Source organism: Rhizobium sp. 21-4511-3d (assembly GCF_053522545.1).
Genome location: NZ_JBNWCF010000026.1, coordinates 1 through 46245, shown reverse-complemented (window position 1 = coordinate 46245; position 46245 = coordinate 1). Strand labels below are relative to the sequence as shown.

The 46245-nt window shown below is 59.3% G+C and carries 43 protein-coding genes and 2 pseudogenes; 24 read left to right on the top strand and 21 right to left on the bottom strand.

Translation table 11 applies throughout. From position 1 onward, the window contains the following. The first annotated feature begins 136 nt into the window (after nucleotides 1-136). Nucleotides 137-1051 carry a CheR family methyltransferase gene (locus ACQZ5H_RS32040; RefSeq protein WP_449100153.1) on the top strand — a complete coding sequence of 305 codons (915 nt, stop codon included), beginning with the start codon at nucleotides 137-139 and terminating at the stop codon, nucleotides 1049-1051. Between the two features lie 38 nt (nucleotides 1052-1089). Here the strand turns inward: ACQZ5H_RS32040 and ACQZ5H_RS32035 are convergent, their stop codons facing one another. From ACQZ5H_RS32035 to ACQZ5H_RS32020, 4 genes are all read right to left on the bottom strand, one after another. Further along, nucleotides 1090-1866 (bottom strand): VWA domain-containing protein, encoded by a 777-nt coding sequence (locus tag ACQZ5H_RS32035; RefSeq protein WP_449100152.1) that lies wholly within the window; start codon nucleotides 1864-1866, stop codon nucleotides 1090-1092. Continuing rightward, nucleotides 1863-2636 carry a hypothetical protein gene (locus ACQZ5H_RS32030; protein ID WP_449100151.1) on the bottom strand — a complete coding sequence of 258 codons (774 nt, stop codon included), beginning with the start codon at nucleotides 2634-2636 and terminating at the stop codon, nucleotides 1863-1865. Before ACQZ5H_RS32030 ends, ACQZ5H_RS32035 begins: the two co-directional genes overlap by 4 nt. 243 nt (nucleotides 2637-2879) lie before the next feature. Next, a complete protein-coding gene (locus tag ACQZ5H_RS32025; protein WP_449100150.1) occupies nucleotides 2880-3569 on the bottom strand; it encodes a TerD family protein in 690 nt (229 codons plus the stop codon). A 15-nt stretch (nucleotides 3570-3584) separates the two neighbouring features. Then, on the bottom strand, nucleotides 3585-4598 hold the full coding sequence (locus ACQZ5H_RS32020; protein WP_449100149.1) for a toxic anion resistance protein: 1014 nt from the start codon (nucleotides 4596-4598) through the stop codon (nucleotides 3585-3587). A 689-nt stretch (nucleotides 4599-5287) separates the two neighbouring features. Here ACQZ5H_RS32020 and motA point away from each other — a divergent pair. The 3 genes from motA (at nucleotide 5288) to ACQZ5H_RS32005 (ending at nucleotide 7230) form a co-directional block, all read left to right on the top strand. After that, on the top strand, nucleotides 5288-6157 hold the full coding sequence (gene motA, locus ACQZ5H_RS32015) for a flagellar motor stator protein MotA (protein ID WP_449100148.1): 870 nt from the start codon (nucleotides 5288-5290) through the stop codon (nucleotides 6155-6157). Next, nucleotides 6154-6543, top strand: a complete 390-nt coding sequence (locus tag ACQZ5H_RS32010; protein ID WP_449100147.1) for a copper resistance CopC family protein — start codon at nucleotides 6154-6156, stop codon at nucleotides 6541-6543. Before motA ends, ACQZ5H_RS32010 begins: the two co-directional genes overlap by 4 nt. Nucleotides 6544-6633: 90 nt before the next feature. Then, nucleotides 6634-7230, top strand: coding sequence for a transglutaminase-like cysteine peptidase (locus tag ACQZ5H_RS32005; protein ID WP_449100146.1), 597 nt, complete (start codon nucleotides 6634-6636; stop codon nucleotides 7228-7230). A 7-nt stretch (nucleotides 7231-7237) separates the two neighbouring features. On the opposite strand, the gene ACQZ5H_RS32000 is transcribed toward ACQZ5H_RS32005, so the two are convergent. The 3 genes from ACQZ5H_RS32000 to ACQZ5H_RS31990 all read right to left on the bottom strand — a co-directional run bounded on the left by ACQZ5H_RS32000 (nucleotide 7238) and on the right by ACQZ5H_RS31990 (nucleotide 9802). Beyond that, on the bottom strand, nucleotides 7238-8284 hold the full coding sequence (locus ACQZ5H_RS32000) for a L,D-transpeptidase family protein (protein WP_449100145.1): 1047 nt from the start codon (nucleotides 8282-8284) through the stop codon (nucleotides 7238-7240). Nucleotides 8285-8345: 61 nt separating this feature from the next. Further along, nucleotides 8346-9173 (bottom strand): peptidylprolyl isomerase, encoded by an 828-nt coding sequence (locus ACQZ5H_RS31995; RefSeq protein WP_449100144.1) that lies wholly within the window; start codon nucleotides 9171-9173, stop codon nucleotides 8346-8348. Nucleotides 9174-9175: 2 nt separating this feature from the next. Then, nucleotides 9176-9802: a DsbA family protein gene (locus ACQZ5H_RS31990; RefSeq protein ID WP_449100155.1), complete on the bottom strand. Its 627-nt coding sequence runs from the start codon at nucleotides 9800-9802 to the stop codon at nucleotides 9176-9178. Between the two features lie 421 nt (nucleotides 9803-10223). Here ACQZ5H_RS31990 and ACQZ5H_RS31985 point away from each other — a divergent pair, with 421 nt between their 5' ends. From ACQZ5H_RS31985 to ACQZ5H_RS31975, 3 genes are all read left to right on the top strand, one after another. Then, the gene (locus ACQZ5H_RS31985; protein WP_449100143.1) at nucleotides 10224-10649 is read left to right on the top strand and encodes a MerR family transcriptional regulator; all 426 of its coding nucleotides are present in this window, start codon (nucleotides 10224-10226) and stop codon (nucleotides 10647-10649) included. Then, a complete protein-coding gene (locus tag ACQZ5H_RS31980; RefSeq protein WP_449100142.1) occupies nucleotides 10646-11278 on the top strand; it encodes an SCO family protein in 633 nt (210 codons plus the stop codon). Before ACQZ5H_RS31985 ends, ACQZ5H_RS31980 begins: the two co-directional genes overlap by 4 nt. Before the next feature lie 154 nt (nucleotides 11279-11432). Next, nucleotides 11433-11672 carry a DUF2171 domain-containing protein gene (locus ACQZ5H_RS31975; protein ID WP_449100141.1) on the top strand — a complete coding sequence of 80 codons (240 nt, stop codon included), beginning with the start codon at nucleotides 11433-11435 and terminating at the stop codon, nucleotides 11670-11672. A gap of 107 nt (nucleotides 11673-11779) precedes the next feature. On the opposite strand, the gene ACQZ5H_RS31970 is transcribed toward ACQZ5H_RS31975, so the two are convergent. Continuing rightward, complete coding sequence (locus tag ACQZ5H_RS31970; protein WP_449100140.1) at nucleotides 11780-12004, bottom strand: TFIIB-type zinc ribbon-containing protein; 225 nt, start codon at nucleotides 12002-12004, stop codon at nucleotides 11780-11782. 699 nt (nucleotides 12005-12703) lie between these two features. Between ACQZ5H_RS31970 and ACQZ5H_RS31965 the strand changes: the two genes are divergently transcribed. Beyond that, on the top strand, nucleotides 12704-14458 hold the full coding sequence (locus tag ACQZ5H_RS31965; protein ID WP_449100139.1) for a peptidoglycan D,D-transpeptidase FtsI family protein: 1755 nt from the start codon (nucleotides 12704-12706) through the stop codon (nucleotides 14456-14458). Between the two features lie 10 nt (nucleotides 14459-14468). Here ACQZ5H_RS31965 and ACQZ5H_RS31960 read toward each other — a convergent pair whose 3' ends face one another. Then, nucleotides 14469-15494 (bottom strand): endonuclease/exonuclease/phosphatase family protein, encoded by a 1026-nt coding sequence (locus ACQZ5H_RS31960; protein ID WP_449100138.1) that lies wholly within the window; start codon nucleotides 15492-15494, stop codon nucleotides 14469-14471. A gap of 176 nt (nucleotides 15495-15670) precedes the next feature. On the opposite strand from ACQZ5H_RS31960, the gene ACQZ5H_RS31955 reads away from it, so the two are divergent. The 5 genes from ACQZ5H_RS31955 to ACQZ5H_RS31935 all read left to right on the top strand — a co-directional run bounded on the left by ACQZ5H_RS31955 (nucleotide 15671) and on the right by ACQZ5H_RS31935 (nucleotide 23288). Further along, complete coding sequence (locus ACQZ5H_RS31955; RefSeq protein WP_449100137.1) at nucleotides 15671-18370, top strand: heavy metal translocating P-type ATPase; 2700 nt, start codon at nucleotides 15671-15673, stop codon at nucleotides 18368-18370. 84 nt (nucleotides 18371-18454) lie between these two features. After that, nucleotides 18455-19171 carry a L,D-transpeptidase gene (locus tag ACQZ5H_RS31950; protein WP_449100136.1) on the top strand — a complete coding sequence of 239 codons (717 nt, stop codon included), beginning with the start codon at nucleotides 18455-18457 and terminating at the stop codon, nucleotides 19169-19171. A 66-nt stretch (nucleotides 19172-19237) separates the two neighbouring features. Then, entirely contained in the window at nucleotides 19238-21154 is a 1917-nt protein-coding gene (locus ACQZ5H_RS31945) for a M23 family metallopeptidase (protein ID WP_449100135.1), read from the top strand. 78 nt (nucleotides 21155-21232) lie between these two features. Beyond that, nucleotides 21233-22084 (top strand): cation diffusion facilitator family transporter, encoded by an 852-nt coding sequence (locus ACQZ5H_RS31940; protein ID WP_449100154.1) that lies wholly within the window; start codon nucleotides 21233-21235, stop codon nucleotides 22082-22084. Continuing rightward, nucleotides 22059-23288 carry an FAD-dependent oxidoreductase gene (locus ACQZ5H_RS31935; RefSeq protein ID WP_449100134.1) on the top strand — a complete coding sequence of 410 codons (1230 nt, stop codon included), beginning with the start codon at nucleotides 22059-22061 and terminating at the stop codon, nucleotides 23286-23288. The genes ACQZ5H_RS31940 and ACQZ5H_RS31935 overlap by 26 nt, the downstream gene beginning before the upstream one ends. A gap of 113 nt (nucleotides 23289-23401) precedes the next feature. On the opposite strand, the gene lspA is transcribed toward ACQZ5H_RS31935, so the two are convergent. The 5 genes from lspA to ACQZ5H_RS31910 all read right to left on the bottom strand — a co-directional run bounded on the left by lspA (nucleotide 23402) and on the right by ACQZ5H_RS31910 (nucleotide 27060). Then, on the bottom strand, nucleotides 23402-23941 hold the full coding sequence (lspA, locus tag ACQZ5H_RS31930; protein WP_449100133.1) for a signal peptidase II: 540 nt from the start codon (nucleotides 23939-23941) through the stop codon (nucleotides 23402-23404). A 108-nt stretch (nucleotides 23942-24049) separates the two neighbouring features. Then, nucleotides 24050-24520: a copper chaperone PCu(A)C gene (locus ACQZ5H_RS31925; RefSeq protein ID WP_449100132.1), complete on the bottom strand. Its 471-nt coding sequence runs from the start codon at nucleotides 24518-24520 to the stop codon at nucleotides 24050-24052. 71 nt (nucleotides 24521-24591) lie between these two features. Further along, nucleotides 24592-25065 (bottom strand): hypothetical protein, encoded by a 474-nt coding sequence (locus tag ACQZ5H_RS31920; RefSeq protein ID WP_449100131.1) that lies wholly within the window; start codon nucleotides 25063-25065, stop codon nucleotides 24592-24594. Next, nucleotides 25062-26381, bottom strand: coding sequence for a sensor histidine kinase (locus ACQZ5H_RS31915; protein ID WP_449100130.1), 1320 nt, complete (start codon nucleotides 26379-26381; stop codon nucleotides 25062-25064). The genes ACQZ5H_RS31920 and ACQZ5H_RS31915 overlap by 4 nt, the downstream gene beginning before the upstream one ends. After that, nucleotides 26368-27060: a response regulator transcription factor gene (locus tag ACQZ5H_RS31910; protein WP_449100129.1), complete on the bottom strand. Its 693-nt coding sequence runs from the start codon at nucleotides 27058-27060 to the stop codon at nucleotides 26368-26370. The genes ACQZ5H_RS31915 and ACQZ5H_RS31910 overlap by 14 nt, the downstream gene beginning before the upstream one ends. Nucleotides 27061-27218: 158 nt before the next feature. Between ACQZ5H_RS31910 and ACQZ5H_RS31905 the strand changes: the two genes are divergently transcribed. Further along, on the top strand, nucleotides 27219-27425 hold the full coding sequence (locus tag ACQZ5H_RS31905; protein WP_449100128.1) for a hypothetical protein: 207 nt from the start codon (nucleotides 27219-27221) through the stop codon (nucleotides 27423-27425). Between the two features lie 164 nt (nucleotides 27426-27589). Here the strand turns inward: ACQZ5H_RS31905 and ACQZ5H_RS31900 are convergent, their stop codons facing one another. The 3 genes from ACQZ5H_RS31900 to ACQZ5H_RS31890 form a co-directional block, all read right to left on the bottom strand. Next, complete coding sequence (locus tag ACQZ5H_RS31900) at nucleotides 27590-28216, bottom strand: hypothetical protein (protein WP_449100127.1); 627 nt, start codon at nucleotides 28214-28216, stop codon at nucleotides 27590-27592. Nucleotide 28217: 1 nt separating this feature from the next. Continuing rightward, nucleotides 28218-29069 carry a Shedu anti-phage system protein SduA domain-containing protein gene (locus tag ACQZ5H_RS31895; RefSeq protein ID WP_449100126.1) on the bottom strand — a complete coding sequence of 284 codons (852 nt, stop codon included), beginning with the start codon at nucleotides 29067-29069 and terminating at the stop codon, nucleotides 28218-28220. A gap of 377 nt (nucleotides 29070-29446) precedes the next feature. Further along, nucleotides 29447-30439: a hypothetical protein gene (locus tag ACQZ5H_RS31890; RefSeq protein ID WP_449100125.1), complete on the bottom strand. Its 993-nt coding sequence runs from the start codon at nucleotides 30437-30439 to the stop codon at nucleotides 29447-29449. 274 nt (nucleotides 30440-30713) lie between these two features. On the opposite strand from ACQZ5H_RS31890, the gene ACQZ5H_RS31885 reads away from it, so the two are divergent. Further along, the gene (locus ACQZ5H_RS31885) at nucleotides 30714-30947 is read left to right on the top strand and encodes a hypothetical protein (protein WP_028748422.1); all 234 of its coding nucleotides are present in this window, start codon (nucleotides 30714-30716) and stop codon (nucleotides 30945-30947) included. Nucleotides 30948-31003: 56 nt separating this feature from the next. Here ACQZ5H_RS31885 and ACQZ5H_RS31880 read toward each other — a convergent pair whose 3' ends face one another. Together ACQZ5H_RS31880 and ACQZ5H_RS31875 are read right to left on the bottom strand one after the other, a co-directional pair. Further along, a complete protein-coding gene (locus ACQZ5H_RS31880) occupies nucleotides 31004-31312 on the bottom strand; it encodes a hypothetical protein (protein ID WP_449100124.1) in 309 nt (102 codons plus the stop codon). A gap of 1 nt (nucleotide 31313) precedes the next feature. Further along, nucleotides 31314-32144, bottom strand: a complete 831-nt coding sequence (locus ACQZ5H_RS31875; RefSeq protein WP_449100123.1) for a GIY-YIG nuclease family protein — start codon at nucleotides 32142-32144, stop codon at nucleotides 31314-31316. 375 nt (nucleotides 32145-32519) lie between these two features. On the opposite strand from ACQZ5H_RS31875, the gene ACQZ5H_RS31870 reads away from it, so the two are divergent. The 4 genes and pseudogenes from ACQZ5H_RS31870 to ACQZ5H_RS31855 all read left to right on the top strand — a co-directional run bounded on the left by ACQZ5H_RS31870 (nucleotide 32520) and on the right by ACQZ5H_RS31855 (nucleotide 39760). Further along, entirely contained in the window at nucleotides 32520-32696 is a 177-nt protein-coding gene (locus ACQZ5H_RS31870; RefSeq protein ID WP_449100122.1) for a hypothetical protein, read from the top strand. 191 nt (nucleotides 32697-32887) lie between these two features. Then, on the top strand, nucleotides 32888-33856 hold the full coding sequence (locus ACQZ5H_RS31865) for a DUF3991 and toprim domain-containing protein (protein ID WP_449100121.1): 969 nt from the start codon (nucleotides 32888-32890) through the stop codon (nucleotides 33854-33856). Between the two features lie 118 nt (nucleotides 33857-33974). Next, a complete protein-coding gene (locus ACQZ5H_RS31860; RefSeq protein WP_449100120.1) occupies nucleotides 33975-34577 on the top strand; it encodes a DUF1419 domain-containing protein in 603 nt (200 codons plus the stop codon). 91 nt (nucleotides 34578-34668) lie between these two features. Next, nucleotides 34669-39760 (top strand): annotated as a pseudogene (locus ACQZ5H_RS31855) (DEAD/DEAH box helicase family protein). Nucleotides 39761-39931: 171 nt separating this feature from the next. On the opposite strand, the gene ACQZ5H_RS31850 reads toward ACQZ5H_RS31855, so the two are convergent. Further along, a complete protein-coding gene (locus ACQZ5H_RS31850; protein ID WP_449100119.1) occupies nucleotides 39932-40441 on the bottom strand; it encodes a hypothetical protein in 510 nt (169 codons plus the stop codon). Between the two features lie 307 nt (nucleotides 40442-40748). Here ACQZ5H_RS31850 and ACQZ5H_RS31845 point away from each other — a divergent pair, with 307 nt between their 5' ends. From ACQZ5H_RS31845 to ACQZ5H_RS31830, 4 genes are all read left to right on the top strand, one after another. Then, nucleotides 40749-42497 (top strand): ParB N-terminal domain-containing protein, encoded by a 1749-nt coding sequence (locus tag ACQZ5H_RS31845; protein ID WP_449100118.1) that lies wholly within the window; start codon nucleotides 40749-40751, stop codon nucleotides 42495-42497. Nucleotides 42498-42583: 86 nt separating this feature from the next. Beyond that, nucleotides 42584-43480: a DUF7007 domain-containing protein gene (locus ACQZ5H_RS31840; RefSeq protein WP_449100117.1), complete on the top strand. Its 897-nt coding sequence runs from the start codon at nucleotides 42584-42586 to the stop codon at nucleotides 43478-43480. A gap of 38 nt (nucleotides 43481-43518) precedes the next feature. Next, entirely contained in the window at nucleotides 43519-43824 is a 306-nt protein-coding gene (locus ACQZ5H_RS31835) for a hypothetical protein (RefSeq protein ID WP_449100116.1), read from the top strand. 776 nt (nucleotides 43825-44600) lie between these two features. Then, nucleotides 44601-45188: a hypothetical protein gene (locus ACQZ5H_RS31830; protein ID WP_449100115.1), complete on the top strand. Its 588-nt coding sequence runs from the start codon at nucleotides 44601-44603 to the stop codon at nucleotides 45186-45188. Nucleotides 45189-45290: 102 nt separating this feature from the next. Here the strand turns inward: ACQZ5H_RS31830 and ACQZ5H_RS31825 are convergent, their stop codons facing one another. Continuing rightward, nucleotides 45291-45533: a hypothetical protein gene (locus ACQZ5H_RS31825; RefSeq protein WP_449100114.1), complete on the bottom strand. Its 243-nt coding sequence runs from the start codon at nucleotides 45531-45533 to the stop codon at nucleotides 45291-45293. 364 nt (nucleotides 45534-45897) lie between these two features. On the opposite strand from ACQZ5H_RS31825, the pseudogene ACQZ5H_RS31820 reads away from it, so the two are divergent. Then, a pseudogene (locus ACQZ5H_RS31820) lies at nucleotides 45898-46149 on the top strand (ArdC-like ssDNA-binding domain-containing protein); the annotation flags it as partial. Between the last annotated feature and the right edge of the window lie 96 nt (nucleotides 46150-46245).

Here is a 46245-nt window from a genome sequence, read left to right as displayed (position 1 = left end):
CGCCAACGGCCATCCAAATAGCCAAATCGACGACCTGCTGCCGTGGACCTATGCCGCAAGGCACGAACTCAAAGCCGTGGCCTGAAAACAGCGCTTACTGAAAATCCTGCCGCGCATTGCGCGTCGCTGCGGTCGAATGGCGTGGAAGCTAATTCCCGAAGCCACGCAGAAAACCGCACTGCTTCGGGCTATTGGAAGGTGGATTTACAGCCATTTTACCTCCAGAACGATGAGGTTCCAGTCGCACTACACACAGTTTATGCGCAATCCATCCCTGGTCGGAACCGTGGCTCATCTCGCTGCGGAACGTGCTACTTCTCGCCCGTTGCGGATCGCCTCAATGGGCTGCAGCACGGGAGCGGAACTGTACTCGGTGATCGCGATGATCCGCTCGGCGGCACCCGACGCTAGAATTCAGGCCTTCGGAATCGATCTTGCTTCCGACGTCGTAGATGCTGCTAAGAACGGTGTCTACTGGCCCGGAAAGAGCAGCGCCGCAAACTCGGTGTTCGAGAGCGGACGTCCCGAGGTTCTCGTTCACGAAGCGCCTCAGCTGCTGAATATCCTTAATCCGCAACCGGATGGCTCACTGCACGTGCGGTCCCATCTGAAAAAGGATGTTGAATGGGTGGTGTCCGATGCATCTGATCGAAATCTCATCAAACGTATCGGTCGTCAGGACGTCGTTCTTGCCAACAATGTGCTGGGGCCGATGGATGACGATCTGGCATCACGGTGCTTGCAGAACCTGATGGCACTTGTCCGGCCCGGAGGATATCTCGTTGTGGACGGCGTCGATCAGGAGCTGAAGTTCAGGGTGTTGGCACCTTCCGGCTTCACGCCCATTCTGTCGAACGCAAGAGAGATATGGAATGGTGATCCGTCGAAACGAGGTTGGCCATGGGTGCGCTGGGGTCACGAGCCATTCTCAACGGAGGAGGGGTGGTGCATCCGCAAGGTCACCATCTTCCGGAACGATGATGACGTAATGGCAGGCAGGCATCCGGTGTTGGTTGCCGAGGACACAGTAGGCGAGCGCTATCTAGTCTAACGAAGTTAGGGGCGTCGCTGCCGCGACGCCCCTTCCTTTCAATGATGGTCGTCTTCGCCTTCGTGTTCATGCTTCAACCAGGAGCAAAGCTCGACAGGTAGAAGCTTTTCATAGGCGTCGTCGCCGCCCACGAATTGCCCCAAATCCTTGGCGCTGACAAAGCCGACGTTGGGAAACTCCTCTGCGGCATCGCGCAGGAATCTGAACTCATCGTTGCCGATGCCCACCATCACGTAGTAGATCTGCGATTCCGCATGCTCCGCCTCCGAAAGCAGGCGCCAGGCCGCATCGTAGTCACTGTTCAGGCCATCCGTCAGAAAGTAGTTGATAGCCGGGATCCCTGATCGGGTTTCTTCTCCGAAAGTATCCCTCTTCTGCCCGAAAATCATGCCAAGGAGACCTCCGGCGTCGCGCTCCTCCAGCAGTCCGTAAGTCATCAGGTTCGACCTGATAACGGGCGCGTAATCCGTGCCGCCCCACAGGACGCGTTTGAGCGATCGGTTCTCAATGATCTCCCTTTCTACGTAACCTTGATAGGTAGTCGCGGTGACGGGCGTCAGAGAAGCCATCCGCTCGTCGTTCGAGAAAACCCACGTATCGATCCGGCCATCGTCGTCGAAGTAAAGCGCGACAGGAAGCACCCGTTCGAGAGCGGACTGCACCGTGCCGGACTTGAAAAGGTCCGACATTGATCCCGATACATCGATGTTGAGGCCGACCTGTGCGGGGATACGCTCGTGAATTCCCTGCTTCTCCAACACGAAGCCGACGCGCCGGACCTCCTCTTCGGGCTTCTGCAATCTGAATGTCGTCATCGGAATTCCTTTCGTGTGATCATGGTGACCAGTTTCAGGTATCGTCTGGAGATGTCATCGAGGTCTATCGGCGCCGAAGGATCATTGGTACGTGCCGCAATCGCCGCACCGACAGCCGTCTGCCAGGCTGGCAAATCGCGTGCGACAAGTTCTTCGGCGAATGATCGCGCGTCGGTGAGCGAAGCGTAAATTGCTTCCAGCGTGCGCAGGCCAACGACCAACGAGGTGGAGGTTGCGGCAAGTGAGCCAATGCGCGTTTCGAGAGCATCCTTCTGCGATCGGTAGTGTTGGGACCGCTCGTGGCCGACTTGGCTATCGGTATCGATGTAAGCGACGATAAAGCGACCTGCCAGCAGGTATGCGTCTACCGTTCTGGTAAGTCTCCGCCAACGCTTCTTCAGCGATAAAGCGACGTGCTCCATTTCGACGAGCCTCGGCGTGATTTCGGCAATCGACTGGGCGATCTTCGATATCTCCGCGACCTCCTCGCGATAGCGCTCTTTCTTTGCGGGGCCAGAAAAGGAGCTGGCAATGCTGGCCAGCAACGTGGTGCGCACCGGAAACATTTCTTCAGGCTTCAAAGTTTCCAGATGCTGGAGGAGTTCCTGGGATAGTCGGTTGGCTTCGGCCACCCGACGATCATCGACTAGCGCGAGTTGCCTCTCGGCAATGCTTCCATGCTGCAGCTGGACCTGGGACCCGAAGCCGACAACATCGCCGAATTCGTCATCGTCGAGGTTGACGCCCTCTGTGATGCGCTGTGCCGCCATCACAACGTCGTCCGGCGCATCTTCGTCGAACGCACGAAGATCCGATGGCGCGCAGCTTATACGGCGTCGGACTGACCCGCCGCCCACAATCCGGGGTGCGCCGCTAGGAGTGCGGGGCGATGCAGCGGCGCCGAAAAGCACACGAGGCCCATCGCTGACTTGCTTTTCGTCGCCTTCTCCAAACGGAATCTTCGGCGACGTCGGACCTTCTGGATTTTTCTTTGGCGGCGCCACGGCTTCGCGTCACGAGAGGTAGGCGTTGATGACTTCGCCGAGGCCAGCGTTCGATCCGGCACCTACGGCATGGAATTTCCAGGAGCCATCTTGCTGTTTAAGGAAGGAGGCCACCTGGATCGTCGTCTTGCCCGCGAACTCCGAAGTGAGCTGGTAGCGGCAGAGTTCGTCATCCATCGCGTCGCAGACTTCGATGTAGGCGTTCTTCACCTTGCCGAAGTCCTGCCGCTTGCGTTCAGCATCATGGATCGTTGCCCAGACGGCGAGTTCGGCGACATCTGCTGGGAGCTTGGCCAGAACGATCTTGAACTCCTCGCGAAAGCCCTCGCCATGATGGTCGTCGGCCTCGTCTTCATCTTCGTCGCGAGGAGCTGGGCCACCTTTTCCGGTACGGTCGTCCCGTTCATGCCACATCGCGCCATCTTCAGTCTGGAACGAGCCGTCGGCATTTTTGGTCAGAGAGCCTTCCGGGTTTCCTGGACCTCTGACGAATGCGTAGCAAAGAGCGTGCGAGCCATCGTTATACAGGCGCGCTCTGCTGGCATCGCCTCGTGGGTGGATCAGAGCGAAGCAGTGGACATCCAGGTCGAACGCCGGACCCGAGCCTTCCGGTGGATCCCAAACGAGACCCGAATGAACCAACTCCATTTCCTTCTGAATCTGAAAGGACTGACCCTTTGCAAGATTGAACGTGGCCATGCCTGCTCCGTTTGATTATGTCGGTCTGTAGGTGGTAAGTAGGCGCGCCTGCTCGAGTTTCGACCGCGCCTCTGCATAGCGCTGCTTGTTCTTCTCGCCTTCCGCAACGACCTTGTCGGCGATAGATCGAAGGCGTTGGGCAGTGCCAAGGACAAGGTCTGCGTCGGCAAGTCGGTTTTCACCTGAGGCGCGCGCAGCCGTCACCGAGACGTTCTCCAAGACATCCATTCCGTATTTTTGGAGGGACGAGCGAAGCTCTCGGCGCATGTCGTTCATCTGCTGGATCGACTGCATCTGGAAAAGAACGTGGAGACGAATGAGCACGGACTTGATGTCGTTGAACTCCGCATTCGCGGCGGAGACAGTTTCCGCGAGGGTCGCGAGAGCAGCACCTCGGGCGATGCCGATGGAATCCAAGTCTGAGGGAGCCTTGGCATAGGCGTTTTCCAAAACAAGGACGCGGTTCCGAAAGATCTCCAGCTTCTGAGAATGGTCCCGCGCCGCCTGCACCCGAAGCGGATCGCCCCCCGCGGCTTCCTGCTTCAATCGCTCGAGATCAGCATCCGCTCGCTCGACAATTCCTCGGCCAGCCAGAACAAACACGCCCAGCGAAACGATTGCCTCCTTGTACGCATCGGAGAGCCCGCTCATGCGCGAGACTTCGCTCACGAGTTTTGCGCTTTCCTCATCGACTTTCGTCTCTAGGGGGCGCACCAAATCTGATAGCGATTTTGCCTTGCTCTGCAGCATGCCACGCACTTCATCCGAGACGCGCTTCAGACGCTCCGCCGGATCGCGGAGGCCGATCGACACAAGTATCCGTTCGAGAAAGCTGCCCTTGAGCTTTTCACGAATATCAGCCTCTAGCGTTTCCAGGTCGGCGCCCTTAACGCCGTCACGGATGGTGCGGAAAAGTTCAAATAGCACCGGGGACTGCGCGTTGGTGATCTGGGAGAGGATGGCATCCAGCTTCGCGCCGAAACCGGAAAGTGCCTCTTGGCCAAAGGTCACGAGCGAACTCGCCTCCATGGCCTCGAGAGACACCTTCCTGGCGATCGCTTGCGCCTCGGCCTGACGCTCTTGGGGAAGGGTAACCGTGACTATTGCGGGTGGTCCGCCGACCGCAAGCCCCAGGGAGTTCGTGGCGGTGGTGGTCGCGAGTTCGCTAGAAATGGCCGTATCCTCCTCCGGGGAACGCCGGGAATGTAGCGGAGGGGTTGCAGGGTCGCAAGGTCCGAACAAGCCACGATGCATACAGACGGGGGGTCAACCTTCGGGAATCGCATGGGCCAGCCGTCCGCCAGATCGATCGCTACAGCAATCATGTTGCTGCTCGCGATTTTTGTGGGCACCAGCTTCAGTTTGGTGCGTGACGACGCCATGGCGGCATCGCCCGCGTTCCAGGAGCTTTCGCTCGCTGGCCCATGCAAAACGGGCCATCGCGGCGCGACAGACACGGGTACGCGATCCGATCGCGCCGACCATTGCTCGCTTCACAACTACCTGGCCTCGTCAGCGTCGACTGAAGGAACGAGGTGCTGCGAGGCTATCCGGTTCGATCGCGCGACCTTGAGCTTTGATGCAGCTGCGCCTGAAGTGCGGGCTCGTCCACCAAAAACTTTCGCCTGATCCTCTTCCATCAAGATCAGACTAATTGCGCCACGGCATCGGGGAACCGGTAACGTACGACGCCGTCGGCGCCGAGCGAAAGCAAAGCAATGAACATTCTCATCGGATTTGTAATCACGGTTGGCTGCATCGTCGGCAGCTTCATGGCCATGGGTGGCCATCTTTCCGCGCTGTTCCAGCCCTTCGAACTCGTAATCATCGGAGGCGCTGGTATTGGCGGCTTCATAATGGCGAACTCGATGAAGGTTGTGAAAGACTCGCTGAAGGCGCTTGGCGAGGCCTTCAAGCATTCGGTTCCGAAAGAACGTCAGTACCTCGACGTTCTGGGTGTCCTCTATGCGCTGATGCGCGACCTGCGTACGAAGAGCCGCAATGAAATCGAGGCACACATCGACAATCCCGCAGAGTCGTCGATCTTCCAGGCTGCTCCGACCCTCCTGAAGAACAAGTCGCTGACGAATTTCGTCTGCGACTACGTTCGGCTGATCATCATCGGCAACGCTCGCTCGCATGAGATCGAGGCGCTGATGGACGAGGAACTCGCGACCATTCTGGGAGATCGACTGAAGCCATACCATGCGCTTACGACGATGGGTGATGCGTTCCCAGCGATCGGCATCGTGGCCGCCGTCCTCGGCGTGATCAAGGCGATGGCGGCGATCAACGAACCGCCGGAAGTCCTTGGGCACCTGATTGGCGCAGCCCTCGTCGGTACGTTCCTCGGGATCTTGCTGTCCTATTCCGTCTGCGCACCGATCAACGCCCAGATCAAGACCGTCCGAACGAAGCAGCATCGGCTGTATGTCGTCGTGAAGCAGACGTTGCTGGCCTACATGAACGGTTCGGTCCCGCAAGTGGCTCTCGAATATGGACGAAAGACGATCTCCGAACACGAGCGCCCTACGATCGATGCCGTCGAACAGGAAATGATCGGTGGCTCGATGGACAAGGCAGCATGAGTACGCTGATACGGATGACGACGCTCGCAGCGGCCGTGTTCTTTGTCGGAGCCGCCTCCGCCGGATCGCCGCCGGAGGAGGTTGGTCGCGTCGTCTCCATTCCACGCAATGGCGAGGTAGTCGAACGTGCTCCGGCAGAGATCGAGATGCGGTTTTCCACGCGGCTCCGGCTGCGTGGACATCTCATCCGTATCTTCGACGCGGATCGGCGGGTGAGGGCGTCCGGCCAGCCCGTGGCGACGAAGGAATTCACCCGCCTGCACATGCCAGTCTTCGGCTACCTGCAGCAGGGGCGATACACGGTCGAATGGTCGGCGGCGACAGCAGGGGGTGAGGCTTTGGCGGGAAGCTTCACCTTTGTCGTGCGCACCACTGCCGGACGTTAACCATCTATCAACTATATCTGCTCGCTTTCTTGACCGGGAACGACGTTTACCGTTTGTTAACCCTTGTATCGGGGTGGACAGGGGTATCGCGTGCTACGTCATCTTCTTGCATTGGCACTGGTCTTCGGGGCAGGGCAGGCCGTGGCAGGTTCCGCTCATCTTGGACCTGTAATGATCACGGGTAAGGCGACATCGCAGCCTGTCGGACACTACGAGTTCTGCAAAACCAATACCGACGAGTGCCGAGTTCGTTCCGATGACGTGACTCCGGTCAACCTAACCCCTTCCGCTTGGAAGGAACTGGTCACTGTCAACTCCGACGTAAACGCGCGTGTTGCGCCCAAAACCGACCAGGATCACTACGGTAGGGAAGAAGTCTGGACATACCCTGACGACGAGGGCGATTGTGAGGATTACGCGCTCGAAAAGCGTCGGATGCTCCTGAAAGCTGGGCTGTCCGCCTCAGATCTGCTTATCACAGTCCTTCGCAAGCCTGATGGCGAAGGCCACGCGGTTCTGACAGTTCGGACCGACAAGGGTGACTACGTCCTGGACAATCTCAGTCCGGAAGTGAGGCTGTGGTCCGACACCGACTACACCTTCCTGAAGAGACAGTCGGAATTCAATTCCGGCAAATGGGTCAGCATTCAGCCTCACGACGATACGGCAGTCGGCGCCGTTCGATAAACTGCCTTCATTCCTTGCCGTCGTATGGATCGGCGAGAGCCGCTTCCGGACGGCTGACCGGATAGTCGATTGTCGAGATTTTCGCGGCAAGCTTCTTTGCGCCATTTTCTTTGAGCAGCGCACGGAAGCTTGGATGCATCCCGCCATCGACATAGGCGTTGGCATGAGTGGCGCCATCCTGCCCCAACAGCGTCGTAAGCTCGGCGTCTTCGGCCTTGAACTTCGCGGCAATCGTGGGATTGGTCGTGTCCGTGCGCTCAGGGCAGGGAGCTAGGGGATCCCTGGGGGCGCCGCCACTGAATTCGGCATTAACGACGTATTTGCCACCACAGGCCGAAATCCTGGGTTCTGTGCGTGTAGCCTCGAAGGCATCGTATCCAGCCTTCATGGAACGCCAGAAATCGAAATTGGCGTCGCCGCGATGGGCTGCCATGTTCTTTGCTGTCATTTTAAACGGATAGGCCTGCACCTGAAAGGCAGGCTGTCCGCCATCCAGCGCTGCCTTCACGATCGCATAAATCTCGCCGACGCCCTGGTCAGTCATCGCATAGCACCCGGACGACGAGCATGCGCCGTGAACCATGAGAGCGGTACCGCTGTATCCAAGGGCTGCCTCAAGCTTGTTGGGGTAGCCCAAGTTGAATGACAGATAGTACTGCGACTTGGGATTCAGCATTCCCTTTGAAACCGAATAGAAGCCTTCTGGCGCTTGTCTGTCGCCATCGTTCTTCTTCGGCCCCAGCTTCCCCGACCACCTACAAATCGGAAACGTCTTCAAGAGCGCATACCGTCCAGTCGCGTCCTGCTTCCAAACTTCCAATTCGCTCTCCTCCTTGAAGAGGCGGACTAGAACTGGAGCCTGAGGCGTCATGCGCTTCTTGCGCATTTCCACGGTCGTCTTCTGGGAAATCTCAGGTACCGCTTCGCCCAAGTCATCGAGAGCTATCTGGACGCAACCAGTCAAGGCGAGGCCTATGCCGAGAAAGGCTGCGCTACGGAGTGCGAGGCGGCGCAGCGGATTTGCTGGCGACCAGGTCGAATTGTGAGACGTCATATCATCCGTCAGGTGGAGCTATGGATAGGGCGATCTTGCCCGTGCCGATTAAGGCTATTTTCTATTCAGTACCCGATTCAGGAGCAGATGGCGAAGGACCGCCGTTCAAAATCTCGATACTTGCCCTACTCTTGAGGGAAGTAACGACCTCAACGCCCGCTGCACTTTCCAAAGCGTGCCTGATCTGCGGAGTGGCTTGTTCTAAGGTCGGCACAGGACGAGTGCGGCGCGCTTCGAGCTTGACGACATGAAATCCGAATGCGGATTGCACAGGCGTCGCAATTACCTCACCTGGTTTGGCGTTTTTTATGGCAGCGGCGAATTCAGTCGGGATCTGGTCCTCTGTGAGGAAGCCAAGGTCGCCACCGTTTGATTTTGTCACCTCATCGAGCGACTTTGACGCCTCCGTCTCGAAGGAACGCTGTCCGTGCTTGACACCGTCGATGATGTGCATGGCGTCCATCTGATTGGCGACAAGGATGTGCCGGAGCCTGACCTCAGGGATTGGCTTCAGCCCTCCAACCTGACGGTCGTAGGCCGCGCGGATGGTCTCTTCGGTGACATTTCGCTCGATCGCTTTTCGAAGATAGAGCGCTCGAAGCGCTCGCTCCCTGAGAAACTGCATTTCTGCTTTGAAGGCCGGATCGTTGTCGAGTCCTTCGGCAAGCGCCGCTCTCGCGACCACCTTCAGTTCGATCAGGGCATCGATGACGCCCTGCTGGTTGGCTTGTGCATCCTTCTGGTCAATGTCGCCCAGCAGCCGGGTCGCGACCTCTACATCGCTGTTTGTGATCGCTTGGCCGTCCACGCGCGCCAAGGGGCCGTCCGCCTGCGCACTCACGGGGACGGCTGACAATAGGGAGATCAGGATCGCCGCTCGAACCATCATGGTTATTCTGCCGGAAGCAGCGGATCTACGATCTTCGCGAACTCCGCAAGGGGCAGTGCGCCAGCATACTTCTTCCCGTTGATGAAGAACGTGGGAGTGGAATCGACGCCGAGCGCCTTCCCCTTGTTAGCTACAGCGCTCACCTTGTCGAGCAGAGCTTGGTCGGTAAGGCAGGATTCGAATTCCTTCTGCCCCATGCCAGTGATCGCCATTGTCGATTGTAGTGCTTGCCGCCCGTCCTGAGCCGCAGCCCATTTCTCCTGCTGGCGGAACAACAGATCCACTGCGGGGTACCATTTGTCCTCGCCAACGCAACGGGCAAGCATGAAGGCCGCCGTCGAGCGTGGATCGAATGGAAATTCGCGGAAGATGAAGCGGACTTTCCCCGTATCGACGTACTGCTTCTTTATCTCCGGCCACATCTCGGTGTGGAAGTTTCTGCAGTGCGGGCAGGTCATCGAGAGGTATTCGACCACCGTGACAGGTGCCTTTTCGTCTCCAAACGCTTTCTCCGGCAACGGGCCAGGTGTCATCAGATCGTCCTCGGCCGCTGCAAGGGCAAGATCCAGTGGAGCAGAAGCTAGTACGACCATGGTCGCAACGCTGGCGAGCAGTTCTCTGCGTTTCATTCCGAAATCCTCTTCGATGGCAAATCGAGCGAATCCTACGACCTCAAGTACCTTGAGGTTCAAGGCTCTTTTCGCTGGAGAGATCCTCTTCGCAGATCAAACAATCTTGATTTTCGTGAAGTGGCGATCTGGGGAAGTCTGGCGGCGCAATGAAGGTCAGAAAATGCTCCTCAAAATCGCGATGATAATGATAATCGTGGGCGTTGGCTTCGTCGGTCTGAAGCTTGCTTTCGCCCTAGCCTGCAGCGTCGGAGGGCACAGCACTCCGGAGGAGATTTGGAGTGGATGGGCAATTCCCATACTGACAATTGCTCTGGCCGTAGAAACGGCGATCCTTATGCGGAAATAACCTGCAGTCAGAAACCCGTCAGCAACGACGGCGCATAGATGCCTCCAATGACTAGAGATATGGAGGCAGATTATGCTTACGATTGGTGACCTTTCGCGGCGGACGGGCGTTAAGATCCCGACCATCCGATACTACGAAGAGATGGGGCTTCTGTCCCATGCTGAACGCTCGGAGGGGAACCAGCGGCGGTACACCAAACAAGAACGCGAGAGGCTTTCGTTCATCCGGCATGCGCGGGAACTCGGCATGACGATCGAGGCCATCCGCGAGTTGCTGGAAATGAGCCGGCACCCGGATATGCCATGCTCGGAGGTCGATCGGATCGCGCTTGGGCAGCTTGCCACGGTAAAACAGAAGATTGAGCGGCTTCGCAAGCTGGAAGCCGAGCTCGAGAGAATTGCAAGCCACCGCCACGAGGGTGCGATACGCGATTGCTATGTGATCCAGGCGCTTGCGAACTTGAACCTTCCCGACGACGCAGGAAGCGATCGCCAATGAGAGAAAAAGGATCGGCAGAGCGGCTGCCATTCAAGCTCAGTAGACGGTCGATGGTGTTGATGGCTTCGGCTGGCCTGGTCGTGGGGTTCGCCACGATCGTCGCCTACACTGGCCTGCAGAAGTTCAATGCGCGAACCGCGAGCGGTCCTGCGGCGCAAGCAGGATACGATTTTCAATTGACCAGGGCCGATGGCAAGCCTTTCATCGGAAGCGAGCTGCGCGGCCGTCCTTTCCTCGTATTTCTAGGGTTCACCAGCTGCCCCGAAATATGTCCGACGACACTCTATGAACTCTCGACCCGCTTACGAGAGGGCGGAGCGTCTATGGACGCAATCCTTCCAGTATTCATCAGCGTAGATCCAGAGCGTGACAGCGAAGAGGTCCTCGCTCGCTACATGACTTCGTTTGATCCGCGCATCGTTGCGCTGCGGGGAAGCTTGGCTGAAACGGATAAGGCCGTTGCCGCATTCGGCGCCTACTACAAGAAATTCCCTATCGACTATGATTATACGGTCGATCACACCGCGGTCGTGATGCTCTATGACGCGACAGGAAAGCTTCAAGGCACACTCGACACGCACGAGACACCGGACGTGCAGCGAAAGAAGCTTGCGATGCTTGCCTCCTAATCGAAGGTTGCAGTGGGCTCGTTGAACTTTGCCCACTTGCTTCTGGCCCAAAGCGCTCTCGACCGCTTGAAAGCAAAGCTGTCTTGCAAATAGCGGAACAATCACGCTTCTGCCGGGTTTGAGCGTGGAGCAGGCCCAACCAAGGAGAAGAGAAATGATTTCTTCAAGCGAGATCAAAGAACATATGGAAGTGAAATCTGCCGATGGCCAGCACATCGGGACGGTCGATCACCTTGAGGGCAGCGACCGCATCAAGCTGACAAAGTCGGACTCTCCGGACGGCCAGCATCACCATGTTATCCCGGTCGAATGGGTCGATCACATCGACGCTCACGTCCATCTTTCGATGGACGCTTCCGACGTCCGTTCAAAGTGGACGCACCTGCCTAATTAAAATGACGAGGCCCGCGGTCGTACTCAGGACCGCGGGCCTCCTTCGCTACGTTCCACCGCCTCGGGGAGCAGGCTTCGTGAGGGAAACACGGAACGCGACGCGAAGCTCTAGTCGAAAATCCTCGAAAGGAATGAGCGGTGTCCATGCCGCGAGCCATGGTCTTGGCCGCCCCGGCCGTGCTCAGAGTGCCCGCGACTGTCGCGCTGATTTCTTGGTGGCTCTTGATACGACGTCGAACTCCTCTCGATGATCTTGTCCAACTCACCCCGGTCCAGCCAAACGCCTCTGCAGTTGGGGCAGTAGTCGATTTCCACGCCCTGTCTGTCAGTCATAAGAAGCCCCGTATTGCACTTCGGGCATGGCATCCCTTTGACTTGTCCACCTTCCATTTCGATCTCCACCTAGCATCTTTCGGCCAATGTAGGACCTCATCCAACTAGAGGGACAAGAGGGTGCTGAACTCATTTTTTTGCGCGCCGTGTGGCACTCCACATGCGCCGAAAGGTTGAGACAAGCACGCACTTTCACTACACTCGCCAGACAGGTGAGATTCGAATGATCCGATATATTTTCATCGCTGTGGTCATTCTGCTGACGACTTTCGTCAGTGCTCAAGCATGTTTGCAAGTCGAGGGTTCGGCGTACGACGTCCGGCACGAGATGACGTTGGAAACTCAGCCTGCAGGGACTGTCGAGCTTAGCTTTGTCCATGTGCACGACAATCACCACTACGCAGATCTCTCCCTCCAGTCGGTGTCGGGGAGGCGGTGGTTCGTGACCTACGTTGGTCCCTATGCGAACAGATCAAACAATCTTCAAGGCCAACTGCTTTCTCCAGCGGATCGACCGCCGATTTTCGGCTCCGTAGTACTTCTCCCGCACGCACGCCGACAACTGCAGCCCGCTGTTTCTCTCGCCACCATATGATGGAGAGGTCGCGGCTGCTCTGAGAGAGCCCCGATGTCTTCGAAAATCCAACTAACAGATCGCTGGATCACAGCACGCCAAGTTCCGATCACGAGGCAACCGTCATGAGCCTTGTTTCGAAGATCGTGACCGCCAGACGCCGGGCGCATCTGAACCTCGGCAACGGCCGCTCCGGGCGCAAGGGGCCTCGAAAAACGCTACGCCAGAGGCAGACCCGCGTGCTTCTCGTGATGATTGCCCTGATGGTATCCTTCGGCGCGAGCGCCGTTCGGCTGATCCAGTACGGCGTTCGCGACCCGCTGGCCACATCGGACATCTTGCCGCCGGACAAGTTGCTCGCCTCGCGCCCCGATATCCTCGATCGCAACGGCCAGCTTCTTGCGACGGATATTCGGACAGTGTCCCTCTTTGCTGAGCCTAATCGCATCGTGGACGTCGATGAAGCCGTCGAGAAGTTGGCGACGGTTTTCCCAGATCTTGATCGAAAGACCACCTATACAAAGCTTTCAGCGAAAGCCTCACGCTTTGCTTGGCTCAGACGGCAGCTCACTCCCCGACAGCAGAGTGACATCCTGGCATTGGGCATCCCCGGCGTCGGCTTCCGTCCGGAAAAGAAGCGCTTCTATCCCGGTGGCCCGGCGGCTGCCCATGTGCTGGGTTACGTCGATATCGACAACCGCGGTGTCGCCGGAATGGAGCGGTATCTTGATCAACAAGGGCTGTTGGATCTGCGCGCGGCGGGGATGACGACCGACATGCCCCTGGAACCCGTAAAGCTTTCCATCGACCTTCGCGTCCAGAGCATCGTTCGGGATGTCGTTGCCAACGCCATGGTTGCCTACAAGGCCGAAGCCGCCGGCGCGGTAGTTCTCGATGTGGAGACGGGCGAAATTATCGCCATGGCGTCGGTACCTGATTTTGATCCCAATCAGCCGTCCCGAACTCTTGCTGACGGCAGCACCGACAAGGAATACGAAAAGGGTTGGTTCAACCGGATCAGCAATGCAACATTCGAGATGGGATCGACGTTCAAGAGTTTCACCCTGGCTATGGGGCTTGATGAGGGGAAGATTACACTAAACTCGGTCGTCGATGCGTCGCGGCCCATCCGCATGGGTGGATTTACGATCAAGGACTTCAAGGGAAAGAATAGGGCGCTGACAATCCCCGAGGTTTTTCAGTACTCGTCGAACATCGGTACGGCGGCCGTTGCCGACATGGTTGGGATCGACCGTCACAAGGAATTCTTGACGAGACTTGGCCTGCTTTCCAAGCTGGAGACAGAGATGCCGGGCGTCGCCACGCCGACGCAGCCGCGAACATGGAAGAAAATCAACTCTGTCACGATTTCCTTTGGACATGGAGTGGCAACAACGCCGCTGCAGACGGCTGTGGCCGCAGCCGCGTTGATCAACGGTGGCAATCTTGTGCCGCCTACATTCCTCCCGCGCAGTGCGTCACAGGCTAGAGACATCTCGAAGGTCGTTATCAAGGACCAGACGAGCGTCGACATGCGCTACCTCTACTCATGGAATGGTTTAAAGGGCTCCGGGCGGAGCGCCCAGGTCGCGGGATTCAACGTGGGCGGTAAGACAGGAACGGCAGACAAGGTGATCAACGGACGGTACGCAAGCGACATGAACTTCAATGCCTTCGTGGCAGCGTTTCCGATGGACAAGCCGAAATACATCGTCCTCTCGATTATCGATGCGCCCCGGACAGGTGAACATGGCGGTCGCACGGCCGCTTCAACCGCTGCGCCAATGATCAAGTCGATCATTGGGAGAACGGCACCATTGCTCGGCGTCGAGCCTCGGTTTGGTGGCCCGGACTTGCAGTATGAACTGGCTGACTACTAGCCCGTTCCGGCTACACACCAGCGCCGGGTTGCAGACCGCAGCCCGGGCGCGGGACCGGGGGACTTGCGACGGCTGACGTTTTGCCGCGCCCGACATCAACGATGACAGGAAGGTGGTTCGAACCGTACATGGGGCCAGTCCGGCGATCGCTCACCGCCAATGAGCCCGAGACTGCTACATGATCGATCGTCGATCCAAGCAGCAGAAAGGGATAGAGCTTCAGGCTGAACCTGCTCGTGACGAATGGGTTGCCCGACCCGGCGTCTGCCAATCCACCTTTCGCAAGTGCTTCGTTGAAGAATGGCGAAGTGCTCGGTGTATTCCAGTCTCCAGCCACGATTACGTCCGAGCTAATCGCATCCTGAGAGGCAACTTTCGCCATCGTCGCCAGATGAATGTTGCGTTCGCGCCATTGATCCATAGACCGCGGCGTTTCGGGATGGATTGCGTACAACACGAGCGGACGGCTCCAGCCGCCGAGCTGCAGGCGAATTGGACGTTTGTGGAAGTCAGTCCCGATCGTAGTGTCGCTCACCGGGCCTTCGCTCGTTATCGGCAGCTTCGAGAACACCTTCACGCGGTCATAGGCCATTATCTCGCGAGTGCTTTCGTATCCGAACATCGCCAGTCCGCGGATAGGATCCTGCCATGTGTCAGGAGTCTCCTGAAGTACGAGGATATCCGGCTGCTCTCTCCGAACGAAGTCAAGGAAACGATCCGGCGGGGAGGTGTTCTCGATGAACAGGTTCGCGGTCACCACTCGCAGTTCGCACCACTCGGTCTTCGCCGCCGTCCGTGCGGACACGTAGGGATACATCGAGATCAAGAGGCCGATCAGGCTCGCGGCCGTTGCCCATCTGGACTTCATCAGGACAGACGCGAGGGTCAGGACTATGCCAGTCACGACTACATACTGCCACGCGAAGGTTGCTAGGTCCAAAAGCCAGAACTTGGCGGCCAGAGCAGTGACGGCGGCAACGAACGTTGCGAAGCCCAGGCCCGCGATTGCAAGCAGACTGCGGATCGTTGTGCTCATTCGGGATGTCCTTCAAATCAGCGAAGCGGGTGGGCTTTGCACGGAAGGTACAGGTTCGAGGTGAACAATCTATCGGTGCTGCGACCGTTGATGGGAGTGTCCGCGTATTTTTTCGCTTGAACCTATAGCGACATGAGGTTGTAGGACTCGTTTATCGAAATTTCGAGGTTGCCCCCATGAACGAGATTTTAAAGACGAAGTATCGCGTCGATGGCATGGATTGCGCCTCGTGCGCCTCCAAGATCGACACCGCCGCGCGGCGCACTGACGGCATTGAGGATGTCTCCGTGTCCGTAACTGCCGGGACGATGACCGTTAGCCATGCCCCTTCAGCCGATCTTGCCAAGATGGAAAAGAGGATCAGCGGATTGGGCTATTCGCTTTTTCCTTTTCCCAAGACGGTGACGGCAGAAGCGAAGCCCGAGCATTTGCATCAGCTTGGCGATCACGATCATGGACATAGCCACGATCACAATTCCGATAGTCATGACCATGACCATGACCATGACCATGCTCAGGGGCACGACCAAAGTAATGACCGCGAAAATGATCGTGACCATCACGATCACGCTCCTCACGATCACGCTCCTCACGACCACGACCACGACCACGATCATGACCATGACCATGACCATGGCCACGGAACTGCAGCGCCAGGCGGACACTCCAGCGCTCGTCTTGACGCAATTGATGCGGGCCTTCAGGACGCGGAAGGGCTGACCCGGTTCAGGATCGGGGGTATGGATTGCGCTTCTTGCGCTGCGAAGATCGACACCGCAGTGCGACGCATCGATGGCGTAGAAGACGTGTCGGTGTCGGTAACCGCCGGAACCATGACCGTCCGTCACAAGACCCCAATCGATACCATAAGCATCGAAAAACAGGTCACTGGCCTTGGCTATTCGATCGCCACTTCGGTGCCTTCCGGGGCGCTTGCCCGCGAGCATGCGGGACACTCGCATGACCACTCGGCCGAGGGCTTGCATGGCCATGATCACGGTCCGATGAATGGTCCCTGGTGGAAGAGCCGCAAGGGACGGCTGACGATTTTCTCTGGGCTTGCGCTGGTGGCGGCTTACGTGGTGGGGCACCTCGTTCCTGCAATCGCCTCGTACGCGTTCATTGTTGCCATGCTTGTCGGTCTGGTCCCAATTGCCAAGAGAGCAATCATGGCAGCGCGAGCGGGGACGCCGTTCTCAATTGAGATGCTCATGACTATCGCTGCAGTAGGGGCGGTTTTCATCAATGCAGGCGAGGAGGCGGCCACGGTCGTGTTTCTTTTCCTGGTTGGCGAACTGCTCGAAGGCGTTGCTGCAGGGAAGGCGAGAGCCAGTATTCAGTCGCTGACGAAGCTTGTGCCCAAGATGGCATTGGTCGAAGTCGACGGAAAGACGCGCGAGGTTCCGGCGGAGGAGGTCCAAGTCGACGCGATCATACTTGTTCGTCCCGGTGATAGAGTGTCGTCGGATGGTGTCATCATCTCCGGTGAAAGTGCTATCGATGAGGCTCCCGTCACGGGTGAAAGCGTTCCCGTGCGCAAGGGCGTCGATGATCAGGTCTTCGCAGGGACGGTCAATGGCGACGCGGCGCTTCGAGTTCGTGTTACGGCCGCTGCTGCGGACAATACCATCGCGCGCGTCGTGAAGCTGGTCGAAGAGGCGCAGGAATCGAAGGCGCCGACCGAACGCTTCATCGATAGGTTTTCGCGCTACTATACGCCAGGCGTCGTTGTAGTGGCTGCCTTGGTCGCTGTAGTGCCTCCGCTGCTTGGGCTCGGGACCTGGGCCGAATGGGTCTACAAGGGACTGGCGATCCTCCTGATCGGCTGCCCTTGCGCGCTTGTCATCTCGACGCCGGCAGCAATTGCCGCATCACTTTCATCAGGCGCGCGGCGCGGCTTGCTCCTGAAGGGCGGCGCGGTGCTGGAATCGCTGGGCAAGATCACTGCCGTCGCTCTCGACAAGACTGGAACCCTTACCGAAGGAAAACCGAAGGTCACCGACGTTCTGGATTTCGGGATGGCGCCTGCGGAAATTCTTCGGATCGCTGCCGCGTTGGAAACGGGGTCGAGCCATCCGCTTGCGCTCGCAATCCTTCGCAAGGCGGAAGAAGACAAGATTTCGATCCCGGCCGCGTCAGGGGCAAAGGCACTCGGCGGAAAAGGTGTTACGGCGACGGTGGAAGGCAAAGATACGCTTCTTGCGTCGCCCTCAGCCGCAGCTGAGCGTGCGGCGCTCTCGGAGGAACAGCAGGCGGCGATCACCCGATTGAATGATGACGGCAAGACAGTCTCGGTTCTCGTCGTCCAAGGCGTGCTCGCTGGTGCTATCGCTATGCGGGATGAGCCTCGCCCGGATGCGCGTGACGGCCTGAAGGAGCTGGCAGACCTCGGTGTGAAAACGGTGATGCTGACTGGTGACAACAGCCGGACAGCGTCGGCGATCGGCAAGCAGCTCGGCATCGCCGTCAAAGCTCAGCTTCTTCCGCAGGACAAGCAACGGATTGTCGGCGAGATGCAGGGGCTTGGCCTGATCGTTGCAAAGGTGGGCGATGGCATTAATGACGCTCCGGCTCTTGCCGCAGCCGACGTGGGAATTGCTATGGGCGGCGGTACGGACGTAGCTCTGGAAACTGCGGACGCCGCCGTTTTGCATGGGCGCGTCTCTGACATCGCCAGGATGATCAAGCTGTCAAAGCGGACTATGCGCAACATCTACCAGAACATCACGATTGCGCTCGGCCTGAAGGCAGTCTTCCTCGTCACCACCATCATCGGCTTGACTGGTCTTTGGCCAGCCATTCTCGCCGATACAGGCGCAACTGTGCTCGTCACAATGAACGCGCTTAGACTCCTGCGCGGCGCCTCGGACGCATAGCGCAAGCTCCCTCATCCCAAACCAACGGGACGCTTCGCGGCGAATGCCGTCGCGAAGCTCCCATTCAACGGAGAATGACATCGCATGCCCATGACGGTCGTCCTGACGCGCCGCCGACTTCTGGCACTTTCAGCAACAATAGGAGCAATGCCGCTTGCAGGCTGCGCGACCAGCTCCGGACAGCCTGTTGTTGCACCCTTGCCTTTCGATCGTCCGCGGCCGAGCCGCCCCGTCGGTCCGCCAAGCCCGCAGGAACTAGCATCGATGTATGCCGCCGTTGTCGACGACGGTCTGACGATCCCGGCGGCGCCCTACACGAAGATCGATCCACAGTTCTATCGACAGCGAGTGATGGATCCAACGGGCGAAACTCCCGGCACCGTTGTCGTCGATACGCCGAAGAGGTTTCTGTACGTCGTCGAGCCGGGCGGCACGGCCATGCGCTATGGCGTTGGAATTGGGCGCGAAGGCTTCGCATGGCAAGGAGATGGCATCATTCAGTGGCGGCAGAAATGGCCGCGCTGGAAGCCCCCGAATGAGATGGTCGCCAGGCAGCCCGAGCTGAAGAAATACTCGATCGAGAACGATGGAATGGCTGGTGGACTGGACAACCCGCTGGGTGCCCGGGCGCTCTACATCTTTTCAGGGGGACAGGACACCCTCTATCGCCTGCACGGAAACCCTGATTGGCGCTCCATCGGCAAGGCGGTCTCTTCCGGGTGCGTGCGGCTGTTGAACCAGGACGTGATCGATCTCTATTCGCGTGTGCCGTTCAAGGCCCGCATCGTGGTGCGCCAGTAGGTGAGTTGAAGTGGGCGTTTTACGGCGGCTTCGCCGATCGGAAACGTCCACCGCGAGGATGACATCGTGTTAAGCAGAAAGGCGATCCTGCAAACGCTCGGAAACACGGCGGCAATTCCTGCCGACGGTCGTCGGCCTGTGGAGCGCCGCGAAGTGTCAAGACGATGGTTGGCGGGAACCGCGCTCACTGGCTTGACGTCCACAGTCCTAATGGGCGTTGCTTTGTTCGCGGCGATGGACGGACGGCAGCAGCTCGCGGTCCCGGCCGAAGCGGTGCTGCAAACAGGAGAGGGGACGCACACCGCGGAAGCGGTCGCACGCGGTGGCAGGGTTGTCGGAACACTTAAGGCGGCGCGAGCCTCTGACAGGGCAGTGCTCGAGCTATCGACGGTCGCCAAGGAGAATGACCGAGAGGTGATTCGCAAGCAGCCCTATGCCCATGTGCGGATGCAGCTGGCTGCTAGCAGTGCGCCAACCGCGAGCTACCCCAAATTCGATCCGGCCGCGGTTCTGCTGGACGTTCCAGCAGCCGTGGCGGGTCCTGTCGAAGAAGGCTCTTTGTATGCAGCCCAGGTGGAGACAGAGGTTCGTCTGAAGACAGCTTCCTTGGCGATGGTGCCCGGGCTTCGTTTGGATCCTGAACGAACATTGGAAGAAGTAGAAGCCTCCGTGCGGTCCGACGGTGCTTTGCTCTTGGATGGCGCCACCGTGGCGACGGCATATGTTGATCCGCAGAGGTTTTCAGACGTTGACGAGCCGATTGATCTTGGGACGGCCGCGCGTGTTATCGAGCAGAACGTTTCGTTTTCGTCGGTCTCCCCAATTAGCGGCGAAACTGAACAGTTCGCGGAAGACATCATCAAGATCGGCGGGACGACGCCAATCGCAGCGGCCCTCCGGTCAGCGGGCTATCCGGCACCGCAGTCGGAAATCATCGCTGCGACTTTGTCGAGGGAGTTGGGTGATAATGCCGCCGACGCCGGCGATTTCCTCCGCATGGGTCTCATCCAGCGAGGCCAGGAATTGAAAGTGGTGCGGGCCAGCTTCTATAGAGGCGAGATGCATCGCGGCACCGTCGCCTTGGATGACAGAGGCCGCTTTGTCTCTGCAGCCGAGCCAACGCAACTCGATACATTTGCCGACGGCGGGATCACCATCGCCGCGGCGCAGTCGAACAATCTCCCCAAGGTTTACGACGGTCTGTACCGCGCAACGCTCAGCTACGGCATGACGCTCGACCTGGCCGCGACGGTGATCCGCACGGTCGCACCCACCGTCGATCTCCAGGCGCCGCTTCGGCCATCGGATAGTCTTGAAGCCTTCTTCTCGTCGCAACAGGATGGCCAGGCCGTCGAAGGATCAGAACTTCTCTACTTCAAGGTTCGTTTCGGCGATCGGGAGTTTCGGTTCTATAGGTTCCGCGATCCAGCAGATGGTCAGATCGGATACTTCGACGAGAATGGGAAAAGTCTTCGTCAGTTCCTGCTCCGCAGCCCTGTTCCAACGGCCGTCGCGAATTCCAGCTACGGCATGCGGCAGCATCCCATCCTCGGTTTTGCAAAGATGCATACCGGGATCGATTACCCCGCCCCGCGAGGCACGCCGATCTTGTCGTCAGGGGACGGCACCGTTCTCGAAGCAGGCTGGGACACCGGAGGGTATGGCAACCAAACCCTAATTCGCCATTCGAACGGTTACGTCTCGTCGTATAGCCACCAGAGTGCGATAGCAAAGGGCGTGGTCGCAGGAGCCAAGGTCCGACAGGGTCAGGTTATCGGCTACATCGGTTCGACAGGCATGGCCACTGGCTCACATCTTCACTACGAATTGCTTGTCAATGGCCGCCGTGTGGACCCTTTGAAGGTACGATTGCCAACAGCGAGTTCATTGAAAGACGATCGACTGGCTAAATTCCAAGCGGAGCGCCTGAGGATCGACACTCTCCTGGAGACGCCGCCTAAATCCAATTCGGAAGATAGCTGAAGGAGGTTCACGATGTCACACACGCATGAAGGCGGCGAAAGTCACGGTCATGATCATACAGCCGGGGCGAATGCCAAGATGTTGACCTGGGCTCTTGGCCTCACCTCTATTTTTCTGGTCGCCGAAGTCGTGGCGGGGATTGTTTTCAACAGTCTCGCGCTCTTGTCTGATGCCGCACACATGATGACCGATGTCGCGGCGCTCGCCATAGCTCTCATGGCGATCAAGGTCGGCAATAGGCCAGCGGACGAGCGTCGAACTTACGGCTACAAGAGACTGGAAGTTCTGGCAGCAGCGTTCAACGCTATCCTCCTGTTCGCAGTGGCAATCTACGTCTTGATCGAGGCGATCGATCGCTTCCGCAATCCTGTCGCGACGGAGTCGACGGGGATGCTGATTGTCGCCGTCCTCGGACTGATCGTTAACCTAGTATCCATGCGACTACTCGCGGCAGGGCGCGATGCAAGCTTCAATGTGAAGGGTGCCTACCTCGAGGTCTGGGCAGACATGCTTGGCTCCGTTGGGGTTATCGCCGGGGCGCTGGCGATCCGGTTCACGGGATGGTCGTGGATCGACCCTATCGTCGCGGTCGCGATAGGTCTTTGGGTTCTTCCCCGCACTTGGATACTGTTGCGCGACACAACGAACGTTCTGCTGGAAGGAGTACCGTCCGGCATCAATCTTCCGGATGTGAGATCGGCGATAGCAGAGACGGCGGGGGTCACCGGAGTTCATGACCTTCACGTTTGGTCCACATCGAACGATCAGGTCAGCTTCACCGCCCACATCACTGTTCGGAAAGGCCAGGATCAATCGTCCGTACGGCGGTCCATCGAGGCGGTTCTGCAATCCCGCTTCGATATCAGTCACTCCACCATTCAGGTAGAGCAGGAGGGCGAGACACATGTCAACTCCGACTTCCACCAGTGATGGAAGCAACGATCACTATCATTGCGTCATCGCCGGGGGCGGCCCTGCAGGATTGATGCTTGGCCTTCTTTTTGCGCGGAAAGGACTTAAGGTCGCTGTAGTCGAGCGCCACGACGACTTCCGCCGGGACTTTCGGGGCGACACGATCCATCCGTCGACGATGCAGGTGATGGACCAGATTGGTTTGCTGGCTGAGTTGCTTGCCCTCCCACATACAAAGGCACCCAAGCTCTATGCCGAAGTCGATGGCAAGGAAGTATGCATAGCGGATTTCACGAAACTGCGTGTTCCTGCTCCCTATATCGCCTTCATGCCGCAGTGGGATTTCCTGAAATTCCTCGCGGATCAGGCGCAACGGCATCCGAATTTCGATCTCCTGATGGGATCAAGCGTGAGGGACCTGATCTGGCGCGACGGTGAAGTTCGAGGTGTCGAAATTGAGACTTGCCAAGGATTACGAAAGATCGAAGCCGATCTCGTGGTTGCAGCCGACGGGCGGCGCTCACAACTCCGGAAACTGGCAGACCTCCCCGTCGAGACATTCGGTTCGCCTCGCGATGTGGTGTGGTTCCAGGTGCCTCGCCAACTTGGAGACCCGGATATCGGAATGACCCACGCAGGTCCGCGACAGGGACTTGTTCTGATCGACAGAGGGCCGTTCTGGCAGTGCGGCTATTCGGTAGCGAAGGGCAGCTTTAAGGAGGTGGCCGACGGAGGCCTTGAAGCGTTCCGCCGGACGATTGAAGCGGCCGCGCCCTTCTTGGCGTCTCGTCTCGATGCGCTCGATAGAACAGATCTCCACCTTCTTCGCGTGAGGATTGATCGCTTGTCGAAATGGTGGGTGCCGGGCTTGCTATTCATCGGCGACGCGGCGCACGCGATGTCGCCGATCGGCGGTGTCGGGGTGAACCTTGCTATCCAGGATGCGGTCGCAGCTGCCAACATCCTTGGCGCTCGGTTGCTCGTCGGCAACGTTCGTGAACGCGATCTAAAGCGGGTTCAAAAGCGGCGGATGTTGCCGACGAAGGCCCTGCAGCGACTTCAGGTCATGATGCAAGGCCGGGGCGAAAAGCAGAGGGCGAGCACCCCGTTGTCGGCGTTCATGCGGGCGATGGCGAAACGTTTGCCGCTTCAGCACGTGGCGGGCCGGATCATCGGGGTTGGGATTCGGTCTGAGCACGTTGCGCGGATCCGTTCTCCATAGGAATGTGAAAGAAGCTGAAGATAAAAATGCTCAGGACAAATGTCAGGAGGCCGAACAGGTAAAATGCGTTCCGCTTCTTGATGGCTTTCTTTCGCTGCTCGGCGAGCTCGGTATTATGCACCATCGTTCGCTCCAACTGCCGCCGTCCGGCGGCGCGGCATGAGCGCAGTCCAGACCGCAAACGCACTGGCGCCCGAAACCACGAAAACGTCGGCAAGGTTGAATGCGGGCCATGCCCATTCTCCAGCATGAATGGACAGGTAGTCGGTCACGGCGCCGTTTCGAAAGCGGTCTGCGATGTTGCCCAGTGCGCCGCCGGCCATTGCGGAAAGGAAAGTGCGCTCCGCGCGCGAGCCCGTTCGGCAGGCCCAGATGACAATGGCTGCGACGATCCCCGTCTTCACCCATGCGGCGAGTGTCGGGAACGCACCGATTTGCTCCGAGAACATTCCGAAACTGATGCCACGGTTGAACACGAGGACAAGATCGAAAAAGGGAGCGAGCTCGATGACCCGGGGAGGCTGCATCACGAATTCCACGACCAGGAACTTCACGAATTGGTCAACCAGTACCGCGGCTGCGATGATGCAAGATATGAAAAGTACTCCTCGCCAAAAGCTTGCGAAAAGGTATCGGCCATCAGATTCAGACATCTGCAAATGGTCTCCATACAGCGAGAACCCCGATTATGCTGCAGACGACCGACGCGACGACCATCGCGATCAGGAAAGTGAAAATCATCCTTCTTCTCATTCGAGCGATCAATCCTGACTATGTTGCGGATCGTTGGGAGGTGTCTTCTTAACGACGAATTGGACATCGACCTTCCCAGCCTTCTCAAACTCCAGGGTGACCGACATCTTGTCGCCTGCCGTGAATTGTTTGGTAGGCTCGACAATCATGAGGTGGATCCCGCCAGGTTTGAGTTCGACGGTCTCTCCCGCGTTCAAGGCTACACCTTCGGTGAGACGACGCATCTTGGCGACCCCGTCGAGGGTAGTGGTTTCATGGATCTCCACGCGCTTTGCTTCGGCCGAAGAGCCTCCGACGAAACGGTCCGCGGTCGTCCCGCCATTTTGCAGTTCCAGATAACCCGCGATAACAGGCGCTGCCGTCGGTGCTTCCTTGACCCATGGGTGCTGTATTGCGATCGCGCCGACTTCGAAATCATGGGCGAGGGCGCTCGTGGTCGCGGTTCCGACCAGCACAAGTCCGATAAGTAGACGTTTCATTCGTTTCTCCCGATTCTCCTTCATTGGTACGACCTCTAGCGGGGTGAGATGCAAGCTGGATCGCTCACTCCTTATTCTTCGCCGTGCTGGTGGGCCAAAGCGATCGAGTTGGTTACGGGGCCTGCCACAAACCGGGTGATCTGGGTTCCATCCGACATCGACAGCGTGACGACGGCTACGCCGACGTCGGAAGCAGAGCGTGTGGCGCGAAAATAGATCGAATCCTGCTCCATAGAGACGCCCGACAGGCCGGGAATGGTCAGAGCGCCCTCCGACACCTCCATCTCGACCGGAGACTGGGCCGGAGGCGATGCGACGATGGTGATTGCCTCGTACCCGGTGACTGAGACACCCGTGACCACGGCGTCTTTGGGCATGCCATTCCATAGCGTCAGGTAAATGTTGTCCACGCCCTCATCTTCTGAGGCTACAAAGTCCACGTGTTCGATCGCAAGCGTACCGTTTGCGTGCTGGTCATTGGTGTCGCGTGCCGTCGCGCCGGAGCCGAGCAGAATCAGAAATGCCACCAAAGCGTGGGCCTTCATCGGTTTGCTCCAAGTGCTGTCATCCCTTTCGCCGAAGGTAGGACGACGGAGACGCGGAACGTCTCCTGGTGCGCAATGACCACGTCGCCTCCGGAATTGCGGGCAATCTGTCTTACGATGGCCAGACCCAAACCGGAGCCGGGACCCGTCTGGCGATGCTTGTGAAAGCGGTCGAACAGGCGCTCTCGTTCGTCAGTTGCCGGGGCAGGACCGTCATCCTCAATGTCGAGCACAACTTTGTCTTGATCGTTGCGCAGGATCACCCTCGTGGTGCCTTTTCCGTGGAATAGCGCGTTTTCAAGCAGGTTCTGGACCGCTTGTCTCATTTGGCCAGCGTTTCCATTGACCGAAAGTCCGTCGCTAATCTCGACGTACACGTCGCGCTGAAAATCCTCAAAAAGCAGCATCATGTCCGCAACGGCTTCGCGAACGACACGTGACATCGATATCGTCTCTGTCTCCATCGGTAGGGCCGCGTGGCTCTCGGCGCGCGCCAAGGCCGTCAACTGGCCTACAAGGCGCGCCATCTGCTTCATTTCACGATCGACCGAGTCCCAGTCTACATTCTCCTCCGAGCGTGCCTTCTGAAGCCGCAGCCCCAGGACGGCAAGTGGAGTACGCAGCTCGTGCGCTGCCTCCGCCGTAAACCTTCTCTCCGAAGCGTAGGCACGCGCCAGCCTTTCGAGCGCGCCGTTGGCTGCCACGGCAAGAGGACGTATTTCTGTCGGAAGGTCATCGATGGGAATGCGTTTCGAGGCGTCCGCCGCGTCGATGCGTCGGGCGAGAGCCGCGGCTTGTCCTACAGATCTGAGAACCCAGGCGGCGAGGGTGATGACCATTAGGAAGGATAGAATTCCCAAAGCGGCGATCACGAAGGTACTGCCAGCCAGTTCGACACGCAGCAGTGCCCTAAGTTCCTGGCGCTCTTGCCAATCGCTCTTCTGAACGACCAATACGTTCGATCCCAATGGACGCGATATCGATGCGGATTGACCTTCGATCCGTTCCTGACCAGAAGGGAGGAGAGATGGAGGGCGGCCGTTGTCCGGAGACGAAAGTACCAGGGCGCCCGAGCTGTCATAAACGGCAAAATGCCAATCGGCTTCCGCAAAACGCGTGGGCAGGTTGCGCACCCAGTCGGTGCCTGAGTTTGTACCTGCCGCTGCGAACAGCGCATCGACCTGCTTGTTCATGATGTGGCTGCGCAGGTCCTGGTCTATATCGAGCAGATAGATGACCACATTTGCGGCTCCGAGGGCGAAGACGACGGCCATGGCTGCGGTGAGACGTCCGCGAAGGCTCTTAGTCCACTTCAACGTCTTCTCCCGGCAGCAGTCGATAGCCGATGCCCCGCACGGTGGCGATCCTTGCCGTCGCATGGGCAGCGATCAGTTTCCGACGGAGGCGTGAAACGACAGCCTCCGTAGCGTTTGGAGTGACGCTTTCGTCGAAGGAGTAGAGACGATCCTCCAGTCTGTCTTTTGCGATAACGCCGGGATAGATCTTGATGAGTTCCTCAAGCAGGACAAACTCACGCCTGGCGAGGTCTAGCGTCTCGTTGCCGACGCGAACATCCCATCGCGAGACGTCGACTGAGAGGTTTCCCAGCGACATGATCTCCTCTAATCGAGCGCCGGGACGCCGTAGGACTGCTCGAAGCCGGGCCTCCAGCTCCAACACGTCGAAAGGCTTCACAAGGTAGTCGTCAGCTCCGGAGTTGAGGCCCGTCAGTCGATCGCCGATCTGGTCGCGGGCCGTCAGGATGATGATTGGAAGCGAGCGATCTTTGCGCGCGCGCTGTTTCTTCAAGACCTCAAGCCCGTCGAGCGACGGGAGGCCTAGATCGAGTATCATGCCATCGTACTCTGTTGATCGGAGCGCTTCCAGGGCCTCCGGCCCGTCGCCCACCTTGTCAACGATGAAACCCGAACCCGTCAGGTGCTCCTGAACGAGCTTACCCAAGGCCTCGTGATCCTCCACGAGCAATATCTTCATGAACTCTCCAATCGTCGCAGCATAAGGCACGCTGCTGCCTGACCGAATGCTGACCAACTTAAATCGAGGCGGACTTTTCTTCGACGTCCGATGTTTATCAGGTTCTGGTCAGATTGAGTCAGGTAAGGGGTTAAATCCCAGACCCAAAGGAGGGCATTTTGAAACGTAGCGACCGTTCCTCCGTCGTGGCCGCCGCCGTCATCATGGTGATGAGCTTCGTAATTCTCTCGGCACTGCCAACTGTGGTGCTGTGGTTTGGAACGTTCTCACCATGGTTGGGCTTTGCAAGCGGAGCATTGATGATTGGCTCCTTCTTCCTTGTCTTCTGGGCGCGTGCGCTATGGCAGCGCCGCCACGATCGCTAACTAGCTTATGCAAAACCGCCTGCTAACGGCTAAGCTCTCCCTGAGATGTCTGGCAGCACTAGGGGACGAGCGGATCGCCTGAAATTTGACGAAGGTTCCATAATTGTTACTATGCGATTTTAATTAAGATATTGATATATATATGGATAATGTCCTTGGATTGGTCAGTCTGATCCGTGTGGATCACTCCGATCCAGGGCGTCGACCCATTGATAGTCCTGCTTTGAAAGCACCACGACCTTTATGCCGATCTTTGTCGCGTCTGCGGAGTCCAGCCAGTTCATCTGGTTCGGCTTTGCGGAGGCTACAAATATTACTGTCGACCTAGGCAGTCCCAGCTCGGTCAAATATGCGCCTACCAGTGCGTTACCCAGGCCGCTCTCAAGAGGGGTGCCTTTGTCATCGCGCGTGTACGCAGCATGAAAGCCAATCTGCGAAGAGTTCGACATGTATCGCTTGGTGCCCCCCAACCACGCGAGAGCGCAGGCGGAAGCGCAACGTGCGTCGAATGCAACTGCCGTTTCAAGCCCCTTCTGGCGGATAAGCTCTCCGATACGAAGACCGGCAGTCAGCGAACCACCATCACTCTTGAGAAGGACACCGCCACCGTTACAGTCCGGTGTAAGAGCGTTGAAGATGTTTTCGTCGCCAACTTTGATCTCGCCTTTAAACGTGACTGCACAACTGCCGTCTGGGCCGAAGTTGGCAAAAACCTGAGCGGCATCGGCCATTCCTGGCAGGACCAGCAGGTTACATAGCAGGCTGACTACTCTCAGAGACGACAATGCCATTTCATTCCCCTTCAACGACAGCGACGTCTTTGTCAGTACGAACCCGGGCATTCTTGGCGAAGTATTCGTAAGAGTCGGTCCGCTCGCCGTCGACGAAACGAAAACTCTTGGGATTGGGTGTACTGTGGATATTCAAAAGGTTCGCTTGCGCCGTGTTACTGATCGAGAATTGCGATGGTTCCATCCAGCCACATGCTTCCGGCGATTCCAGTTCGTTACCCAAAATGTCGATGTGCTCGTTTCTCCTGATACCAATGTTCACGGGCCATTTTCCGGCCAGCCCTTCGGACAGGCTATCGAAGGAAATGATCCGCAGGTCGTCTTTTTGGAGCGCAGCAATTTTCGAACGTCTGGTAGGGTTGGCGTCGTATTCGGATCGCCTGCTATAAACGACGACAAATTTATGCTCGATAGGGTTTCGACCCATGTGAGTCGGGATCAACAGCGCGGACATCTGGCTACGGAAAGCGGCTTCGTTATCGCGTATAAGCCATGCTCTCCAGTCTACCACTTGATTCATGGCGTGCTCGAAGTCTGGATGAAGTGTATTCGAGCCCTCTTTAAAATATTTCGATGAGGGTTTCTCTATTTCGATGTGAACAGCGTGCCAAAGCACAGTGCTTTTCGAGAGATAGAAAAATTCAGATTTGTAATCGGCTCCGAACGACAATTTGCGCAATACGATACCGCACGAGATACCGTGGTTCTGCTCAAAATCCCTTGGAATGAGACGCGTGTTTCTTTCAATGTATGCCTGATATACCTGTTCTCGCTCTTTTTTGTCGAGCAAGGCGAGATATTCTTCCTTAAGGGTGGATACTTCTTCCCTCACGGCAGCGTTCAAATTCGTCAAATTTTGTCCCCCAGCACCCATTTCTCGCCAATGCATCGTAGGCTGCTTCGAAAGTCTGTTTCACCCTAAACTCGGTCATCCTTATCGCGCATTTTCGGATTGTACAGGAGAAGGTTGTTTCAGATTATCGCACAGTAAACCAAAGAGTTACTTTCTCAGTGCTCATGCGCGAGCAAGCCGTCACAACCACACCCCAAGCGATCCAATGGCGCACATCGGTTCTCATGAATCCTGCGGTATGCGACCGCTGAATTGGAGGTTACAGTCGAAGGAGTTGCTGCAATTGTTCGCTAAATCGTGGAAGCAGAAAGAAAATCATCCTCCTCACCCGAAATGAACGGCGATCGCCGTAATTAGAAGCTAAACCAAACCGATGGCTACAGGTTGTTGATTGGTGTATCGCCGGGCAAGAAATACCAATCCGGTATTCGAAGTCTGAGCTGGCGGTTGGCAGACTTCAGCTCGAGCGGCGATCGCGCGTCGTTCGACCAGAGTAGCGCTTCTCGATATCCCCAGTGGTCTACATTGCTGGAAAATGCGCAGGAGGCGCTCTGCCACGGTGTTTCGTCGCTGTTTTCAGTAGCGACTGTCTTCCAGCCTTCCCCGTCAACCTGTGTCGTGCCAGATCGTGCCTTTGCGAAATCGCCCGAAGGGCTCACATCAAAGCTCGGCTCTGTGGCAGTGACGGCATCGGCGAAAGCGTCTGCGTAGCGATCGAAGAGCGTCTTGCAGGCCTCTCGGGCTTCCTTGTCTCCGATTTTGGGAAGCTTGTAGGCCGTCGCGATTTCTATTCCGCCCATGACCGCGTCGTGAACCGTGGATACGACCTTCGTGTCTCGCGTCGGAGCGAGAATGAACCCCGTCATGAAACCAAGCGATGTCTTGAGATTGGGGCCGTCGGCCACGATCTTGCCGGCGATGGACATTGCCAGCGTCATCGTCTGGTTGAGCTCTTCGGCGTCATGTTTTCCACGGGGTAGTGCGAGATAGGGCGCGTGAAATCCCAGCACGGCTCCAGGCTCGATCGTCCGCGAAGCGTGCCGCATATCCCCCCACTCGCTGCCCCCGAGGAACGCGAGGGCACAGGCTGAATGGCACTGATCCCCTCGGCGGACATATGTCTGAATGCCATCCGTCATGAAAAGATCTTCGAGTGCCTTGCCTCCGAGGAAGGAGCCGCCTGGGCTGTCGAGGCACACGCGCGTCACCCCGGCGTCGGTGAAGAGGTTGGCATCATTCTCCTTGATTTCGCCGCGCAGCGGGTGATCGCACGCCCCGTTGGAAACTGCCATCAGCTCGGCAGCGGCAGTCGGCTGCGTGGGAGCTGAAACCAACATCGCGAGTAGGAAGGCCTTGCCAATGTTATTCATGCTGATAGCTGCGCCCCACATTTATTCGCCAAGCGGATACCTTATGCGGCACTTTGCTTGCCTTGCACAGACCCGCGGGTGTCACGGATTTTAGGGTTGGCAGCTCGAAATTGGTCGGGCGGCCCGGCCGTGCCGGTCGGCTCTATTCGCTTGCGCAAACGGAGCCCGGTCCCGGTCTCCGCCCATCCGGGTGACGATCCTGCCGCAAGAGCCGCCTCCTTGCCAATGAATTGCACCTATGGAACAGGAACCGATCCAGACACAGGAGCGGATGATGGAAGAAGCGATACAGATCGACAATCGCGGCGACTTCGGGCTTTGGGCCATCGAGGTGGCCAAGCAGATTGTAGCCGATCAGGGTTTCGAACTTGCCCGAGCGGCCCGCGATGGCACCGAGGATGATGTTCGTGCGGCGGGGAATGCACTCGGTCAGGCCATTACCAACGCAATGATGGAAGTCTTCGACGGGCTGATGGAAGATGTGTCCGACGATCAGGCGGCAACCTGAAGCGGAACGCCTCCGTCGGGCGCAGTCGGTCCCGGCTTCCGCTGAGCGGCGCTATGCTAAGCCTCCTGCGGCTGCGCTCTTTCCGCCGGTGTTTCGAGAGCAAGGCTGTCTCCCGAGATGATCCAACGCCCAACCCGCTTAAAATCGCCACCAATCAGGATGTCGGTCGTCAGCGCGGGCTTGCCTCTCGGCCGTGTCTCAGGTTGGATCGCGAGAGGCGGCTTCGTTTCCTCTTCCCGAGTCCTGCGTGGTCCAGCATTGATCACGTTATAGGCGTGCTGATAGCGGATCCCCAATCGAGCCGCGATCTCCGCAGCTTTCAGGCCTTCCGCCGCCAACGCACGTATCTGGTCTGACTTGGTCATATCAGTTCCTGTTGAGACCCATTTCGCGGCTCTGCAGCTTGTCCTTCCAGCGTCGTTCGAGATCGCCGAGGTCTGCAATCGTCGCAGTCGATCCGACCGTTTCGAGGATTGCTATCTGATAATCGCTGGGGTCGCGGCTCTTCAGCCCGACATTGCCGCCGTGGCCCGTCGCAAAGTATTCGCGCCATCTTCCGATGAAGCCGTCAGTGCCTGATGCCATGCCGACATATTGCTCCCGCGTTTTCGGGCAGGTCAGAAGATAGATCCCCCTCGTCGCAGACAGGGGCGTCCGCCAGGTCGACGGGAGGCTTTCGATGTCGGAGAGATTGGCAATGAAGGCTGCAAAGCCCGGGAATGGCGGCTCTCCCAGAGTGCGCCGCAGCTCGACGACAGGCTTCTCCTTACCGTCACCGCGCTGGATCCATGACCGATAGCTATCGCCCCAGTCGATCCAGAGCCGACCGGCGTATTCGGAAAGCAAGGCCACTTGATCCAGCTGGTAGACGTTGCAGCTTCCGGCGGGCTCGATGCCTCCCGTGATGGGGTGCTGGCGATCGGCCGGCAATGGGCCGAGAAGTCGTGCAGCGTAAAGACCGACAAAGAGGGTTTCTCGCTCAGGGACACCAACGAAGGAAGCCCAGTAGGTGGCGCGCAGTTTTGTCTCATTGGCGAAGGACTGCGTCGCCTGATAGGCCTCGAAGAGATCGCGACGGTCACGCCATAAAGCATAGGGTGTCGGGAAGCCGCTATGCCGGTTGTCCTGATGCCGAAGCAGCCGGACCGTGCCCCGGTCAATTCCCGCAAGGTTCAACACCGTTCCGAATGTTAGCATTATCAATCCCCACCTCGTCCACGACATGGCCTACCGCCGAGCGGTTTGTAAACCCGTGTACTCGCGGACACGCCCCTTCGTCTCGCCAATGAAGAGCGCTCAGTACCGCGACGACGCCCACCGTGTGTACGGCTGAAAGTCCTACTCTGTTAGAACTCGGCTGTGGTTGACCGACATCATTCGGAAGCACGCCAATCCCGCTCTCTTGTGATGGCGTCCTGACCCAGGTCCGGATCTTCCACGATCAACCCGCAAGGGGTCCGCTAGCAAGCTGCGGCCACTCGGGCTGCACCCTCGCGGTGATCGCGCCCGTCCCAGGGCCTTTTGAGGAGCCATCGAGCGGGAATTGGCCCGCTCCCAAATGGAGCCTCGCACATGTCGCACGATCTTTCCCTCGCTCAGTCTCACGCCTTCCAGCTCTCCCGCGATCTCATGGTCCCGGTCACCGTCTTCGAAGTCGACGGCGAGTACGGCGTGCTGCCCTCTGACGAGATCGACGCCGATGATGACCTTTCGGTCATTCATGAGTTCCATCCGTGGTCGGCTCACTGAGCCGCCCAGTGCTGATCTGGCTCCCGCTGGCGACCTGTCGGCGGCAAGGGAAGCTTCGCCGCGGGCGGTGCAAATTTGCACCTTGCATCCCGCGCCCTTGCCCCCTCTGCTCTTCGCGGCGGCCGGAAGATGTCCCGCCGATCATGCGGGGAGTTAAATTGAGGAACGATCGCAGGCGATCGGGAAGAACCATGAAAAGAGAAGAAATCGAGAAGCTGCGCGAGGCAGTGAGCTGCGCGGTCGTCCTGGAACAGGCCGGGTTCGCGGTCGACATGAAGGAAAGCACGCGCCGGGCGATGAAGTTTCGCCGAGGCGCGGAAATCATCATCGTAAGCCACGAAGGCCGCGGTTGGTTCGATCCATTGAGCGACGACAAGGGCGATGTTTTCGCCCTCGCCTGCCTGCTTGGGCACTTAAGTTTTTCAGAGGCGGTCGACCGTGTTGGCGATCTCGTCGGATACAAGGCTGCACCCGTCCCCTGGAAGAAGCCACCCTTCAAGGTCGAGCCTGCGGATATTCTGGGTCGGTGGCAAGGGCGTACCCCTCCTGCAACCGGATCCGGTACCTGGCGCTATCTTTGCTGGTCGCGTGCCGTCCCGATCGCGATCCTGCGCTCGGTAATTGCTCAAGGGATCCTCCGGGAAGGCCCGTTCGGCAGTATGTGGGCTGCGCACACTGACAGCGATGGTCGGGTTGTCGGGTGGGAAGAGCGCGGGCCCGACTGGCGCGGCTTCTCGACGGGCGGAAGTAAAGTCCTTTTCCGCTTCGGCGCGCAAGACGCTCTCCGTCTCTGCGTGACGGAGGCCGCAATCGACGCGATGAGCCTCGCCGCTGTCGAGGACCTGCGGGATGGCAGTCTCTACCTCAGTACCGGGGGTGGATGGTCGCCCAGAACCGAAGCGGCGCTGGTCGCCCTTCTCGCTCGCCCCGGCGCTGAGCTCGTATGCGCCACCGATGCCAATGACCAGGGTGATGCCTTTGCTCGCCGTCTTGAGGCCCTGGCGGTGCAGGTCAATCGCCCTTCCGTGCGCCTGCGGCCGCCGGCTGATGATTGGAATGAAGTTTTGCAGGAGAAAAAGAGAGGGGAAACGAAGACGAGAGAGGAAGGGCGGCGTGCCGCATCTCCGTCGACCGCATCAAGGGAGGCTGCGCCCGGCTGAAGCCGGCCCTTGACCCGGCCGAGCGGGATGCCGGCGGCCCGGAAGGTGTCATGAGGGACTGAAAAGAAGGTGATGGGGTTGCCATCGCCCAGGTCCCGAAACCCTGAAGGAGCCTGAGATGAACACCCCTGCCCGTACCGCCAAGATCTTCGAAGGCGTAGCAACGCGCCCGCAAATGTTCCGGCTTTTCGATCGCCATAACCAGCGCCCTGATCGGTGGCAGATCGATGCTGCACCGCTTTACAAAGGCGAGTGGTTCGAAATCGACGAGGCGCTTTACGACTACATGCTCGACATCCTGCCGCCCTTGTGGATGCGCGGTCCGATCTTCGCGCTGCGCGAATTCCTGACGGGTTCGGTCACCAGCATCTTCTTTGCGCTTCGGATCGACGGAAGGATCCGGTACTTCCACGGCTATTGCGATCTCTCTGATCCCGCCTCAGTCGAGACGATGCGGGTGGCGATATTCGAACGGGAAACCCAGCCCGTTCGCGCCATGACCCGGGAAGAGCGGCTCGAGCATATCTGGAGCAGCACCGCCGACGCCTATCGAGGCTATGCCGGCGATCGCTTTCCGCTGGCGATGCAGGGCAAGCGCACCGTCATGCTGTGGAGCGGGACGAAGGGCACGGTCCTGAAGCTGCTGGACGACCTCACCGACAACGAGATCGCCGCCAAACTGCCGGTTCACATGCGGCATCTGCCCGAAGTCGCGGCCTGAGCGCCGCCAATCCCACCAACATTTTCCAGCGCCTTCGGCCCGCTTATCGCGGCGCATGAGCGATAGCGCATATCCGAAAAGGAAGATTCCGATGAGCAATGACCCATTCACGTTCGATATGTTCCGCAGTTCCGCGCTGTCGTCCGGCCTCGGGCTTGGCGTCACCGCATTTGGCGGCTTCGAACCCATGGCGGCCAATGATGATGATCCCGATCCCACGCCGCCGCCCCTCGCCCCGGCCTTGCCAGGCGCGACTACCCCTGCAGACCGAAGTGGCAGGCGCCAGAACTTCTACCTCGACAGCGATCGCGGCCTCGGCGCTTCTTGGAAGGACCGCGCCCGTGACAACGTCGCGGCAATCCTGGTCGCCGACGGCATCGCCAGGCAAGACCGCCCCGCAACGCCGAAAGAGCAGGCCCAACTGATCCGCTTTACCGGCTTCGGCGCCGGCGAACTGGCCAACGGCATGTTTCGTCGGCCGCGCGAGGTCGATTTCCGGCAGGGCTGGGACGATCTCGGTTCCTCGCTCGAAACAGCGGTCTCGGAAACTGAGTACGCGTCGCTGGCTCGCTGCACTCAATATGCGCATTTCACGCCCGAGTTCATCATCCGTGCGATCTGGGCCGGGATCGCAAAACTCGGCTGGCGCGGCGGCCGCGTGCTGGAGCCAGGCATCGGCACGGGCCTGTTCCCTGCCCTGATGCCGGGGATCTATCGCGATGCTGCCTACGTCACCGGGATCGAGCTCGATCCGGTCACAGCCCGCATCGTCGGTCTGCTGCAGCCAAAGGCTCGAATCATCAATGGCGACTTCGCACGCACCGATCTGGCGCCGATCTACGATCTCGCCATCGGGAACCCACCCTTCTCCGATCGGACAGTCCGCTCGGACCGCGCCTACCGGGCGCTTGGCCTGCGCCTGCACGACTACTTCATCGCAAGGTCGATCGACCTGCTGAAGCCCGGCGCGCTCGCCGCCTTCGTCACCTCCCATGGTACGATGGACAAGGCCGATACGACGGCGCGCGAGCATATTGCCAAATCCGCCGACCTGATAGCCGCGATCCGCCTTCCCGAGGGCAGCTTTCGCCGGGATGCCGGCACGGATGTCGTCGTCGACATCCTCTTCTTCCGCAAGCGCAAACCCGGAGAGCCCGAAGGTGATCAGATGTGGCTCGATCTCGACGAGGTTCGGCCAACCACCGACGACGAAGGTGCGATCCGCGTCAACAGGTGGTTCGCCCGGCACCCGGATTTCGCGCTCGGCACCCACGCGCTGACTTCGGGGCCGTTCGGCGAGACCTATACGTGCCGGCCGCGCGACGGAGACGATCTCGAAGTCGCCCTCGCCGCTGCCACCGATCTCCTGCCGGCCGATCTCTACGACGGCGAGCCGACGCCCATCGACATCGATCTGGAAGATGAACTCGGCGAGATTGTCGATCTGCAGCCGAAGGGCGGACCTGTTCGCGAGAGCAGCTTCTTCCTCGACCGTTCCAAGGGCCTGATGCAGATGCTCGATGGATCGGCCGCGCCGGTCACGGTCCGCAAGGGCCGCACCGGAGATGGCATCTCGGAAAAGCATGTCCGGATCATTTCGAAGCTGATCCCGATCCGCGATGCGGTTCGCGAGGTGCTCAAGGCGCAGGAAACCGATCGGCCCTGGCGCGATCTTCAGGTGCGGCTGCGCATCGCTTGGTCGAGTTTTGTGCGGGACTTCGGACCGATCAACCACACTGTTGTTTCGATCCAGGAGGATGCCGAGACCGGCGAGGTCAAGGAAACCCACCGCCAGCCCAACCTCGCACCTTTTCGCGACGATCCTGATTGCTGGCTGGTCGCGTCCATCGAGGACTATGATCTGGAGACCGACACGGCAAAGCCAGGTCCGATTTTCGCAACCCGTGTGATCGCTCCGCCAATGTCGCCTGTCATCACCAATGCGGCTGATGCGCTGGCGGTCGTACTCAACGAACGCGGCCATGTCGACCTCGATCACATTGCCGAACTGCTGCATATCGACGTATCCACAGTGATTGCCGATCTCGGCGACGAGGTGTTCCGCAGCCCGGATGACGGATCCTGGCAAACGGCCGATGCCTACCTCTCCGGGACTGTTCGCACCAAACTCGCGGCGGCGCAGGCAGCCGCGGAGGTCGATCCGGCCTATGAGCGCAATGTCCGCGCCTTGACCGATGTGCAGCCGGCCGATCTTCGCCCCTCAGACATCACCGCGCGTCTCGGCGCGCCGTGGATCCCGGCCACCGATGTTGTCGCCTTCGTCAAAGAGAAGATGGAAGCCGACATCCGCATTCATCATATGCCGGAGCTTGGCTCCTGGACGGTGGAGGCTCGGCAACTCGGCTATAGCGCCGCGGGGACGTCCGAATGGGGCACGAGCCGGCGCCATGCCGGCGATCTGCTCGCCGATGCGCTCAACAGCCGGGTGCCGCAAATCTTCGATGTGTTCAAGGACGTCGACGGCGAGCGTCGTGTCCTCAATGTCGTCGATACCGAGGCGGCGCGCGACAAGCTCCAGCGGATCAAACAGTCCTTTCAGGACTGGGTCTGGACAGACCCCGATCGCACCGATCGCCTCGCTCGCGACTATAACGATCGCTTCAACAATATCGCGCCGCGCAAATTTGACGGCTCTCATCTCAAACTTCCCGGCGCCTCTGGCGCCTTTGTTCTTTATGGGCACCAAAAGCGCGGCATCTGGCGGATCATCGCCGATGGATCCACCTATCTTGCCCATGCCGTCGGCGCCGGCAAGACGATGACGATGGCGGCGGCCATCATGGAACAGCGCCGGCTCGGCCTGATCGCCAAGGCGATGCTCGTCGTGCCGGGCCATTGCCTGGCGCAGGCCGCCCGCGAATTCCTCGCGCTCTATCCCAATGCCCGCATTCTCGTTGCTGACGAGACCAATTTTACGAAGGACAAGCGCGCCCGGTTTCTCAGCCGAGCGGCGACTGCCACCTGGGATGCGATCATCATCACGCATTCGGCGTTCCGCTTCATTGCCGTGCCCTCGGCCTTCGAACAGCAGATGATCCACGATGAACTGCAGCTCTACGAGGATTTGCTGACCAAGGTCGACAGCGAGGACCGCGTCTCGCGCAAGCGCCTCGAGCGGCTGAAGGAAGGTTTGCAGGAGCGGCTCGAAGGCCTTGCCACCCGCAAGGACGATCTGCTGACGATCTCGGAGATCGGTGTCGATCAGATCGTCGTCGATGAGGCGCAGGAATTCCGCAAGCTATCCTTCGCCACCAACATGTCGACCTTGAAGGGTATCGATCCGAACGGCTCTCAGCGCGCTTGGGATCTCTACGTCAAATCCCGCTATATCGAGACGAAAAACCCCGGCCGCGCACTCGTGCTCGCCTCCGGCACACCGATCACCAACACACTCGGCGAAATGTTCTCGATCCAGCGCCTGCTCGGCCACGAGGCACTTGCTGAACGTGGTCTCCATGAGTTCGATGCCTGGGCATCCTGCTTCGGTGACACGACAACCGAACTCGAAATCCAGCCGTCAGGCAAATACAAGCCGGTGAGCCGCTTCGCCTCCTTGGTCAATGTCCCCGAACTGATCGCCATGTTCCGATCCTTCGCCGACGTCGTCATGCCTGATGATCTCCGGAAATATGTGAAGGTGCCCAACATCTCGACCGGGCACCGGCAGATCCTGACGGCCAAGCCGACGGGGCTTTTCAAAACCTATCAGCAGATGCTCGACACCAGGATCAAGGCGATCGAAAAGCGCGAAGGCCCGGCAAAGCCCGGCGACGACATTCTGCTCTCCGTCATCACCGACGGTCGCCATGCTGCGATCGACCTGCGCTTCGTCATGCCGGCGGCCGAGAACGAGACCGACAACAAGCTCAATCTGCTCGTGCGCAATGCCCACCGGATATGGCAGGAAACCGGCGAGGCCATCTATCGCCGGCCCGATGGCAAAGACTTTGATCTCCCCGGCGCCGCGCAGATGATCTTTTCCGATCTCGGCACGATCAATGTCGAGAAGTCCCGTGGTTTCTCGGCCTATCGGTTCATTCGCGACGAGCTGATCCGGCTCGGCGTGCCGCCATCGCAGATCGCCTTCATGCAGGACTTCAAGAAGACTGAGGCGAAGCAGCGGCTGTTCGGTGATGTCCGTGCCAGGCAAAGTGCGGTTCCTGATCGGCTCTTCTGAGACGATGGGCACCGGTGTCAATGCCCAGCTGCGGCTGAAAGCCCTCCATCATCTCGATGTGCCATGGCTGCCGTCACAGATCGAACAAAGGGAGGGCCGGATCGTCCGGCAGGGCAATCAGCATGAGGAGGTCGATATCTTCGCCTACGCGACCGAGGGTTCGCTCGACGCTTCGATGTGGCAGAACAACGAGCGCAAGGCCCGGTTCATCGCGGCCGCCTTGTCCGGCGATACGTCGATCCGCCGGCTCGAGGACGTCGGCGAAGGGGCTGCCAATCAGTTCGCGATGGCCAAGGCTATTGCATCGGGGGACGAGCGGCTGATGCAAAAGGCGGGGCTGGAGGCCGATATCGCCCGGCTCGAACGCCTGCGCGCCGCCCATGAGGACGACCAGTATGCCGTCCGCCGCCAGATCCGTGATGCGGAGCGTGACATCGAGGTCTCAACCCGGCGGATTGGCGAGATCGGCCAGGACATCACGCGCCTCCGGGCGACCGGGGGCGACGCCTTCACCATGACGGTGCTCGGTCAGGATCATACCGAACGCAAGGAGGCCGGTCGCGCACTGATGAAGGAGATCCTGACGCTGCTGCAGCTTCAGCAGGAGGGCGAGGTGCATCTGGCGACGATCGGTGGCTTCGATCTCGTTTATGAGGGTGAGCGGTTCGGTAAGGGCGATGGCTATCGCTACGAGACCATGCTTCAGCGCACCGGCGCCGACTATGAGGTTGATCTGGCGATTACGGTCACGCCGCTTGGCGCCATCTCGCGTCTGGAGCACGCACTTGATGGCTTTGATGAAGAGCAGCGCCAGTATCGCCGGCGGCTGGAGGATGCCGAGTGCCGTCTGGCCTCCTACCGGTCGCGTGACGGCGGTGACTTCGCGTTCGCCAATGATCTGAAGGGAAAGCGATTGGAGCTCAAGGCCATCGAGACCCAGCTGGCGGAAGATCGGGACGACGAGACCAACGCCGCCGCCGCATAGCTGCATTGCACAATAAATGTTATCGGTCTGGTCAAGATTCAGGCATAACGCACCCAGCTGATGCACATGACGGTCACCTCCCAGTTCCGTCGCAGCAGCTGTTCCCCTCTGGAGGTTTAGATCTCCACACTTCATGGGCCGCGGTCTTCACCGTCGGCCCTTTCTTTTTGCCTACATGCGCGACACGGCAATGCGCGCGATTTCAACAGTCGCATCGTAGCCGATCCCGTTCGTCGCGATGGTCAGGCTGTCCTTCCCCTTGAACGCATAGACCTTGTAGTATTTCTGCGGATTGTCGGCGAGCTTGAGGCCCCACGCCTTTTCCCCAACGTCAGGCACTTCCGCGAAAGTTTCGGAACCATATTGGTCCTGTTCGCCACCCATCGTTTGATCAAAATAGGCGCGTTCCTGGCCCGCCGGTACCCCAAGGCTCTCGCCGGGAAACAACATCACCTGCACATAGGCGCCTTCCGTCGCGCCCGCCCAGCTGCACAGCCTCGCACTCGTCTCACGGATCGTCGCTGGCGCACCGACGAATTTCTGTAGCTCGCCTGCCTTCACCATCGAGCAAGGGGGACTGTCGGGATCAACGGCGGGACGTGCGGAAGAAGCACCTTCCGCGGCAACGGCTGCGGAGCTGATCGTCAACGCAATCAAGCCTGACACGAAAATGCGGATCACGTTTTCCCCCCTCTAACGGTCTCGCTGGAAACGGGGAGATAGGAGAGGAGAAAATGAAAGAAAGGGAGAAGAGTCCGGGTGATCGCAGAGCGGGCTGGTCATCGACGCTTCGCTCAACCGTCGTCTCTGCATCCCGGCCATTCGCGCTCGCAGGGCTCAAGAGCCCCGCTCACCCAGCATTGCAGGGATGCTCGGCGACAGTTGCGCCGCCCCGCGCGCCCTGCGGTCCGGGAGGTGTCTTCGGAAAAATGAAGACAGGAAGGGCTGGCAACGCGCCGGCTCGCAATTCTCCCGAAAGGACAGTCCCATGCAGATCCAGAAGGTCGATCCGCGCGCTCTGAAGGAAAATCCCGACCGTATGCGCCAGACCAAATCCTCGCCGCAGGCCGACGCGCTGATGCTCGCGACGATCAAGGCCGTCGGTATCGTCCAGCCGCCGGTGGTCGCTCCGGAAGCAGGTGGTGGCAACGGCTACATCATCGACGCCGGACACCGTCGTGTCCGCCTCGCGATCGCAGCCGGGCTTGAGGAAATCGAGATCCTCGTGGTCGATGCTGCAAACGACAACGGGGCCATGCGCTCTATGGTCGAAAACAGCGTGCGCGAAGCATTGAATCCGGTCGACCAATGGCGCGGCATCGAACGCCTCGTCGCCCTCGGCTGGACTGAAGAAGCGATTGCCGTCGCGCTGGCGCTTCCCGTTCGCCAGATCCGCAAGCTGCGGCTGCTGGCCAACGTTCTGCCGGCCATGCTCGAACAGATGGCGTTGGGTGATATGCCCTCCGAGCAACAGCTGAAGATCATCGCCGCCGCCGGCGAGGTCGAGCAGAAGGAGGTCTGGAAAGCGCACAAACCGAAGAAGGGTGATACTGCCGCCTGGTGGTCGATCGCCAATGCCCTGACGAAGAAGCGCATGTATGCCAAGGATGCGAGCTTCGGCGACGATCTGCGCGAAGCCTATGGTATCGAGTGGGTAGAGGATCTGTTCGCGCCAGCCGATCAGGACAGCCGCTACACCACCAATGTCGAAGGCTATCTCGGCGCCCAGCACGAGTGGATGACGTCGAACCTACCGAAGCGTGGCGCCATCGTCGAAGTGAACAGCTGGGGCCAGCCCGAATTGCCGAAGAAGGCTGCCCAGGTCTACGGAAAGCCTTCCAAAACTGACCATGCGGGCCTCTATCTCGACCGCGACGGCAAGGTCCAGACTGTCCACTATCGCATGCCGGAGGCAGTGAAGCCGAAGGATGTCACGACGCCTGGTAGTGACGACGTCGTCGATGGCGATAGCGCCGCAGCACCGAAGGCCCGCCCCGATGTCACCCAGAAAGGCCAGGACATGATCGGTGATTTCCGCACCGACGCCCTGCACGACGCGCTCGGCCGCGCCCCGATCGAAGACGATATGCTGATGGCGCTGCTCGTCCTCGCCTTTGCCGGTCAGAACGTGCGCGTCGATTCCGGCGCAGGCGGCGCGCTCTATGGCGGCGCTCGCTTTGGTCGTCATGTTGCTCGTCTGTTGACGGAGGATGGCAGGCTCTCATTCGATATGGATACTGTCCGCATCGCGGCTCGAGCAACCTTGATCGACGTGCTTTCGTGCCGCCGTGGCATGTCGAATAGCGGCGTCGTCTCTCGCCTTGCGGGCGAGGCGATCGGGGCGGACAACTATCTGCCGAATATGGGGTCGGAGGAGTTTTTCGCATGCCTGTCGCGCCAGGCGCTGGAAACCGTTGCCAAAGATGCCGGTCTTGAACCGCGTGCGCGCGTCCGGGAGACCCGCTCCGCTCTCGTCACCCATTTCGAAGGTGATGAGAACCTCGTGCATCCGTCAGCCTTCTTCGCGCCGGCACCGACAGACACGATCGCATTCCTCAAGCATCTTGATCAGAAGACCGCTGCCCTAGACGAGGTCGATACCACGGAGGATGAGGCGGAGGGCTTCACGACGGATGATGTCGGCGAAGAGGCAGGAACCTCTGATAGGGCAGACACCGCGGAAGACGCGGCGACGCTGGACGATCATGAAACCGCATACGGTATCGCCGCCGAATAGTCCCCATCCTGTCCAGATCAAGCCTTACGCCGCCGGCCCTGCGCCGGCGGTTCGCTTTTCCGCACCCTTCATAAAGGAGCCCGGCAATGAACGGACCTTCAAACACACCTGCCAGCAATTCGGCATGCAGCAATCCTGCCGCAGACAGCGTCGAATTCGGGACAAGCGCCGACGGGTTTCCCGTCGCACGCATCGGTGACATACTCCTTGGCCTCATTACCAATGGAAGCGGCGACTTCTTTCTCGCCAGCGCCTGGCGTTTCACCAATCCTCTCGCTGAGGCGCGTCGCCATCATTTCTTCCGCCATGATGGTCGGATCGACAGCGAAGCTGCCTTCCGTGCGCGCGCAGTCGAGACCGCCGAACACATGTCTGAACTCTCAAGCCTCGCTCGCGTCCAGACCCGCATGGCCGCGAGCACGCCTTGGGGTGGATCACAGCTGGCCATGATCTACACCGACGGAATTGTCAGCCACTCTACGCCAGGACATGGAGGTTTCCATCTTTCCTCCGATCGAAACTCTCTGGTCGATGCTTCAGTTCGCAGCGCTGGCGGCTGGTACGAAGAGGACTGCGAATGGGCGATCGTCGCCTTGACGTTTCCGGAAATATTCACGGCCTATGAGCGCCGATGTGCCGAGGAAATCGCCAAAAACACTTTCCCGGCCTTCTGGGAAAGGCTTCGTGGCCGCCAGCTTGAACCCGGTGAGTCCCGGTCGAAGGATCGCGTAGCCTTCGATCGGACCCACGCCGATGATTGGATCGTGATCTCGGCAATCGCATCATCCCAGCATGCCGGCATGACCGAGGTGGTGGCTACGAGAGGCGGCAAACGCGAGTTCAGCCAGGAGGAGCGGCGTTTTCTCATTCCCGACGTGGAATACAGCAAGCGTGGCAGCTTCGGCTTCGTCATCGATCTGGATGTGCACGCTCTCTATGAGGGGCAATCGAGCTTCTCAGGATGGAGCGCGAGGGCTGCATGATGAGATCACTCTTGTCCCCCGCGGCTCAATTATCCCGAATGGAGGATGCCCGCCGCCAAACCCAAAAGCAGCTGCAGATCATCGACCGGCAAATAACCCGTCGGATGACGGCGATCCTGCCACAGATCGCCAGGCGGCAAAGCGGCTATCGCAGGGGAAAGGCTCCCGATGGCCGCACGTTGCTCGAGCGCTACCGCGCCAATCTTGCCGGTATCACGGCGGAGCGACAGCCCGAGGTCGATGCGCTTTCGCGCAGGCTGGCCCGGCAGGAGGCCGCAATCGCAGCGCTGCGTGACCGTCTATCTTTGTCCGGGGCTTATCCGCACACGAACCGGGAGGGGTGAAATGGCAACGATCGGCGAGCTCGAGCAACAAGCCGGGATTGGATCTACCGACGCTGAACGGGCGGCTTTCTGGCGGCGCTTCCATCATCTCGAGGGCAAAGCATGTCTCGATGCAGGCGTGGCCGAGCTTACGCGTATGATCGCAGACCGTGACGGGACGGCTCCTCGAGCGACCAGACAAAGGCGCCAGAGGTGGCCTGCCTTGACCCGCGATGATCAGGCGGCGCTTCGTGCCTATGCCGTCAAACATGACCGACGCTGGAAGAGCATCCTTGGGAATGTCTGGATGGGTGGACCGCCTTACGACGATGGCGGGATCCTGCGGAGGCTTCGAAAACACCCACGGCCCGACCTGGCTTCAATCCTATCGGTTGCCCAAAGCCGGCATGGGGAGCGGACCGGAGGGCAGCGCTGCCGTATCGAGCGAGCACACCGGTGAGGTCAAGGAGTGGTAGCCGGGCGGGCTGAAGTCATGTCCCTTTCCGAGACCAGTCATCGCACCGTGACGGTTTGTCCTTCGGTTTTGCTGCGGTCTGAACCAGCGGCCGTGCGCTTCAAGGCCGCTATCGCGCCGCGGGGCGGCCGGACCCGCCATCCTGCACGGAGCAGCTCTGCTCGACATCGCATGGCTTTTGCCCCGCTCGCTCGCAGATCGGCTCCGCTTGGACTGGACGAGCCCCGACCTTGAAGCGCCCGTCTTCCGCCGGTTCGGGTCGACCGCACCGAAGGGCAAGCCGGCACGGGGCCGGAACCGCTTCGGCTCGAAAGGAAGAAACATGGCCAAGCCCGCAACCAATCCTCGCCAGACCGCCCGGGTCGTGCAGCTCCGCAAAGGCGCAACGGTCGAAATGGTCCGCCTCACCTGCCCTGACAGCGCCCAGGCGATCAAGATCGCCGAGAGCTTCGGGACCGCGATCATCGACAGCGACGGGATCCGCGACCTCCACGAACGTCTCATCTCCGAGACAGCGGATGCGCTCAGCGAAGGCCTTGGCGAACGCGCTATGCAGATCCACCTGCAGCGGATCGTCGGCGCCTATGTCGGCTCTGCCCACGGCGCCGGACAGTTCTACAGCAATGCCGTCACCCAGGCACGGGATGCCACAGCCAAGGCTGCAAACGACGCCCGCGACGAGGACCTAGATGGTCCCGTCGGTTACGACAGCGCCGCTCACCGCAAGCGGGAGTTCGCAGCCGATATGGGTATCCAGGCCCATGCGTTGCGGATGGCGGCCGAAGGCGCCGTCGCCGCCTACAAGCACATCGTCGGAGAGAGCTGGAAACCCTTCGATCGCCCGATCGAAAATCCAGGGCAGTCCGTCGATCGCAAGGCTGCGGAGGCACAGATGTCCGCCTTCGACTAAGGACACGCACCAAGGTGGGGCTTCGGCCCCGCCTTTCCATCCGTCATTCAGCAGTGAGCGGTGGCATGCCACCGCTCACTGCTGTTGTGGCTGCAATTCAAGTCACCGCTTTCCCTCGCCCTTGGCGACGGGAATGAGTGAGCTGGGAAACTCTGTATCATCGGGCAGCTCGGCGAGCTTCGCCGTCAGTTTTCGAATCCGGTCGATCGAAAAGGCGTTGTCGGCGAACCACAACTCGATCACCGCAGGATCAAGGGAATCGACCATGGCGGAGGTCGGGACAGCGCAACCAGATGCCCTGATTGTGCGAATGTTTTCCTGATATCGCCGGATACGCTCTTCCATGGGAAGCTCCGGGCCATGTTTCAAAAGCTTCTTTTTGGGCCATTCCGGCATGTCTGGATCCCCTGCCCCGCCTGTCGCTCCGATATTTTGGCTCGCGCCAAAATTGAAACGGTGAAGCGATTCTAGCACATCGATGTCGTGTTGCGAGTGCGAAAAATCCGCACGGATTGAAGGTTGATCGCCACTGAACGAGGTCCCGTCTCGTGCTTCGGATCTGCAGGAGCCGCCGGCGCCAGGCAACGGCTTCGCCGTCCTCCACGCTGTTGCGGCCGTTCCGGTGCTTGGCCCCGCCTCCGGAACTCCTGCCTTCTGCCTCCGCGACGGGACCGCGATTGGCGCGGTTCCTGAAATTATGGAGACGGAAATGAGCAGGAACCCGGAATCGAACCGTACGGACATCTATAACAAGATCACTGACCGGATTATCGAGGAACTGGCGGAGGGTGTCCGCCCGTGGATGAAGCCATGGAATGTTGGCAATACCGAGGGCCGCATCACGCGGCCTCTTCGTCATAATGGCCTTCCATATTCAGGAATGAACGTGCTTCTGCTCTGGTCAGAGCAGATGTCGCGAGGCTATTGCTCGTCGATGTGGATGACCTTCAAGCAGGCGGTGCGACGTGAAAGTCGCATGAAAGGAGTGACCCCATGGGTCCATGAGTAGTGTTCAACTCTGTCGCCACATTCCCCATGCGACGTCGGTAACGGCGTG

Excerpts from the sequence above, each read along its gene's own strand:
- ACQZ5H_RS32040 (WP_449100153.1), top strand. The coding sequence starts at position 137 with ATGGCGTGGAAGCTAATTCCCGAAGCCACGCAGAAAACCGCACTGCTT.
- ACQZ5H_RS32035 (WP_449100152.1), bottom strand. The coding sequence starts at position 1,866 with ATGACGACATTCAGATTGCAGAAGCCCGAAGAGGAGGTCCGGCGCGTC.
- ACQZ5H_RS32030 (WP_449100151.1), bottom strand. The coding sequence starts at position 2,636 with ATGGCGGCACAGCGCATCACAGAGGGCGTCAACCTCGACGATGACGAA.
- ACQZ5H_RS32025 (WP_449100150.1), bottom strand. The coding sequence starts at position 3,569 with ATGGCCACGTTCAATCTTGCAAAGGGTCAGTCCTTTCAGATTCAGAAG.
- ACQZ5H_RS32020 (WP_449100149.1), bottom strand. The coding sequence starts at position 4,598 with ATGGAGGCGAGTTCGCTCGTGACCTTTGGCCAAGAGGCACTTTCCGGT.
- motA (WP_449100148.1), top strand. The coding sequence starts at position 5,288 with ATGAACATTCTCATCGGATTTGTAATCACGGTTGGCTGCATCGTCGGC.
- ACQZ5H_RS32010 (WP_449100147.1), top strand. The coding sequence starts at position 6,154 with ATGAGTACGCTGATACGGATGACGACGCTCGCAGCGGCCGTGTTCTTT.
- ACQZ5H_RS32000 (WP_449100145.1), bottom strand. The coding sequence starts at position 8,284 with ATGACGTCTCACAATTCGACCTGGTCGCCAGCAAATCCGCTGCGCCGC.
- ACQZ5H_RS31995 (WP_449100144.1), bottom strand. The coding sequence starts at position 9,173 with ATGATGGTTCGAGCGGCGATCCTGATCTCCCTATTGTCAGCCGTCCCC.
- ACQZ5H_RS31990 (WP_449100155.1), bottom strand. The coding sequence starts at position 9,802 with ATGAAACGCAGAGAACTGCTCGCCAGCGTTGCGACCATGGTCGTACTA.
- ACQZ5H_RS31985 (WP_449100143.1), top strand. The coding sequence starts at position 10,224 with ATGCTTACGATTGGTGACCTTTCGCGGCGGACGGGCGTTAAGATCCCG.
- ACQZ5H_RS31980 (WP_449100142.1), top strand. The coding sequence starts at position 10,646 with ATGAGAGAAAAAGGATCGGCAGAGCGGCTGCCATTCAAGCTCAGTAGA.
- ACQZ5H_RS31975 (WP_449100141.1), top strand. The coding sequence starts at position 11,433 with ATGATTTCTTCAAGCGAGATCAAAGAACATATGGAAGTGAAATCTGCC.
- ACQZ5H_RS31970 (WP_449100140.1), bottom strand. The coding sequence starts at position 12,004 with ATGACTGACAGACAGGGCGTGGAAATCGACTACTGCCCCAACTGCAGA.
- ACQZ5H_RS31965 (WP_449100139.1), top strand. The coding sequence starts at position 12,704 with ATGAGCCTTGTTTCGAAGATCGTGACCGCCAGACGCCGGGCGCATCTG.
- ACQZ5H_RS31960 (WP_449100138.1), bottom strand. The coding sequence starts at position 15,494 with ATGAGCACAACGATCCGCAGTCTGCTTGCAATCGCGGGCCTGGGCTTC.
- ACQZ5H_RS31955 (WP_449100137.1), top strand. The coding sequence starts at position 15,671 with ATGAACGAGATTTTAAAGACGAAGTATCGCGTCGATGGCATGGATTGC.
- ACQZ5H_RS31950 (WP_449100136.1), top strand. The coding sequence starts at position 18,455 with ATGCCCATGACGGTCGTCCTGACGCGCCGCCGACTTCTGGCACTTTCA.
- ACQZ5H_RS31940 (WP_449100154.1), top strand. The coding sequence starts at position 21,233 with ATGTTGACCTGGGCTCTTGGCCTCACCTCTATTTTTCTGGTCGCCGAA.
- ACQZ5H_RS31935 (WP_449100134.1), top strand. The coding sequence starts at position 22,059 with ATGTCAACTCCGACTTCCACCAGTGATGGAAGCAACGATCACTATCAT.
- lspA (WP_449100133.1), bottom strand. The coding sequence starts at position 23,941 with ATGTCTGAATCTGATGGCCGATACCTTTTCGCAAGCTTTTGGCGAGGA.
- ACQZ5H_RS31925 (WP_449100132.1), bottom strand. The coding sequence starts at position 24,520 with ATGAAACGTCTACTTATCGGACTTGTGCTGGTCGGAACCGCGACCACG.
- ACQZ5H_RS31920 (WP_449100131.1), bottom strand. The coding sequence starts at position 25,065 with ATGAAGGCCCACGCTTTGGTGGCATTTCTGATTCTGCTCGGCTCCGGC.
- ACQZ5H_RS31910 (WP_449100129.1), bottom strand. The coding sequence starts at position 27,060 with ATGAAGATATTGCTCGTGGAGGATCACGAGGCCTTGGGTAAGCTCGTT.
- ACQZ5H_RS31900 (WP_449100127.1), bottom strand. The coding sequence starts at position 28,216 with ATGGCATTGTCGTCTCTGAGAGTAGTCAGCCTGCTATGTAACCTGCTG.
- ACQZ5H_RS31890 (WP_449100125.1), bottom strand. The coding sequence starts at position 30,439 with ATGAATAACATTGGCAAGGCCTTCCTACTCGCGATGTTGGTTTCAGCT.
- ACQZ5H_RS31885 (WP_028748422.1), top strand. The coding sequence starts at position 30,714 with ATGGAAGAAGCGATACAGATCGACAATCGCGGCGACTTCGGGCTTTGG.
- ACQZ5H_RS31880 (WP_449100124.1), bottom strand. The coding sequence starts at position 31,312 with ATGACCAAGTCAGACCAGATACGTGCGTTGGCGGCGGAAGGCCTGAAA.
- ACQZ5H_RS31875 (WP_449100123.1), bottom strand. The coding sequence starts at position 32,144 with ATGCTAACATTCGGAACGGTGTTGAACCTTGCGGGAATTGACCGGGGC.
- ACQZ5H_RS31870 (WP_449100122.1), top strand. The coding sequence starts at position 32,520 with ATGTCGCACGATCTTTCCCTCGCTCAGTCTCACGCCTTCCAGCTCTCC.
- ACQZ5H_RS31865 (WP_449100121.1), top strand. The coding sequence starts at position 32,888 with ATGAAAAGAGAAGAAATCGAGAAGCTGCGCGAGGCAGTGAGCTGCGCG.
- ACQZ5H_RS31860 (WP_449100120.1), top strand. The coding sequence starts at position 33,975 with ATGAACACCCCTGCCCGTACCGCCAAGATCTTCGAAGGCGTAGCAACG.
- ACQZ5H_RS31845 (WP_449100118.1), top strand. The coding sequence starts at position 40,749 with ATGCAGATCCAGAAGGTCGATCCGCGCGCTCTGAAGGAAAATCCCGAC.
- ACQZ5H_RS31840 (WP_449100117.1), top strand. The coding sequence starts at position 42,584 with ATGAACGGACCTTCAAACACACCTGCCAGCAATTCGGCATGCAGCAAT.
- ACQZ5H_RS31835 (WP_449100116.1), top strand. The coding sequence starts at position 43,519 with ATGGAGGATGCCCGCCGCCAAACCCAAAAGCAGCTGCAGATCATCGAC.
- ACQZ5H_RS31830 (WP_449100115.1), top strand. The coding sequence starts at position 44,601 with ATGGCCAAGCCCGCAACCAATCCTCGCCAGACCGCCCGGGTCGTGCAG.
- ACQZ5H_RS31825 (WP_449100114.1), bottom strand. The coding sequence starts at position 45,533 with ATGGAAGAGCGTATCCGGCGATATCAGGAAAACATTCGCACAATCAGG.